This window comes from Pseudoduganella albidiflava, assembly GCF_004322755.1.
In the GTDB taxonomy this organism is placed as follows: Bacteria; Pseudomonadota; Gammaproteobacteria; order Burkholderiales; family Burkholderiaceae_D; genus Rugamonas; species Rugamonas albidiflava.
Genome location: NZ_CP036401.1, coordinates 6,194,626 through 6,250,698, shown reverse-complemented (window position 1 = coordinate 6,250,698; position 56,073 = coordinate 6,194,626). Strand labels below are relative to the sequence as shown.

The following is a 56,073-nucleotide window of genomic DNA, read 5'->3' as shown; positions in this document are numbered from 1 at the left end:
ATCCTGGAAACGGACTACGGCCTGTCGCTGTCCCATGCCGACATCCAGATCGGCGCCGTCTCGGCCGACACCGCGCTGGCGAAGGCGCTGGACCTGGCGCCTGGCACCGCGCTGCTGCGTATCGAGCGCCTGACATGGACGATCGACGGCGAGCCTCTCGATTTCGAATACCTGTACGTGCGCGGCGACGCGTTCCAGTACACGCTGCGCCTGCCGCGCCGCACCACGACAACCAACCCTGGGAATTGAATATGGAGACAATCGAACAAACCGTCGACGTGCTCGTCATCGGCGGCGGTACCGCCGGACCGATGGCGGCCGTGAAGGCCAAGGAAGCCAATCCCGCATTACGTGTGCTGCTGCTGGAAAAGGCCAACGTCAAGCGCAGCGGTGCCATCTCGATGGGCATGGATGGCCTGAACAACGCCGTCGTGCCGGGCTTCGCCACGCCCGAGCAGTACGTGAAAGAGATCACGGTCGCCAACGACGGCATCGTCAACCAGAAAACCGTGATGGCCTACGCGCGGAACAGCTACGCCATGATCGAGGAACTGGACCGCTGGGGCGTGCGTTTCGAGAAGGATGAAACGGGCGACTATGCGATGCGCAAGGTGCACCACATGGGCACCTACGTGCTGCCGATGCCGGAAGGGCACGACATCAAGAAGGTGCTGTACCGCCGCCTGAAGCGCACCCGCGTGGAAATCACCAACCGGCTGGTGGCCACGCGCCTGCTGCTGGCGGAAGACGGCAGCATCGCCGGCGCCATGGCGTTCGACTGCCGCACGGCGGACTTCCACGTGATCCGCGCGAAGTCCGTCGTGCTGGCCACGGGCGCGGCGGGCAGGCTGGGGTTGCCGGCATCGGGTTACCTGTTCGGCACCTATGAAAACCCGACAAATGCGGGCGACGGCTACAGCATGGCGTACCACGCCGGCGCCGAACTGTCGGGCATCGAGTGCTTCCAGATCAATCCTCTGATCAAGGATTACAACGGCCCGTCGTGCGCCTACGTCACCGGTCCGTTCGGCGGCCATACCACCAACGCGAAGGAAGAGCGCTTCATCGAGTGCGATTACTGGAGCGGCCAGATGATGCAGGAGTTCTATAACGAACTGCAGGGCGGCAACGGGCCGGTGTTCCTCAAGCTGAACCACCTGGCCGAGGAAACCATCCAGACCATCGAGACGATCCTGCACACCAACGAACGCCCGAGCCGCGGCCGCTTCCATGAAGGCCGCGGCACCGATTACCGCCAGCAGATGGTGGAGATGCACATTTCCGAGATCGGCCTGTGCAGCGGCCACTCGGCCTCCGGCGTGTGGGTCGACGAACACGCCCGCACCACGGTCGCGGGCCTGCATGCCGCCGGCGACCTGGCCTGCGTGCCGCACAACTACATGCTGGGTGCCTTCGTGTACGGCAAGCTGGCCGGCGAGAGTGCCGCCGCGTACTGCGCCGCGCACGAGTTGCCGGCCGTCGATGCCGCGCAGGTGGAGGCGGAACGCCAGCGTGTCTGGGCGCCGCTGCACCGCGAGGATGGCCTGCCGCCGAACCAGGTGGAGTACAAGCTGCGGCGCATGGTCAACGACTACCTTCAGCCGCCGAAGGTCACGAAGAAGATGGAGATCGGCTTGCAGCGCTTCGACATGATCCGGCAAGACCTCGACCGCATCCAGGCGCGCAATCCCCATGAACTGATGCGCGCCATGGAGGTGCATGCGATCCGCGATTGCGCGGAAATGGCGGCGCGCGCCTCGCTGTACCGCACCGAAAGCCGCTGGGGCCTGTACCACAACCGCGTGGACTACCCGCAGCGCAACGACCAGGACTGGTTCGTGCACGTGCAGCTGCAGAAGCAGGACGGCGAGATGGTGTGCTTCAAGCGCGCCATCGAACCGTACATCGTGCCGCTGGAAGACCAGGAAAAAACCGCTTATCAACGCTTGCGGGTCGCCCAACCGCTGGCCGCCTGAAGGAGACGCAATGCCCACCACGATCAACATCACCAGCGTGCCCGTCACCGTGGACGCCGACAAGTGCATCGCCCACAAGGGCTGCACCGTCTGCGTGGACGTGTGCCCGCTCGACGTGCTCGCCATCGACCTGTCGAAAGGCACGGCGTACATGAAATTCGACGAATGCTGGTACTGCATGCCGTGCGAGAAGGATTGCCCCACCGGCGCCGTGCACGTCGACATTCCCTATCTGCTGCGATGATCCTTGGAGAACAATAAAATGAACCTGTCCAGACACCTGATCGGTCTTCCCCTTGCCCTGTCCCTGTCGCTCGCTTTCAGCGGCGCCAGTGCCGAAACGATCCGCATTGCCATCGGCACGCAGGACACCACGATCAACTGCGCCACGGGCGGCCTGCTGATCCGCGAACTGAACCTGCTGCAGAAGTACCTGCCGAAGGATGGCAAGTACAAGGATGCGAAATACGACATCGTATGGAAGAACTTCACCTCCGGCGCACCGCTGACGAACGAGATGGTGGCCGGCAAGCTGGACCTCGGCTCGATGGCCGACTTCCCCGGCTCCTTCAATGGCGCCGCGCACCAGAAGGCCGGCAAGAAAAGCATCTTCATCACCGTGCTGTCGGGCAGCACGCTGGGCTCGGGCAACGGCATCGTCGTGCCGAAAGGCTCGGCCGTGCAATCGCTGGCCGAGCTGAAGGGCAAGACGATCTCGGTGCCGTTCGCATCGACGGCCCACGGGATGCTGCTGCGCGCCGTGAAGGCACAGGGCTGGGATCCGGAAAAGGACGTGAACATCACCACGCAGGCGCCGGAAATCGCCGGCTCGGCCCTGCAGAGCAACAAGATCGAAGCGCATGCCGACTTCGTGCCGTTCGCCGAACTGTTCCCGCACCGCGGCTACGCCCGCAAGATCTTCGACGGTTCGCAAGCCAAGTCGCCCACGCTCCACGGCAGCCTGGTGGATTCGGCCTATGCGAAGAAATACCCGGAGATCGTGGTGGCCTACCTGCGCGCCGCGCTGGAAGCGGACCGGCTGATCGCCGCCGAACCGGAAAAATACAGTGAGCTGATCGCCAAGGTGACCGGCATCGAGGCCGAGATCAACTACCTGTTCCATGGGCCGGTCGGATTGCAGACACGCGATTTCACGTGGAAGCCGGAATACCGGCAGGCGGTGGCGACGTCGATCGAGACGCTGCGCCTGCTGAAGCGCACCGAAAGCGACATCGACGTGAACAGCTTCATCGACGATTCCTACCTGCGCACCGCCTTCAAGCAGGCGAAGCTCGACTACGACAAGGCGCTGAAGAACTACGCCAAGCTGCCGCTGTCCGCCAAGGATGCGGTGACGGGCAAGCCGATTGCGGACTTCCGCCAGCTCACGCAGATCTGGGTGCAGGGCGAGCCGCTGGTGCGCCACTATGCAAGCGCCGGCACCGCGTTCGCCGAGCTGCGCAAGCTGGAACAGGGCGGCAAGAAGGTGCGCACCGTGTATGCGCATGACCAGGATACGGGCCTGAAGCTGCTGGCGGCCGATGCGTGGTTCGTCGTCAAGGGCAAGGAGGTGGGAGCCTTCCTGCTGAAGGCCGATGCGGACGCGTGGGCGAAGAAGAACGGCGGGCAGGTCGTGGATTACGACAGGCTCAAGGCCGATACGGTCAACGCGACTATCTGAGCGGACGCCATCGTGAACACGACCGCATCCAAAATCCTGCGCGCGATCGTCGGGCTGTTGTCGATCGCCGCCTGCGTGGCAGCCTGGCAATGGGCCGCGTCGCGCCACGCCGACTTCGGCCTGGTCACGTTCCAGAACGTGCCGTCGCCCGTCGACGTGGTGGCGGCGGCGAAGGACCTGGTCGAATCGCCGAAGCTGTCGCAGCACGTATCGGCCAGCGTGTACCGGGTGTTTGCCGGTTTTGCCGGCGCCGCGGTGACCGGCATCCTGCTCGGCCTCGTCGTCGGCCGCTCGCGCTGGGTCGAGGACGTGCTGATGCCGCCACTGGAAGTGCTGCGGCCGATTCCCGCGGTGGCGTGGATCCCGCTGGCGATCCTGATGTTCCCGTCGTCGGAGGCATCGATGGTGTTCATCACCTTCATCGGCGCACTGTTCCCGATCCTGCTGAACACCGTCCACGGCGTGGAAGGCGTCGACCAGCGCCTGGTCGCCTCGGCCCGCAGCCTGGGGGCCGGGCGGTGGAGCATCTTCGCCGAAGTGATCCTGCCGGCGGCCGCGCCCAGTATCGTGACCGGGCTGGCGATCGGCATGGGCACCGCGTGGTTCTGCCTGGTGACGGCGGAAATGATCTCCGGCCAGTTCGGCATCGGCTACTACACGTGGGCGTCGTACACGATCCAGAACTATCCCGAGATCGTGGTGGGCATGCTGTTCATCGGCGCCATCGGCATGGGCAGCAGCGTGCTGGTGAAAAAGATCGGCAACCTGTTCCTGCCCTGGTACCTGATGACGAGGACGAAATCATGAACCGTATTTCAGCACTTGAAGAACGCGCATTGGAAGACGGTGCGCTGGGCGGCATCGACATCGACCATCTCACCATCCGCCTGGGGCAGGGCAAGCAGGCATTCGATGCGGTGCAGGATGTGTCGCTGCACATCCGCCCCGGCGAATTCGTCTGCGTGCTGGGGCCGTCGGGCTGCGGCAAGTCCACCCTGCTGGGCGGGCTGGCCGGGCACTGGCAGCCGAGCGGGGGCACCATCCGCGTCGATGGCGACACGGTGTCCGGGCCGCACCCGGACCGCGGCCTGGTATTCCAGCACCACACGCTGTTCCCGTGGAAGAAGGTACTGGACAACGTGGCCTTCGGCCTGAAGATGAAGGGCGTCGGCCGCGCCGAACGCCATCAGCGGGCGCGGGACATGTTGAAACTGGTCGGCCTGGAGGGTTTCGAGGACCGCTACCCGGTGCAGCTCTCCGGTGGCATGCAGCAGCGCGTGGAGATCGCCCGGGTATTGATCAACGGCCCGCGCGTGATGCTGATGGACGAACCGTTCGGCGCCCTCGACGCGCAGACCCGCCTGAAGATGCAGGAACTGCTGCTGGACGTGTGGAGCCGCGTGAAGACGACCATCGTCTTCATCACGCACGATATCGACGAAGCGCTGTTCCTGGCCGACCGCATCCTCGTGATGAGCCCCCGCCCGGGCCGCATCATCGACGAGATCCGGCTCGACTTCCCCCGGCCGCGCAGCGCGGACCTGGTGACGTCGCCGGAATTCACCCAATACAAGCGCCATTGCCTGGCGCTGCTGCACCCGCACGCGAACATCGTGCCGCTCGACCGCCTGAGCCCCCTGGGCCCGGCCGGATCGGCACCTCAACATGCACAAGGATAAAAAGACAATGACCGATTACGACGACCCGGAACTGGCGGACATCGCCGCACGGCTGCGCGAGCCGGATGCCACGGTGCGCCGCATCGCGGTACTCGCGCTGGCGGACTTCGATGGCGACGAGCCCCTGCCGCTGCTGGTCGCGGCATTGGGCGACGCCTCGGCCGACGTGCGCGCCGAGGCCGCGCGGGCGCTGGAAGCGTTCGAGACGCCGGACAGCGTGGCCGGCGTGGCGCGCCTGCTGGCCGATGACGACGAAGACGTGCGCGCCGCCGCCGCGCAAAGCCTGGCGCAACTGAAGGTGGCCTCGTCGGCCATCGCGGTGTTGCCTTACCTCGCCAGCGGTGACAGTTTCGTGCGCGCCGCGGCGCTGCGTGCCGTGCGCGAACTGCGCGCGCCGGAAACGGCGGCGCCCGCACTGGCCGCGCTGGACGATACCGATCCGCTGGTGCGGCGCGAAGCCGTGTCCGTGCTGGGCTGGCTGAAGCACCTCGACGCCTTGCCGGCGCTGACGGCACTGGCGACCGGCGATCCGCATGCCGACGTGCGCCGCGCCGCCGTGGGCGCGCTGGGCGCCGCCACCGACGATGCCGTGCTCCCGGCGCTGCTGGCCGCCCTGGGCGACACCGCGTGGCAGGTGCGCGAGGAAGCGGCCGCCACGCTGGGCAAGCTGCGCCTGCAGGGCGCCGCCGCGGCCCTGATCGCCGCGCTGGACGATCCATACTGGCAGGTACGCCTGCGCGCCGCCCGCAGCCTGGGCCGGCTGCGCAGCGCCGATGCGCTGCCCGCGCTGATCGCCGCGCTGGCCCACACCATCAGCAACCTGCGCAAGGAAGCCGCGCTGGCGCTGGGCGAGATCGCCTCGCCGCTGGCCCTGCCGGCACTGCGCGAGGCGGCCAACGACCCGGACCCCGAAGTGCGCAAGTCGGCCCGGCTGGCGCTGCAGCAGACGGAGGCCGCGGCATGAGCGTCGGCACCATCGAAGCCATCGAAAACCGCTCGCGCGCCGGCATCCTTGCCGTGCGCTGGGCTGGCGGCAGCGAGCACGCCTTCACTCACGCCGAACTGCGTGCCGCGTGCCCCTGCTCCGGATGCCGCGCGCTGCGGCGTGCCGGCGGTACCGTCCAAGCATCGGCGGAGGTGCGGCTGACCGTCATCGAACCGGCGGGCAGCAACGCGCTGAACCTCGGCTTCAGCGACGGGCACGCGCGGGGCATCTACCCGTTCGCGCTGCTGGCCGAACTGGCTGGCGTTCATTCCTGAGTCCTTTTTGTCGGACCATCGCCCGACAAGAAATTAAGTCACGGCTCGGCTTTCGCACACATCGCCACCCGTCGGTGCGACGCTACTTTTCTGTCATCAGTCCGTCAGTGAATTGCTGAAGCAACTCGTCTGCCAACTGATCATGATCGAGCATGGCCGCGCTCATGTGCGTGAGAAGCCTGTCGCGTAGCTTTGGTGCGTGGAGAATGGCAAGCATGGCTGTCAATGTCGCCGGTGCCAGCATGCGGCGGGTATCCAGGCCGAGTAAAGCGGCCCCCGCCAGGCTGATGTCATAGCCAGTCTTTTCCATGACATCCATTGCTTCGTCGTACAGTCTGTCAAAGTTCCCGGCCCGATGATAATTCCCCATCAAGAACCGCAAGTCCAGTGCGTCCTTTGTGTGCTCATCGTGCCTGTCGGCCCATGCAAGCAACTTGAGCGCGGCAAGCCCGGGAAGCGAGACGACGCGTATGTCGAATCCGCCGACGTCGACTGTCAGCGCGGTTTGAAGCGCCTCACCATAGCCTGCGACGTTCATCACGACGTGCATGTCGGGCGGCCATGCAATTTCATGCGGCTTATGTTCCACTGCGCCAAAAGGCACGAGGTCCAGTGGATATGCTTCGCCGTGTTTGCCAGGTTCGAAATAGAGCCTGTGCGCGATGGGCGATGCTTCATGAAACTGCCCGGTCGCGATCAATTTTGTCCGGATCATGCCGAACTGTTGCCAATCCCGGATAGCGATCGCGAAATCAACGTCGCGGGTTGCACGGCCAGTGGCAATGCCGAAGACGTGCTGCATCAGAATATCTCGCGCAGTGGCACCGATGACGAAATGATCGATGTCATGGGATCGAGTGATCTGCTGAACTGCACGGAGGATTTCCAGCGTCTCTGGCAACAGCGGACGCTCCGACGGAATACTAAGCATCGTTCATTATGTCCAAAAGATGGGACGCGACTTCGATATTGCGTGGATCGCCGCTGATGAGCAGGTCCGCGTAAACCAGGGGAATGGGAGCGATGCCCTGTTGCACCTCCAACTCGGCGATCTTCCAAAATGGCTGTACTACTTCAATCGCACCCTGGTTATCCTTGCGTAGCCGGAACTCGCCGACAATTTCATTCAGCGCTCCAGGAACATCCATGTCCAGATAGATAGTAAATTGCTGAGGCTTCAGGTGCTTTGTTAGCACTGCTGCAGCCATTTCGCCGCCCCAGGCAGCTACGCCTTGCGTCGGAAGCCATTGGTACAAGCGGTCGACGTTGTCTGCTGCGAAACGCAGGCGTTCCAGTTTGGGCCTCAGCCGATTGGCGTATCCTGCGCTCCATTCACTGATCAGCAACCTCTCGTTCTTCAAGCGGCGTCCAGTCTTTGTCGTGGCAAGAAAATTCCGCGCGGCGAGCGAGTTGAACACTTGGCCAATCGAGCCTGTTGATACTTTTGCCGCCCACGAAATCTCGCGGTACGACGCGTTGATCAGTGCGGGTTTGGCGAGAAAAGCGAAAATCATCCGCAAGGCAGCCGGCGTGGCAAGGGAACCCGCTTCCAGTGGCGCATCGTCGGCAGCTGTCTTTAAGCCGGCAATGAATATAAACATGCATTGCCCGTCTGTCAGGTATGCGTTACCAGCGGCATCGAGAAACTGGATACCTGCGGCGCGGCAGCGCAGCGCCATTTCCTGGCTTAGCGCCGGTGTAATGAGTAGAACCGAGTTGCCCGAATTGGTACGCGCCCTCATGTCTGCGAGCACTGCAAAGTGGGAGATCCGCATCTTGAATTCGCACCTGTAGGTGAGGAGCGTTTCGTTGATCGCCAGTTCCACCATTCCTTCTGACAGCATCGAGTTGGGCATGACATGGCCGTCGATACCTGCAGAGTTGCGCAAAGCGGCCAGGACTTTTGGTAGCCATACGGCAAGTGTTCGTTCCCATTCTTTTGGGTTCATTTTTTTACTCCGTTCAGTAAACCCGAACAAGATATGATTATGAACACCTATGCTGTTCTGTTCAATTAATTTCATAGTTCAGAAAAACTGAACGTTGCAAATATCTGAACGGACGAGCCCGGCAGCGTTGGTCCGACGGGGGCATGCGGTGATTGCTGCCAGGTCACTTACATGCGCCGCCCGAAGCTCTGCGTGATCCGGTCCACCACGATCGCCAGCAGCACCACGCACAGCCCGCTCTCGAAGCCGAGGCCCACGTCCAGCTGCTGGATGCTGCTGAGGACTTCGCCACCGAGCCCGCCGGCGCCGACCATCGACGTGACGATCACCATCGACAGCGCCATCATGATGGTCTGGTTGATGCCGCCCATCACGGCCGGCAGCGCCAGCGGCAGCTGCACCTTGAACAGCAGCTGCCAGGGGCTGGCGCCGAAGGCCTGGCCGGCTTCGAGCTGTTCCCGGTCCACCGCCAGGATACCCATGGTGGTCAGCCGCACGGCGGGCGGCATCGCGAATACCACGGTGGCCAGCACGCCGGGCACCCGGCCCAGGCCGAACAGCATCACGGCGGGGATCAGGTAGACGAAGGCCGGCATCGTTTGCATGAAGTCGAGCACCGGCCGCAGCGCCGCGTGCACGCCGCGATGGCGTGCGGCGAGGATACCCAGCGGTACTCCCAGCAGCAGGCTGATGGCGGTGGCGGCCAGCGTCAGGCCCAGCGTCGCCATGGTCTGCGGCCAGTAGCCCAGCGCCTCGATCAGGCCGAGCGCCAGCACCGCCAGTACGGCGAATCCCGACGACACGCGCCGCCATGCCACCACCGCCGCGAGCGCGGCCAGCAGCCACCAGGGCAGGGCCTGCAACGCTGCTTCGACTGTGCCGGCGAAGAATTCGATGCCCTGGCCGATGACGTCGAACCAGGCGCCGTGGTGGTCGACCAGCCACCGCACGCCGTCGTTGATGTGGCTGCCCAATCCCAGCTTATCCATGCAGGGCTCCCGCCAGGGGCGCGGAGTGCGCCGCCCCGATAGCAGGCGCAGGGGCAAGCCAGGCCGGACTCGCGCCGCGGAAGAACTTGCGCACATGCTCGTGCGCCGGGCTGTCGACCAGTTCTTCGGGCGTGCCATGCTGCAGCAGCCTGCCGTCGTGGAGCAGGGCGATCCTGTCGGCCAGGTGCAGTGCCTCGTCGACGTCGTGCGACACGAAGACGATCGTGCGGCGCTTGTCGCGCTGCAGGTCGAGCAGCAGGTCCTGCATGTCGCGGCGGGTCAGTGGGTCCAGCGCCGAAAAGGCTTCGTCCATCAGCAGCAGCGCGGGATCGACGGCCAGCGCGCGCGCCAGGCCCACGCGCTGGCGCATGCCGCCGGACAGCTGGTGCGGGAACTGCTTCGCATTGCCGGCCAGCCCCACCTGCTCCAGCACGGCGGCGGCAAGGCGATGGCGCTCGGCCTTCGGCACGCCGGCGATCTCCAGGCCGAAGGCGGCATTGTCGATCACGCTCCGGTGCGGGAACAGCGCGAACGACTGGAACACCATCGCCATCGTGCCGCGCCGCAGGTACTGCAGCTTGCGTTCCGACAGGGTGCCGAGATCGTGCCCGCCGACGATGACCTGGCCCGACGTCGGCGGCACCAGCCCGTTCATCAGCCGCAGCAGCGTCGACTTGCCGCAGCCGGAAAGGCCCATCAGCACGCAGATCTCGCCTTCGCGGACCTCGAGCGACACATCGTCCAGCGCCGCGGCGCGGCCGCCGGCCGGCGCGTCCGGCGCGGGCGGATAGATCTTCGTCACGTGATGCAGGGTGACCGTGGCCGTCATGACGCTTCTCCCGGAAAGGTTACAGTTTGCCGCTCAGCGACAGGAATGCCGCGCGCGGTGCGCCCGCCAGCATCGTCGCGAACGTGCCGGCGGGATCGGCGCTGGCGAAGCCGTTGGTGCCGATCGTGGCGAAGTACTTCTTGTCGAACAGGTTGGCCACGTTCAGCTGGAGCGTCGCCTCCCTGAACGGACCGGCCGCGCCCAGCCTGTAGCCGGCCACCGCGTTGGCGATCCAGTACGACGGCACCGGGCTGTCGTTCAGGTAGGTGTAGTACCGCTTTCCCGTATATTTCGTATCGACGCGGGCGAACCAGCCGGCGTGCTCGAACGACAGCTCGGTGTTGAACAGCACGCGCGGCGCATCGACCACGCGCTTGCCGTTGACGTCGATCGCGGCCGCCCCTTCGTAGTACACCGGCGCATCCTTGTACTCGGAGCGGTTGTAGGTGAAGGAGTTGAACCAGCGCCCCCCTCGCGCCAGCTTCCAGTCCAGCGCCGCTTCCAGGCCGCGGGTTTCCACCTTGCCCACATTGGCCAGCGTGGTCGGGCAGCCGACGATGCCGGTGCAGGTGGCCACGGTCAGTTGCCGGTTCCTGAAATCCGCGGCGTACAGCGCCACCGAGCCCTGCACGTTGCCGTTCCTTGCGCGCACGCCCAGGTCGACCGTGGTCGAGGTTTCCGGCTTCAGGGCCGGCTTCGACAGGTCGAACGCCGCCTGCGTCTGCGAGAACGGGCCGTCGGCGCCGGCGATATGTGCCTTCAGGTTCTTCGACCACGATGTAAACAGTTCCGTTTGCGGCGTCACGGCGAACGTCAGGCCGGCCTGCGGCAGGAATTTCTTCGATGCTTCCAGCGTGCCGGCGGCACGGCCGCCGATATCATTGTCACCATCGATCGTGACCTTGGTGCTCTTGAACCCGGCATTCAGCTTCAGGCGGTGCTGCAGCAGGGCGATGCTGTCCTGCACGTGGAACTGGCGCGTCTTCGTCGTGAAGCGCTGCGCGATCACGGTGGAGAATGGATTGTCGAGGAAGTGCGAGGTATCCTCGGGCCCGGCCACCGCGTGGAACGCGCGCGACCACGAGTGCGTGCTGCGCTCGCCCCAGGCACCGGCGGTGACCGTGTGGTTGCCGATCTCCCACGCGAGGCTGGTGACCACGCCCGCGCGCTCGATACCGTATTCCTGTGCGCGGACCGAGATCGGCACGGTGGCGGAGGAGGGCGTGTAGGGCGTGTACCAGTGGCTCTCGCCGCGGTTGCGGTGGCCATACACGGTGGTATCCCAGCGCACGCCATCCACCGGGTTCAGTTCCAGTTTCGCGCCCGCCAGCCAGTCGTGGCGGATGCCGCGGCCCAGGTAGTAGGCGTCGTCGAGATTGTTCACGCCGCCCGTGTAGTCGCCGTTCGCCGCATCCACGGCTCGCTGCCAGTCGGGCGCATAGTTGTCCCAGCCGTATCCGAGGCGGCGCACAGCATCGAACGACAGGTCCTGGTAGTCGGCCTCGGTGCGCTCGGAGTAGTTGAAGAACGCGCCCAGCACATGCTTGCCCAGCTCCTGTTCGACGGCCGCATTGAACTGGTCCTGGTCCTGGCCGCCGTCACCCTTCCATTTGTCGGCGCGCTGGCGCGTGCCGGATGCATAGGCCCTGGTGCCGGTCGGCAGCAGGCCAGTATCGTAGCGGACGAACGTGCGCGAGGTGTTCTCGGTGCCGATCGTCTGGGCCAGCTGCACGCCGGCGGTATCCTGCGGGCCGCGCGTGGTGAACGCCACGGCGCCGCCCAGGTTGCTGGTCGATGCGGTGCCCAGCGCGCCGGCGCCCTGCGATACCGTCACGCTGCCGATGTTTTCCGACGAGATCGCCCGGCTGACGTGCAAGCCATTGTGGTTCCGGTAGCTCATGTCGCCCAGCGGTATGCCGTCCAGGGTAAAGCCCAGCTGGTTCTGGCCGAAGCCCCGGATGGAGATGTGCGTCGACCATTCGTAGGCGCCGAACGGGTCGGCCGACTGGAACGATACGCCGGGCAGCTTTTCCAGCGTCTTCAGGGGGCTGGTGCCGGGCGTGGCCTGCTGCAGGTCCTTGCGGGTGACGTTCTGCACCTGGCGCACCTGGCCCTGGACAAACACAGTCTCGATCGGCGCTTCGGGGCGGATCGCGGGGTCGGGGACGGGCTCCGGTTCGGCGGGAAGCGGCGCGGCAAGAGCGGCGCCGGAGAGCGCATGCAGCACCAGCAGGGCCAGGGGTTTCAAGGGAAACGGCGATTTGGACGGGGCGGACATCTTGGACTCTTGTGGTTGTGATGAATGAGGTGTCACGGCCTGGCGAGGCGGGCCAGCACGGCGGCCTTCGCATCGGTGCCCGCCAGCGTGGTCACGCCGGCCAGCCAGCGCTCCAGCAGCGCCGGTTGCGCCTTCAGCTGGCGCAGCGCGGCGGCACGCGCGGTGGCCTTCTTCGCCGTCACGTCGGCGATGATCGCGTGCTCCAGCGGGGCCGTGAATTCAATCTGCGCGAACAGCCTGGCCGCGTTGGGGCAGGCGGCGCGGTAACCCTTGCGCGTCACCGTGTGCACGCTGGCCGGGCCGAAGTCGTCGGCCGCGCCTTCCAGGTAGGCCAGCTTGAACGTGTTGTTCATCTGGTGCGGCTCCCAGGCCAGGAACACGATCCAGTCGTTGTTGCGGGTGGCCCGCGCCACCTGGCTCAGCATGCCCTGCTCGCTCGATTCGACGAGCGTCCAGCCCTTTAGCCCATGGCTGTTCGATGCCAGCATTTTCCGGATGACCGAGTTTGCGGGCGCACCCGACTCGATGCCGTAGATTCTGTTGTTGAACTTGTCCGCGTGCTTCGCCAGGTCGGCGACGCTGCGCACGCCGGCGCGGGCCACCGTGTCCGGCACGGCCAGCGTGAAGCGCGCCTGCGGCAGGTTGGCGCGCAGCTGTTCCACCGTGCCGCTTTTCAGCAGCGGCTCGACCAGCGTGCGCTGTGCCGGCATCCAGTTGCCGAGGAAGACGTCGACGTGGTTCTTCTGCAGCCCGGCGTAGGTGATCGGCACGGACAGCGGCAGCACCTTCTGTTCATAGCCGAGCGCTTCGAGCACGATGCCGCTCAGTGCATTCGTGGCGGCGATGTCGGTCCACCCGGGATCGGCCATCTTCACGACGCGGCACGCGGGCGCGTCGGCGGCATGGGAGGTGGCTGCAAAGGCTAGCGCCAGTGCAGGAAAAAGGGCAAGGGCGGGATAGCGTTTCATCGTGGTTTTCTTTCACCGGTGAGGGAAGGGAAACGCGCGCGCGCCTCCAGCGAATCGAGGTCGAGGTGGCTGCGGATGTACTGGCGGCTGGCATCGCGCGGCGGTTCGTAGTCCCAGGCATGGCGGGCGCCCAGTGCATTGGCCGTGCCGATCAGCCGGCGGCGGCGCTGGCTGGCCAGCACGCGGCGGTGCAGCGACGCCAGGTCCCAGCGGCGTGCCGCGTCGGCGCGCAGGCTGGCCAGTGCGCCGGCATGGCGGCCCGGCTCGGCAGCCAGGTTGCGCAGCTCGTCGGGATCGTCGGCCAGGTGGTACAGCTGCTCCGGGTCGGCGGGCGAATGCACGTATTTGTAGGGGCCGCGGCGCAGCATCACGATCGGCGCGAGCGCGCCTTCGGCGGTGTACTCGGCGGCCACTTCATCATGGCCGCCGGCGCCTTCCAGGTGCGGCAGCAGGCTGCGTCCGCCCGGTTCCAGCGGCGCGCCGGCGCTTGCCAGGTCGAGCAGCGTCGGCAGCAGGTCCACGTGGGACACCGATTCGGCCACGCGGCGCGGCGCGAAGCGGTCCGGCGCGTGCACGATCAGCGGCACGCGCGCCGACGGTTCGAAGAACGTCATCTTGTACCAGAGGTTGCGCTCGCCCAGCATGTCGCCATGGTCCGACGTGAAGACGATGACCGTGTCCTGCGCCTGGCCGGTTTCCTCCAGCGTGCGCAGCAGCTTCCCGACCTGCTCGTCGACATAGGAAATCGCGCCGTAGTACGCGCGCCGCGCGGTGCGCGCCTGGCCGGCATCGACGGGCGCGCGGGCGATGTCGATCACGTCGCGCAGGCGGCGCGAGTGCGCGTCCTCGTGGTCCGGCGTGCCGGGCACGCGCGGCGGATCGATGTCGTCGTCGCGGTACAGGTCCCAGTAGTCGCGCGAGATGGCATACGGGTCGTGCGGATGCGTCAGCGACACGGTCAGGCAGAACGGCCGCCCGTCCGGATCGCGCGCCAGGTCGAACAGCTTCTGGCGGGTGGCGTGCACCACCTCGTCGTCGAAGTCGAGCTGGTTGGTGCGCACGCATGGCCCGGCATCGGCAACGGACGCCATGTTGTGGTACCAGTCCGGGCGCACATGCGGCTGTTCCCAGTCCGGTGTCCACGTGAAGTCGGCCGGGTAGATATCGGTGGTCAGGCGCTCCTCGAAGCCGTGCAGCTGGTCGGCCCCGATGAAGTGCATCTTGCCGGCCAGGATCGTGCGGTAGCCGGCATGGCGCAGGTAGTGCCCGAACGTGAGCGCTTCGGGCGACAGCGCGGCGGCATTGTCGTAGCCGCCATGGACCGATGGCGGCAGGCCGGTCATCAGCGAGTAGCGCGCCGGGGCGCACAGCGGCGAGTTGCAATAGGCGGAATCGAACACGACACCCTGTGCGGCCAGGCGGTCGAGGTGCGGCGTGCGGGTGACGCGGTTGCCGTATGCCGCCAGCGCGCGGGGCGTCAGCTGGTCGGCCATCACGATCAGGATATTTGGCCGATGCGTTGGCCGATGCGTTGGCCGATGCGTCGGTCGATGCGTGGGTTGGCGTGGTGCATTCATGGCCGGATTCTGCACCGGCCACCGGTAATGGAAAACGTATTAATTCGCATAATCTTATGAATTATTCATAATCCATGCTTATGCGTAATTTTTCGTTTTCTTCCATGGATTCAGGCACTTAAAATCACGAAACCTGATCCATGCATAAGGAAAAAGAATGGGAAACGATGTGCCGATGCAAAGCCTGCTGCTGTTCGCCTGCGCGGTGCGCCACCTGAATTTCACGCAGGTCGCCGAGGAATTCGGCACCACGCAGCCGGCCGTCAGCCAGCGCATCGCGGCATTGGAAAAATACCTGGGCACCGCCTTGTTCAAGCGCGCGCATCGCGGCGTGGTGCTCACCGCGGAAGGCGCCGCGCTGTACGATGCCGTGCACGATCACCTGGCCGCGGTACAGGGAGCGGTGGAGCGGCTGCGCACGCGGCGGCGGCGCGAGGTGCTGACGGTGGCGACCGATTTTGCGTTCGCCAATTTCTGGCTGATGCCCCGGCTGGCGGCGTTCCAGGAAGCGAAGCCGGCGCTGGACGTGCGCATCGTCACGTCGCAGAACGGTTTCGACATCCGCGGCGAACCTGTCGACCTGGCCATTTCATTCGGTGCCGGGCAGTGGCCGGGCTGCGATGCCCAGCCGATCCTGCCGGAAGTGGTCGTGCCCGTGTGCAGTGCCGGCCTGCTGGCGCGCCATGCCCCAGCCAGCGCCGGCGACGTGATGGAGATGCCGCTGCTGCACCTGGAGAGCAGCGGGCCGGTGCGGTGGATGACATGGCACGACTGGGCGCGAGCGCAGGGCGCCAGCGCGGAGAACCAGCGCCAGAGCCTGACATTGGGAAATTACCCGCTGGTGATCCAGGCCGCGGTGGCCGGCCGCGGCGTGGCGCTGGGCTGGCGCCCGCTGGTGGACGACCTGCTGCGCGGCGGGCAGCTCGTCAGGCTGCCCGTACCGGAAATGGCGACGCCGCGCGGCTACTACCTGGTGCGTCCGCATGGCCGCGCATCGGGGCCGGCCCTGGACAGCCTGCGTGCCTGGATCGCGGCCGAATGCGCCGCATAGGGGCTGCGGGCGTCAAGTCGCCAGCGCGCGCAGCACCAGCCCCGTGATGTAGGCGCAGTAGGTGCCGAGCGCGTAGCCCAGCACCGCCAGCAGCACGCCGACCGGCGCCAGCGATGGATGGAAGACGCTGGCCACCACCGGCGCGGACGCGGCGCCGCCGACGTTGGCCTGCGATCCCACCGCCATGAAGAACAGCGGAGCGCGGATCAGCTTCGCCACCAGCAGCATCAGGCCGCCATGCACGGAGATCCAGATCGCCCCAAGCAGGAACAGCCATGGCCGCTCGACCAGGGCGGACAGGTCCATCTGCATGCCGATCGTCGCCACCAGGAAGTACACCATGGCCGAACCGATGGTCGAGGCACCGGCGCCTTCGAGATTGCGCGCTTTGGTAAAACTGAGCAGCAGCCCGAACGTGGTGGCGAAGACCACCATCCAGAAGAAGGCCGACGTGAGGCTGTAGTCCTTCAGGTTCCACTCCGCCGGCAGGCTGCCGATCCATTGCAGCGTAGGGCCGGTCAGCGCGTGCGACAGGCCGGAGACGCCCAGCGCCACGGCCAGCACGATCATCACGTCGGCCAGCGTGGGGATGCGGGCATGCGCGGCCTGGTAACGTTCGATCCGCGCCTTGACCGCGTTGATCGCGGAGACATCGGCACCGGTCCAGCGGTCGAACGCGTCGGCACGGCCGGCCAGGAACAGCAGCACGGCCATCCAGAGATTGGCGATCACGACGTCGACCGCGACGAACTGGCCGAACACGTTGGCGTCGACCTCGAACACTTCCTTCATCGCCGCCTGGTTGGCGCCGCCGCCGATCCAGGCTCCGGTGATCGTGGTCAGGCCGCGCCAGGTTTCCCCGGCCACGGTTTCCGGATGGATGAAGCGCATCGCTTCGAACGACACGATGGCGCCCAGCATGATGCCGGCGGTGCCGGTCAGGAACATGATCAGCGCCTTGGGGCCCAGCCGCACGATGGCGCCGAAATCGGTGGCGATGCACAGCAGCACCAGGGCGCCGGGCAGCAGGTAATCGCGCGCCATCGGATACAGCTTCGAATGGCTGCCGTCGATGATGCCGAGCGTATTGAGGATGGCCGGGACCAGGTAGCACAGCAGCAGCGACGGCACGTAGGTGTAGATTTTTTTCCAGATGCCGTCGGGCCGTGACGAGGTCCAGAAGACGAGGCCGAGGATGGTGGCGAGTATGCCGAGCACGATGGCATCGTTGGTAACGAGTGGAATGCTGGTCTGCATAAAATGATCATCAGGTTGTCGTGGCTCCGGCGGCGCCCCGGGTAGGGGAGCCGGCAAAGGCGCTGCCGCCGGACGGTGTCCCGCGGGCTACGGCATTCTACAGGCGGCGCGGCGGGGTATACTCGCGGGGCCCCACTACTCCTCACGATCATGCCCCCCTCCAGCGACAAGTCCCCCGATAGCGCCAGCGCCGTCTTCGAAGCGATCCATTCGATCATGCACCAGTACCGCGCGCACCAGTACCGCGCGCTGCGCGATGGCCCGAGCGGCCTGACGCACCTGGAAGGCAAGGTGCTCGGTTACTTCGCCCGGTATCCCGGCGCTACGCAGAGCGACCTGGTGGCCCATTCCGGGCGCGACAAGGCGCAGCTGGCACGGCTGGTGCGCGCCTTGCGAGAGCAGGGCTTGCTGGAAGCCACCGCGGACGATGCGGACCGCCGCAGCACGCGGCTGCACGTCACCGAGCAGGGCAAGGCGATCGCGCGCAGTGTGCAGAAGAGCGGCGAGCAGCTGGCGCGGGTGGCGGCGGCGGGCCTCGACGAGAGCGAGCGCCGGCAGTTGCTGGCGCTGCTGGAAAAGGTGCGCGCCACGCTCGATGCGCAGGGTGCGCAAAACGCGCTGGGCGGTGAAGGCTAAGCTTCAGCGCAGCACCAGCGCCAGCACGGCGGTGGCGCAGGCCACGAGCGCGGCACCGGCCGCCGAGTGGCGCGCATGCTGCGCGGCATAGGTCATCACCGCCACCGAACTCCACGCGGCCACCGACAGCACGCCGCACCACAGCACGACGGCCTGGCCGGCATTGTCTGCCTCGTGCACGGCCAGGCAGCACCATAGCGAGATCGCCAGCGCGGCGCTGCCTCCCAGCTGCAGCAGGCGGCGCAGCGATGGCGCGGGCACGCTGCCGCGGCCGTGGATGGCTTCCCAGTGCCGGTCCATGGCCAGGCCCAGGCCGCCGAACCCGGCGGCGGCCGCGCCCAGCGCGGCGATGGTGAAGAAGATGGCGGCGCTCATGCGTTGCTCCCGGCAAGTTCAGGCTTGGCATCCGTTCCGCTGCCTGGTGTCGGCGCAGCGCGGGCGGCCTTCGGTGCCCTCGCCTTGCCCAGGTAATGACTGCTGTACAGCAGGAAGGCGCCCAGCAGCAGGGTCACCAGGTCGAAGCCGGCCACCGCCCAGATGCCCCGGGCGATGCTGGTACCGAGGTGGGCGCCGCCCGTGACACCGTTCAGCAGCGGCAGCAGGGCGAAGGCCAGGCCGCCAAGCGCCAGCTGGATCCGCCACATCGGGCGCCCCGGCTTGACCAGCGCGGCGATGGCGGCGATGCCCCACGCCGTGAAGAACCAGCGGATTTCCGCCTCCGGCCGCTGCGCGATGCCCGTCTCGATCAGCCGGTTGGCCCAGAAGTACACGGCCATCGCCAGCGGCAGGCCGGCCACGGCGGCGATGTTCAGGCCATCCACAAGGCGCAGGCTGAAGCCGACCTTCCCGGCATGGGCCTTCAGGTGCTTCGGCCGTTCCTTCACGGCCCACAGCAGCAGGCCGGTGGCCACCATCAGGCAGCCGGCCAGGCCGCAGGTGAAGAACAGCCAGCGCGTGAACGGATCGCCAAAGCGCGCCACGTGCAGGCCGTACATCACGCCGCGGGTATCCTTGGCCGCCCCGCTGTGTTCCGGCGCGGCCGATGCCACGCGGCCGGTCACGCCGTCGAACACGATGGTGGGCACGTCGTAGCTGATGGCGTGGCCGGTCTGCTGCGTGATCGAGACGGTGGCGTTGGCGTCGTTCGGGAAGGCCACCGTCACCCGGCCCACCGGCGCGCCGTTCCACGTGCGCGTGGCCTGTTCGACCATCGGCGCCAGCGGGGCCAGCGGCGCGGGCACGCGGGCCGCCTTGGCATCCGAGGGTGGATTGCCGAACAGTTCCGAGAAGAAGGTCTCCTGCTTGTCCTGGTACACCGCCTGTATGCCCTGCGGGAAGTACATGAACATCAGCGTCAGCAGGCCGGTGTACGTGATCATCAGGTGGTAGGGCAGGGCCAGCACGGCCGAGACATTGTGGAAGTCCAGCCACGAACGCTGGCCCTTCTTCGGCCGGAACGTGAAGAAGTCCTTGAAGATGCGCTTGTGCGTGACGATGCCCGACAGGATCGCCACCAGCATGAACATGGCGCAGAAGCCGACGATCCAGCGGCCCCAGAGGGGCGACATGTAATGCAGGTCGAAGTGCAGGCGATACAGGAAATCGCCGCCGCGCGTCTCGCGCGGGGCCGACAGTTCGGCGCCCGTGGCCGGATCGAGCGTCAGGTTCTTCAGGTTGCGCTGGCGGCCACCGCCTTCGCCCGGCGGCGGCTTGGCGTTGTAGCTTACGCGCAGGCCAGGCTCGCGCTCGGTCGGCAGCGTGATGAACCAGCGCTGCGACTTCGGCGCCTTGTCCTGCAGCGTCTCGACGGCGTTCGCCACCGCCACCGCCTGCGGGACCACCGCATGCGCCACGCCGTGCAGTTCGGGCTTCATCCACAGCGTGATCTCGTCGCGGAAGTAGCTGGCGGTGCCGGCCGCGAACACCATGAACAGTATCCAGCCCACCAGCAGGCCGGACCAGGTATGCAGCCATGCCATCGACTGGCGGATGCCTTCTTTCATGCGGCCCCCTTCAGCAACAGGATGGCGGCGGGCACCACGCCGGCGATCGCCAGGCCGGTGACGGCGCGCTGCGCCGTGCGCGCGCCGAAGCACCACATCGCCGCGCAGGGGTAGATCGCCAGCGCGGTCATGGTCGCCGTCAGCGCGGCTTCCACACGCACGGTCGGCAGGGTCAGTGCCAGCGCCGCCGCCCATGCGGCGGACAGTGCATAGCCGCCGAGGATCGCCGCGAGCGCGCGCACCGCGACGCCGGTGCGGTAGCGCCAGCCGGGGCCGGGTTTTCTGGGTTTGGCGGCTGGCGGCCCCATCGTTGGTTGTGCTTGCATGGCTGGCTTGTGAGGTGGCACGCGGCGCCGGGAGGGCGAATGTCCGGCGGCGATGCGTTAATAGGTGTGATTACTAATGGGTGCGAATACAAATGAGAACTATTCTCAATTATGGCAAGATTGGACCGAATGTGCAAGGATGAACAGCGCCGCGAAGTTAGTTGACCAAGTCCACCAATCGCGCGCAGAATAGGGGACCTTATCAACTAATTGGAGCGGCGGATGGAAGCAGGCATGGAAACTTCGAGCCGGGTGCGGCGCGTGCGGCACGAATTGAAACGGCGCGATGTGGAGGTGGTCGGCGTGGCGCCCCTCGGCGCGCACTTCGTGGCGGTCACGTTCCGCGGCGGCGACCTGGCGGACTTCGTTTCCGCATCGTTCGACGACCACGTGAAATTCATCTTCGACGATCCGTCCGGCGAGACGGTACGCCGCGACTACACGCCGCGCCGGTATGATCGCGCCGCGTGCGAGCTGACGATCGAGTTCGCGCTGCACGGTGAGGGCAAGGCGTCGGCCTGGGCGCGCCAGGCCGCCGTCGGCCAGCGCGTCACGATCGGCGGCCCGCGCGGCTCGATGATCATCCCCGCCGACTACGCATGGCACCTGCTGGCCGGCGACTCGGCCGCGCTGCCGGCGATCCGGCGCCGCATGGAAGAACTGCCTGCGGGCGTGCGCGCGATCGTCGTCGTCGCCGGCGGCGATGACGTGGCCCTCGCCACCGCTGCGCAGCTCGACGTGTGGCAAGTGGCCGACGGCGCCGCGCTGGTGGAGGCGATTCGCGCGATCCCGCTACCGGCCGACGATGCGTTCGTGTGGTTTGGCGGCGAAGCGTCGATCGCCGCGCAGGTGCGCGACGTGGTGCATGGCGAAAAAGGCTTCCCCCGTACCGCCAGCCGGATCTCGGCATACTGGAAGCGGGGCGCTTCCGACCATCACGAGGATTTGTAAAGCTCCGGCGCCGGGCCGGCGGCCGGGAGCCTGGAGCGCGCAGGACGCCCGAAGCGCGGCCCGGCGAGCACGCGCATCGCCACCCCGCGCGGCACGCCGCACTTGAGCATGAATTCGAGCGCGGGCGTGACGCCATCGGCCATCGATACCTTCACGCCCGTATCGACGCATTGCGCCGTGCGCCAGTCGGCCCGGGCCTCGTCGTAGACTGAATCGTCCATGGCTGCCTCCGTTGTTACGCTTGCAGCCATCATATCAAGTCCGGGACTTGAAGCGCATACTTCAGAAATTACTTTAACTTTTGGGAGATGGCTGAGTCGCGCATGGACAACGCGGCGGCGGCGCTGGCGGGCGCGGAAAGACCGTTGGCCGGCACCCGCAAAAACGGTGACAGTCACCAATTTCCATAGTTAATTCACCCCAAGTGCAAATACCGGGGTCAGTCCCGGCGGGTCTGACCCCAGCCCTTCGCTGTTGGGGGTGAATGCATGCGCTGTCAATGCCGGATGACGCTTAACTTCACGGCATTAGAGCCTGTCACCGTTTTTTGTAGCGGGCGCGGAAAGACCGGTGTCCGACATCCTGCGGGAGTCCGACACCAGTGCGGCCAACGGGCGGGGCTCAGAACGCGTGCTTGATGCCGGTGATGATGCCGGTCTGCCCCATGCCCGCGCCGACCGAGCCCCCGGCGGAAAGCGCGACGGCGGCCGTGCCGTCGTTGTCCAGCCGGCCGCCGGCAATGTAGACGGCGGTGCGGGTCGACAGCAGGTATGTGGCACGGAGCAGCGCCTGCTTCGTATCGTTGCCGGTGGCGCGGTAATCCAGCTTGCCCACCTGGCCGTCGATCGTCAGCAGCGGCGTGGCGTTGTACGCCGCGCCCAGGTAATACAGCCGGCTCTTCGGCTGCGTCGCCGAGCCTTCGTTCTCGCGCAGCAGCACGCCGCCGCCCACCTTCCAGTCGCTGCCCTTGACGAAGCCGGCGACGTGCAGGCGGCTGTCCGTCTTGTCGCTCGTGTTCAGGCCATTGGCCGCCGTGGGGCTGCCGTGGATCCGGTCATAGGCGGCCACCACCGCCCAGGTGGGACGGTCATAACGCAGCAGCGCCGACCATTCGCGGCAGGCTTGCGCATCGGCGGCCGATTCGCCGGCGCAGTTCGTGCCGGAGGCGCCGCCCGCAGCCGACGTGTCGCGTCCCAGGCTGTACGTGGCACCCAGCGTGACGCCGTTGAACGTGCCCTTGTAGGCGACCGAATTGTCGCTGCGGCCATTCGGCACCGCCGGATCGAGCGCACCCAGGCCGTATTGCGACGGGCCGAACACGTCGACGTCGAACGACGACACATACAGCATGTTGTAGTTGCGGCCGATCGTCACCTGGCCCCAGCTGCCGGCCAGGCCGACCCAGGCCTGCCGGCCGAACAGCCGGCCGCCCTGGTTGATGGTGCCGGCATCGGGCGCGAAGCCGTTTTCCAGCGTGAAGATGGCTTTCAGGCCGCCGCCCAGGTCTTCGGAACCCTTGAAGCCGATACGGGACGGGAACATGCCGCCGCCCAGGCTCGGGCTGCGCGTGACGCCGTTGCCGGCCGCGTCGGCGTTGGTGTAGTGCTCCACGGCGCCGTCGATCAGTCCATAAACTGATATTGAACTCTGTGCCTGCGCCGGCAACGCGCCGGCCATCGCGCAAGCGGCGATGGCGCTGGCGATCAGGGTTTTCTTCATGCTGTCTCCTCGAGTGAATCGGATGGTTGTTCGTGCAGGGATGAGCGATACCGCGCCCCGGCCGGAGGAGGGTGGCATCGGATCAGGGGAGCGGGCTCGCCGGCCCGCTTCAGGACAATCAGGTCTTCGGCTTGTTCCAGTCGGCGTCCTTGGCCGCGCCGCCCACCGAGTACAGGGCCTTGGTGTTGCGCGTCTTCTGGAACGCTTCCAGCGTTTCGCCGCGCATCGCCGCGTAGATGTGCAGGTTCGACACGCCCACCGCCGCGCCCAGCTTTTCCAGCAGGAAGAAGATCACGCCGTAGCGGATCATGCCCTGCCAGTCGCGCTGCGAGACCAGTTGCCGTTCGACGTCCGTCAGGCCAGCCTCGTCGTACGTGGCTTCCGGCGCTTCCTTGAAGCGCGCGCGGAACTCCGGCTCGATCAGCTGGTGCAGGTACTTGTTGATGCGGTAGGCGCGCGCACTGGTCTCCAGCGTGAACGGATAGGTACCCTCCAGCTCTTCGGCACCTTTCGTCTGGTGCGCGATGTGCTCGCGGTGCCGTTCGACGGCGCGCTGGTGCAGCGCCGGGTCCACCTCGACGGCATTCTGGTAGATCGACACGGCGATGCCGGTCATCGACGGCAGGTAGTACTCGCGGTGCAGGCAGTCGATCTTGCCGGCCATCGCGCCGCGCATGATCATCCACATCACCACTTCGGCGCTTTCCCAGCCGCCCAGGCGGGCGAAGTCGGCGTGCGTCAGGTCCAGCAGCGCTTCCGGGTCGGCTTCGAACATGTCGAGGAAGCGGCTGTCCCACTCGGTGTTGTTGAAGCCCGCGCGTTCGCCGTGCACCTGGTGCGACAGGCCGCCGGTCGCCACGATCGCCACGTCCAGGTCTTCCGGGAAGCTCTCGATGGCGCGGCGCAGCGCCTGTCCCAGCTTGTAGCACCGGCGGCCGGACGGCACGGGGAATTGCAGCACGCCCACCTGCAGCGGCACGATGCTGCCCGGCCATGGGTTCGGGCCGGCGCCGTCGTGCGGCCACATGATCGACAGCGGCGAGAAGCAGCCATGGTCGAGCGGCTTGTCCTGGAAGAACGACATGTCGAATTCATCGGCCATCAGCGACTGGCCGATGTGCTGCGCCAGGCCGGTGTGCCCGGCGATAGCGGGCAGGTCGCGCGCGCCGCCGCCTTCGTCGGCGGGCTTGTATTCGTCGCCGATGCCCAGTGCGAACGCCGAGTAATGGTCGAAGAAGAACGACGTCACGTGATCGTTGAAGATCATCAGCAGCACGTCGGGCTTCTTTTCCGCCAGCCATTGCTGCACCGGCTCGTAGGCCTTGAAGATTGGGGCCCAGACGGCGTCGTGCTGCTTGTTCGCGTCCAGCGCGAAGCCGATCGTGGGAGTGTGGGAAGACGCGATCGCGCCGATGATGTTAGCCATGATGTCTATTCCGTTGCAGTGGTTCAGGCCACGAGGGGCAGGTCATTCAGGTGATGCAAGCAAGGTCCGGCAAGCAAGGTCCGGCAAATGAGGTCAGCAAATAAGGTCAGCAAATAAGGTCAGGCAAGTACCTGGCGTTGCTTGCCCAGCGTGGCGGCGATGATCGCGATGGCGGCCAGCGTGGCCGGAATCGCCAGGATCGCAATGACGGCCGAGAAGCCCCAGCCCATCGTCAGCAGCATGCCGCCCAGGAAGGAGCCGGAGATGCTGCCGAAGCGGCCGATGCCCAGCATCCAGCTGACGCCGGTGGCGCGCACCGCGGTCGGATAGCAGGACGGCGCGAAGGCGTTCATGCCGGTCTGGGCGCCGCTCATGCAGAAGCCGGCCAGCAGCACCAGTACCGCGAACAGCGACGATTCCACGCTGGACGATGCCAGCATCAGGATGAAAGCGGCGCCGCCGATGTAGGCGGTGGCGATCACCTTGTTGGGCACCCAGCGGTCCATGAAGTAGCCGACGAACAGCGCGCCCACGGTGCCGCCCAGCTGGAACAGCGCGGTGATGTTGGCGGCGCGCTCGATCGGCAGGCCGGCATCCTTGATCAGGGTCGGCAGCCAGCCGCTCAGCAGGTAGATCACCAGCAGGCCCATGAAGTAGGTGGCCCACAGCGACAGCGTGGTTTTCCGGAACTGGCCGGACAGCAGCGCCTTGGCCGGTGCCGCTTCCTTCACGGCCTGCTCGCTGTTCGTGTAGGTTTCGGCTTGCGGGATATCGCCGCCGCAGACACGGCGCAGCGTGCGGGCGATGCGTTCGGCGGGGAACTTCCTCGTCACGAGGAACTGCGTCGATTCCGGCACCAGCCACAGGTAGAACGGCAGGCAGGCCAGCGGAATCGCGCCGCCCACCATCAGCACCGTGCGCCAGCCATGGTCGGGCAGGATCGCGGCGGCGCCGAAGCCCACCAGCGCGGAACCCAGGTTGAAGCCGGTGAACATCACCGCCAGCAGCGTACTGCGCGATTTCTCGGGCAGGTATTCGGACAGCAGCGTGGTCGTCGTCGGCATCGCCGCGCCCAGGCCCAGGCCGGTGAGGAAGCGCAGTACCGATAAGCTGATCACATCGGTCGCGAAGCCGCACAGCAGACTGAACAGGCCGAAGCAGAAAATCGCCGACATCAGCAGTTTCTTGCGGCCGTAGCGGTCGGACAGCGGGCCGACCAGCAGCGCGCCGATGGCCAGGCCGATGGGCGCGGCGCTCATCACCACGCCGAACGCCGCTTTGGAAATACCCCATTCCTTGGTGATGGCGGGCGCCAGGAAGCCCATGATGGCCACGTCCATGCCATCGGTCGCCACGATGAGGAAGCACAGCACCAGCAGCAGCCACTGGTAGCCGCTCATGGGGCGGCCGTTGATGGTGGCCCGGACGTCGAGCGATTGTACGGTATTCATTAAGTCTCCAATTGGTAAACACCTGTTTTGGTCGGGCAGCGCGTGTGGCGGCGCGGACCTGCCCGGTAATGCCATCCTTGAATATCAGGCATCACCGCAAGGCAAGTGTACGTTTTGGCGTTCCGGGGAGTATTGCCATTACCTGCCGCAGCGTTGCAATCTGCTTATCGGCTTTGGGCGGAGGTAAAGGAATGTAAAGCGCGGGGGAAGCGTCAGCGCCAGCGGGCGGCGCAGGCGTCGATCTCGGCCAGCAGTGCGTTGGCGCCGGGCGACAGGTGGGCGCCGCGCCGGGTGATCAGGCCGATGCGGCGTTCGAGTCCGGCCATGTCGTAGGGCAGCACCGCCAGCTGGTCGGTGGCGATTTCATGGTGCAGCTGGTGGGCCGACAGGACTGTCAGCATGTCGCTTTCCACCAGCAGGCCGCGCAGCAGCGCCAGGTCGCCCGTTTCCACCGCCGGCACCGGCGGGGACACGCCGCGGCCGCGGAAAAACGCTTCCAGCGATTCGCGCAGCGGCGTGCCAGCGCGCGACAGTACCCACGGGTAGCCGGCCAGCTCGGCATCGGTAACGTGGCGTGCACCGTTCGGCGCGGCCAGCGGATGGCCGCGCCGGGCGATCAGGGCCACGCGGTCTTCGATCAGCACGCGGTCCTCGAACGCGTCGCCGGCACCCTGGCGCAGCGCACCGACGATGAAGTCGACGCGGCCGGACAGCAGCCCGGCCGTCAATTCCTCGTACGGGCTTTCCAGCGAGCGGATGCGCAGCCGCGGATGCTTTTGCAGCACGGCCGCGATCGCGCCCGGCAGCAGTTGCGAACGCGCCAGCGGCAAGGCGCCCACGGTGACCACGCCTTCCACCACGCCGGCCAGCGCGGCGATGTCTTCCGGGATGTGCCGCAGCTCGGCCAGCACGCGTTCGAACCGTTCCACCCAGCGCCGGCCCGCGTCGGTGGGCACCATGCCGTGCGCGGTGCGCAGGAACAGCGGCTGGCCCAGCATGTCTTCCAGCCGCGCGATGGCCTGGCTGACGGCCGATTGCGAGGTGCCCACCGTGTGCGCCACCGTGGGCATGTGGTGCACTTCGGCCAGCAGCACGGCGGCCTGCAGCCGGCGTTCATTCAGCAGCGCCTCGATGCCGCCGACATTGCCGCTGAATTTTCCTCGATCATTGCTGGCGGGGCTCCGGTCCACGGCCTTTTCCAGCCATTTTTCGCGCAGGCGCACGGCGTCGTCGCGCACGTCGCGCAATTCGGCCTCGATGCGGTCGGCGCGCAGTTTCGCCAGCTGGCCGGCCGCCGTCAGCAGCATGCCCCGACCCTTGCGCTCGAACAGCAGCACGCCGAGGCTGGCCTCCAGCGCTGTCACGGAGCGTGCTACCGCCGACGAGGCACGGAACAGCGCATCGGAAGAGCGGCGAATGCCGCCGGTGGCGGCAACCACGGAAAAGGCATGCAGGTGACGCAGGCTGACCAAAGACATCGATGCGGACCGGAAGAGGGGCGATAAGGGAATTAGAACAAAACGCCGGGCACAACGCAACCACGCGGCAGGCGCCGCCACGGATACTGGCCGGCATGTCAACTCACGTCAACCGTGCCATGGAATATGCTCCCTCCGACCTGCGCGCCGTGCCCTGCATGCTGATGCGGGGCGGCACCTCGCGCGGCCCGTTCTTCGTCGAGGCCGACCTGCCGGCCGATCCGGCACAGCGCGACAAGGTGCTGCTGGCCGCCCTGGGCTCGCCCGATCCGCGCCAGATCGACGGCCTGGGCGGCGCGCATCCGCTGACCAGCAAGGTCGGCATCGTGCGCCGCAGTACCACGCCGGGCGTTGACCTCGACTTCCTGTTCGCCCAGCTGCAGCCGGACAGCGACACGGTGGACGTGACGCCCAATTGCGGCAACATGCTGGCCGCCGTGCTGCCGTTCGCGCTGGAACGGGGCCTGCTGCCCATCGGCGATGGCACGACGACGGCGCGCATCCTCACCCTGAACACCGGCATGCAATGCGACGTTACGGTGCCCACGCCGGCAGGACGCCTGCAGTACACGGGCACCACGCGCATCGACGGCGTGCCCGGCGGCGCAGCGCCCGTCAGCATCGAGTTCCTCGACACGGCCGGTTCGGTATGCCCGGCGCTGCTGCCGAGCGGCCGCGCGCTCGACCACGTTGCCGTGCCCGGCCTCGGCACCGTCGCGGCAACGCTGATCGACAACGGCATGCCGATGGTGCTGGTGCGCGCCGCCGATTTCGGCATCGCCGGCGACGAAAGCGCGGCGTACCTGAACGGCCACGCGGCGCTGAAGGACAAGCTCGAGGCGCTGCGCCTGGCTTGCGGCCCGCTGATGGGCCTGGGCGACGTGAAGGCGAAGAACTACCCGAAGATGTGCCTCGTGGCTCCCCCCGCGGCGGGTGGCACGATCGCCACGCGCTGCTTCATTCCGCACGTCTGCCACGACTCCATCGGCGTGCTGGCAGCGGTCACCGTTGCCACGGCCTGCGTGCTGGACGGCGCGATCACGCAGGGCATCGCGAGCGTGCCGGCCGGCCGCACGAAGGCGGTATCGGTCGAACATCCGACCGGCGAGTTTTCCGTCGAACTGGATGTCGACGGCCAGCAGGTCACCCGCGCGGCACTGCTGCGCACCGCCCGCCCCATCATGCGCGGCGAAGTCTTGATACCTTGTTAAGGATACGAATTAGATGAAAAAGCCACTGATCATCGACTGCCATGGCCACTACACCACGGCGCCCAGGGCGCTGGAGGAATGGCGCAACCGGCAGGTCGCCAACCTGAACACGCCGGAGCTGGGCCCGCGCGTGTCCGACCTGAAGATCTCCGACGACGAGCTGCGCGACACGATCGAAGCCAACCAGCTGCGCCTGATGAAGGAACGGGGCTCGGACTTGACGATCTTCTCGCCGCGCGCCAGCTTCATGGCGCACCATATCGGCGACTTCAACACCAGCGCCACCTGGGCGGCGATCTGCAACGAACTGTGTGCGCGCGTGGCGCAACTGTTCCCGGACCATTTCGCGACGGCGGCAATGCTGCCGCAGTCGCCCGGCGTGGATCCGGCCAGCTGCATTCCCGAGCTGGAGAAATGCGTGAAGGAGTACGGTGCCGTCGGCCTGAACCTGAACCCCGATCCGTCCGGCGGGCACTGGACTGCGCCGCCGCTGTCCGACCGCCACTGGTACCCCATCTATGAAAAGATGGTGGAGTACGACATCCCGGCGATGATCCACGTCTCCACCAGCTGCAATGCGTGCTTCCACACCACGGGCGCGCATTACCTGAACGCCGATACTACCGCCTTCATGCAATGCCTGACGAGCGACCTGTTCAAGGATTTCCCGACCTTGCGGTTCCTGATCCCGCATGGCGGCGGCGCGGTGCCGTACCACTGGGGCCGTTTCCGCGGCCTGGCGCAGGAAATGAAGAAGCCCCCGCTGGCCGAACACCTGCTGAACAATATCTTCTTCGACACCTGCGTCTATCACCAGCCGGGCATCGACCTGCTGACGAAGGTGATCCCGGCGAAGAACGTGCTGTTCGCTTCCGAGATGATCGGCGCCGTGCGCGGCATCGACCCGGAAACCGGCAACTACTACGACGACACGAAACGCTACATCCAGGCCGCCAATCTCACCGACGAGGAGCGCTTCGCGATCTTCGAAGGCAATGCGCGCCGCGTATTCCCGCGCCTGGATGCGCAACTAAACGCGAAAGGACAATGACATGACCGCTCCCCTGATCAACCAGCTCGGCATCGTCAAGCGCACTATCGAACGGGCCGACCCGGCCGCCGTCGCCCAACTGGCGACATTCGGCAGCGCCACGGTGCACGAGGCGATGGGCCGCGTCGGCCTGCTGAAACCCTATATGCGCCCCATCTGGCAGGGCGCCGAAGCCACCGGTACCGCCGTCACCGTGCTGCTGCACCCGGGCGACAACTGGATGATGCACGTCGTCGCGGAACAGATCCAGCCGGGCGACATCGTGGTGGCCGCCATCACGGCCGATTGCACGGACGGCTACTTCGGCGACCTGCTGGCCACCAGTTTCCAGGCGCGCGGCGCGAAGGGGCTGGTGATCGACGCTGGCGTGCGCGACGTGAAATTCCTGCGCGAGATGGGCTTCCCCGTGTGGAGCAAGTGCATCAGCGCCAAGGGCTGCATCAAGTCCACGCTGGGCTCCGTCAACATCCCCGTGCTGTGCGCCGGCGCGCTGGTCAATCCGGGCGACGTGATCGTGGCCGATGAAGACGGCGTGGTCGTCGTGCCGGCCGCCGATGCCGCGCGCGTGGCGGACGTGGCGCAAAGGCGCGAAGACCTGGAAGGCGAGAAGCGCGCCAAGCTGGCCAGCGGCGTGCTGGGGCTCGATATGTACCGGATGCGCGAGCCGCTGGCCGCCGCGGGGCTGACGTACATCGACTGAGCCCGTATCACGGCATTGCAGGGAATTCGTGGTGCACCGCACCGCGCCTGCAATGCGGTGATCCCTTGCAAGGGATCACTCTTTCAATTGCCGAGCTCGTGTCAGGGTGCCTGACCCCCTGACACGAGCTCGGCAATTCCTCTGGCTTCTTCCCGTGGCTTGTGTCACCCGCGCGTAGCGAGGAATTCGCCCTTGCCGACCGGGACCAGGCTGCACGTGAAGCCGTCGGCCTTCACGGCGTCGACGAAGGAAGCCATCTCGTCGGCATGCGAGACCGCGTTGTCGACCACCAGCAGGCCGCGCGGGCGCAGCACGCGGCGGATCTCGGGCCACCAGCCGGCATATTGCGTGCGGTCCGAATCCAGGAATACCAGGTCATAGGCCGCATCGCCGGCCACCCGCAGCACTTCGCCCGCATCGGCGTTCAGCGCATCGATCCGGTCGGCCAGCCCGGCGCGCGCGAAGTTTTCCTGCGCCATCGCGTACTTGGTGTCCTGCAGCTCGACCGTCGTTACCTTGCCGCCATCGGCGGCCGCCGCATCGGCCAGCCACAGCGTCGAGTAGCCGTTCGACGTGCCGATTTCCAGGATGTCGCGGGCCCGCGTGGCGCGTACCAGCACGGCCAGGAATTCGCCGGTATCGCGCGTGATGTTCAGCATCCGCTGCGCGCTGGCCGGATCGCCGCGGGCGATGCCGCCATCGTTGGCGGCACCGAATCGTTCGAGTTCATCCAGCAGCAGGGTCAGGTCGGCATTCATGGCGGCTCCTCGGCTAGGGAGCCGCCATGCTGCCAGAGTTCGGGTTGGAATGGCAACGCGATCGTCTGCTCGCTGCTGTCGCGTTGCATCTGGCCGCTGTAAGAGCGGCTAGAAGAATGTGGTGCCGGTATATTTCCCGACCGCCGGCGCCGGTAGTGGCGGGTTGCTCCGCCAGGTGTGCCCCTCTCCACAGAAGCAGGCGTATTCTGCCGTTTGAATGTGACAAGAGTTTGACCTGCGTCAGGTTGACCGCTTTAATACAGCCATGAATACCGCCATGACGACCGATTCCCTCCTGCGGCAAGCCGTCGCGCATCACCAGCGTGGCGCATTCGCCGACGCCGAGGCGCTGTATGCGCATGTCCTGCAACACGATCCGGCCAACTTCGATGCGCTGCACCTCACCGGGGTGCTGGCACGCCAGCGCGGCGATGCGCAGCGGGCGCTGGAGCTGATCGGCCGCGCCATCGCGCTCGATGGCACGCGCGCGATCGCCCATTGCAACCTCGGCGCGGCACAGCAGGATGCCGGGTGCGACGGCGACGCGCTGGCCAGCTATGAGCGGGCGCTGGCGCTGCAGCCGGACTACCCGCTGGCGCTGTGCAACCGCGCCAACGCGCTGCGCCGCCTCGGCCGCGTGGACGAAGCGCTGGACGGCTACGCGGCCGCGCTGGCACTGTCGCCGCGCTATCCGGAAGCGCTGTGCAACCGCGCGCTGGCATTGCAGGAACTGGGCCGGCACGATGCGGCGCTGGACGGCTTCGCCGCGGCGCTGGCCGCCCGGCCGGCCTACCCGGAAGCGGTCAACGGCGCCGCCGTCTCGCTGCTGGCCACCGGCGATACCGAAGGGGCGCTGCAAGGCTTCGACCGCGCGCTGCAACTGCGCCCCGGCTATGCGGAAGCCTGGTGCGGGCGTGGCGGCCTGCTGCTGTATGCCGGCCAGCCCGAGGCGGCGCTGGACAGCTGGCACCATGCGCTGGCGGCCCGCCCCGGCTACGTTAGGGCACAGCTCGGGCTGGCGAACACGCTGCGCGCGCTGGGCCGGAACGAAGCCGCCATCATCGCTTACCGGCAAGCCAGGAAGATGGGTGCCGACGCCGCCACCGTCGACTACCTGCTGGCCGCGCTGGGTGCCGGCGCGGCGCCGCCAGCGTCGCCGCCGGACTACGTGGCCGCGCTGTTCGACGGCTATGCCCCGCGTTTCGACCGGCACCTGGTCGAAGAACTGCGCTACCGCACGCCGTCCCTGCTTGCGAGCCTGTTGCAGCGGCACCTGCCCGACAGCGCAGGCAACGGCAACGGCTTCGATGTGCTGGACCTGGGTTGCGGCACCGGCCTGTGCGGCCCGCACCTGCGGCCCCTGGCGCGCCACCTGGGCGGCGTCGACCTGTCGCGCGCGATGCTGGCCCGGGCCGGGGAGCTGGGCGTCTACGATGAACTGGCATGCGCCGGCATCGAACCCTACCTGCGGGACAGCGACCGGCAGTGGGACGTGCTGGCGGCGGCGGACGTGCTGGTGTACATCGGCGACCTGGATGCGCTGTTCGGCGCCGCCCGGCAGGCATTGCGCGCCGGCGGCCGGTTCGCCTTCTCGGTCGAGGTGCTGGACAGCAGCAAGGAAGAGCACAAGGAAGAGCGCAAGGCAGAAGCCGGCTACGCGCTGCGCCCGTCCGGCCGCTATGCGCATGCCACCGCCTATCTGCAGCGCCTCGTCGCCCGCCATGGTTTTGCCGTACTGGCACTGGAGCGGTGCACCTTGCGGCAGGACAGCGGCGTGGACGTGGCCGGCCTGCTGGCGGTGATGGCGCGGGACTGAGCGCCGGCCCGCCTGGTCAGCGCGACGATTTGCGGGCGGCCGCGGTATCGGCGGAAGGGCCGCCGAGCTTGAACACCGCCGTCACCGACTGCGCGAACGGGATCGCCGGCGGCACCGAATACGCCTTGATGCCCTGTGCCGCCGGCAGCGTGGGCCTGCCTGCGCCCGGCGGTTCCAGCAAGGCCTGGCCCATCTTGTCCAGCGGCGCGCGCGCGATCGCCACGGCCGGGCCCAGCTTGCGCCCGAACGCTTCCGCCAGCAGGGTGCCGTTGGCGCGCGCATCGGCCGCCGCCTGGCCCATCAGCTCGCGGTCGATGCTGTCCTTGTCGGTGCGTTCGAACGAGGCGCTCAGGCTGTCCACGTGGTCGCGTGCCAGCAGCGCCGCCACCAGGCCGGGCAGGCGGCCCAGGTCGCGCACCTGCACCCGGTAGTGGCGCGTCAGCAGATAGGCGCTGGTGCCGCCGTCCGCCGCCGGTTTCGACAGGGCCACGGTTTTCTTCGCCAGTTCCGACCCGTCGATATCGTTCCCGGCCACGCCATGTTCGGCCAGCAGCGCGGCGATGGCGGTGGACAGTTCATCGAGCGAGGCTGCAGCCTGTTCGGCGCTGCCATCCTGCGCGCCGGTGTCGAAATACAGGGCGGCGATGTCGGGCGCCACCCATATCTGCGCCTTGCCGGTGGTGGAAACAAAGGGGTGGGCGGGCAGGTCGGCGGCACTGGCGGCACTGGCGACCATGGCTGCACAACCGGCGGCCGCCACCAGGATGGGCAGGAGGCGACGCCTCACTTGAGCAGCCACGTGTATTGCATGCGCATCCATGACGCGACCGGCTTGCCGTCCTTCACGCCGGGAACGAACCGGCATTTGCGGATTCCTTCGCGCGCGGCTTCATCCAGTGCCGGGTGGCCGCTCGACTGCTTCACCTCCGCATCCCCCACGGTGCCATCCGTGTCGATCAGGAAGGCCAGCGTCACGGTACCCGTGTGGTGGGCCGCCAGCGACGCTTTCGGCCACACCGGCTTGGCGCAGGTCTTGAAGTCGACGACGGCTCGCTTGTCCGGATCGGCCGTCACCACGTCCGCCTGCGCCGCGCCGGCGAAAAAGGCGCCGGCCAGCGCCAGTGCCGGCAGCACGGCGGCCAGCGCGGTGGCGACGGTGGTCGAAGGATCGCGCCCGGTGGCGGGGCGCAGCAGTCGGGTAACACGCTTCATCAAGTCTCCTCCATCGGCCGCGAGGGCCGGTTCGTGGTGGGCGAACTGGCGCTTTTCCAGTTCGGACAGGGCATGCGCCAGGCGGCGCGGACCACCGGCGTGGCCAGCGGCGAGATCGTCCGCGACCAGTTCGCGTTCGAACCGGATGCGGCGCGACAGCCGCCACACGGCGGGGTGGTAGAACAGCAGGGTTTCGGCCAGGTTCTGCAATACATTCACCAGGTAGTCGTGGCGGCGGATATGGGCCATTTCATGCGCCAGCAGCGCGTGCAGCAGGTCCGGCGGCATGCCCGACAGCAGGCTGGCCGGCACCAGCACGACGGGGCGCCAGCAGCCCGCCGCGACCGGGCTGGCCAGGCCCTGCACGACGCGCAGCCGCACCCGGCGCGCCACGCCCATCGCGCCGGCCAGCCGGTCCAGCCGCGCCTGCCACGACGGATCGTGTGCGCCGGTGCGCACGGCACGCGCGATCCATGCCATGCCGAGTGCCGTACGGGCCAGCAGCGCCATGCAGCATGCCGCCCAGGCCGCGACGATCCAGCCCATGTGCGCCTGCACCAGCCCGGCAAGCCCGCCGGCCTGCAAGGAGCCATCCAGCTGGACGACGGCACCGCCGCCCGCGGCCGCCGTGGCCTCGTGCAGCCGCAGTGCCAGCGTGGCGGCCGGCCACAGCACGCAGGCCAGCAGGCCGGTGCAGGCCATCGCATAGCGCAGCTGCGGCCGGGCATCGCGCAACGCGGCCAGTACCAGCGCGGTGACGGCACCGGCAAGCGCACCCTGCCACAGGAAATGCACGAGGGTCCAGCCCAGCGCATCGACGACGCCGCCAGGCCGCAAGAACATCGCCGTCATTCTTTTTCCTCCCGGAGCATGCGTTCGATCTCCTCGCGGTCCTTGCGCGAGATGCCGGTTTTCAGCGCGGCCAGCACCAGTGCCTTGGCGGAACCGGCAAAAGCGCGCTGCAACAGGTCTTTCAGCAAATTCGTCTGCAAGGCGTCGCGCGGCTGCGCGGGTGCGTACACATGGGAGCGCTGGCTGTCGTCGCGGATCAGCAGGCCCTTGCCGTGCATCACCTGCATCAGGCGCAGCACGGCGCCATAGCCCAGCTCGGGCCGGCTGTCGCGCAGCGCGTCGTGAACCTGGCGCGCGGTCGCGGCGCCCAGCGGCCACAGCGCCTGGAGCAATTCCAGCTCGGCCGGTGTCGGCTTCGGATGGTCGGCGGGTGCCGTCATGGCGGTTCCTCGTGATGTTTTTCACACGATAGCCAACATAGACCGACTTGTATACTTATTTTTGCCGTGGAATATGAGGAGTTGGCGATAAAATTCCAGCAGTCATAGACTCAGTTGTCTATGATCTTGCCAGTGGCATGCACTGGCGCGCTTCAGTGATCCCGTTGCGGGCCAGCGCCCCGGTCAGCCTGAAGAAATGGGATGTCGGGCGCATCGGCGCAGCGCGCGGGCGCCGGTTCCTGCCGCGGCATCAGGTTCAGGTGCACATGGATGCGTGCGGCCAGCTCGGCCGGCAGGAAGGGCTTGCTGACGAAGTCCACGCCGCCGATCGACAGGCCATGGATGCGTTCTTCCGCCGATTCGGTGCCGCTGACGAAGATGACAGGGATGTCCTGCGTGGCCGGGTTGGCTTTCAGCAGGCGGCAGCAGGTGTAGCCATCCATGTCAGGCATGCGCACGTCGAGCAGGATCAGGTCCGGATGCCGGGTCTGTGCCAGGCGGTAACCTTCCTCGCCGTTGAAGGCAACGCACACGCGGTAGGGAAACTCGCTGAGCAGGTCGGCCAGCAAGCGCTGTTCGAAAGCGGAATCATCCACGATCAGGATATTGCGAACGGTGGCGTCGGTCGTCAGGTACATAACATGGGGATTACTGCGACATAAGGTTGGCGATGGCTTCCGGGCTGCATATATTATGCACCGTAATTAAATAGAAAATATCACCGTTCGCGTTGCCGGATCATTTTTTATCGCATAGCAAACGGCCAGTTGCCTATTCACTGTGCACGAATGGCCATAATGCTGAGCCCAGAGTGAAAAAACACGTTCTTTTATCCCGTCGGTGATTATTCGATAGTTTGTTCGGACCATTTTCAGGGTAAAACAGAGCCTCTGTTGCGCTCGTTCGTTTTTTAATGTGCACAAGTGGGAGGAATAATGAAACATACCGATTTTGGCCAGATGCCCTGTCCGATAGCGCGCAGCCTCGGCAAGGTAGGCGAATGGTGGAGCATTCTCATCCTGCGCGACGCGTTTTACGGGCTCACACGGTTCGACGAGTTTGAGAAAAGCCTGAAGATCGCGCCCAACATGCTGACCCGGCGGCTGGCCGGGCTGGTAGCGGGCGGCCTGATGGAAAAGCGGCAGTACAGTGCCCGGCCGCCGCGCTACGAGTACCTGCTGACCGAAAAGGGTCGCGCGTTCAAGCCTGTCCTGCTGGCATTCGTGGCATGGGGCAATGAACACCTGGCGCCGGAAGGGGCCAGCCTGCTCGTTGTACACCGGGAAACCGGCCAGCCGGCCGAGCAGATCCTGGTCGACAAACGCAGCGGTGCGACGATCAGCGACGAGGAGTACGTGTTCGCACCCGGTCCGGCGGCGCCGGAGGTCATGCGGGCACGGCTGCGCGAAGTCAGCCAGCGCGTGCCGTTCATCAAGCATGCGGGCGGTAACGGCACCGTCACGCCCGGCGCCAATTAGCTGCCCGGCGACGGGCCAATGAAGGCAGCACCGGCCGCTTCGCGCGGCCGGTGCTTTTTTGCCGGCCTCGCCTGGTTTTCGTGCACTTTCCCGCGCCGTTTTCCGCCTTAGTTTCCGCCTTAGTTTCCGCCTCAGTTCCCGCCTGATTCCCCGCCTCATTTCCACGCGTCACTCCCTGCGCCGCTTCCCGGCCTCACCGCCTCCCGGTCCAGCGTAATGTGCGTCTCCACCGCACGTTCCGCCGTAATATGCATATCTCATTCGATAAACCGCATAAGGAGCCTGGAAGTGGCTTCGCTCCGTGTTTGTCCAGTTTGTTGTCGGAGTTTGTGTCCGAGTTTCTGTCTCATATCGTGTCTTACCACCCGAAAATTTCAGACCACTACAGGAGAATGCAATGAACAAGGCAAGGATGTGGAAGAGTTACCTGGGCGTGCCGCTGCTGGCCGTGCTGATGGGCATGGGTTCGGCTTATGCCCAGTCGCTGGCGAAAGCCGACGAAAAGGCACTCAAGGACATGGCGATCGCCAACATGGCCGAGGTGGAAACCGCCAAGATCGCGCTGCAGAAGTCGCAGAATGCCGAAGTGAAGGCCTTTGCCCAGCAGATGGTGGATGACCACACCAAGGGGCTCGATGAAGTGAAGGCCGTGGCCCAGGCCAAGAACGTGACGCTGCCGAGCGAGCCGGATGCCAAGCACAAGGCCATGGCGAAGAAGCTGCAGGCCATGTCCGGCGAGAAGTTCGACAAGGCTTACCTCGACATGGCCGGCGTGAAGAGCCACAAGGAAGCGCATGCGCTGGTCGTCAAGACCCAGTCGAACGCCAAGGATGCCGACGTGAAAGGCCTGGCGGCGAAGCTGCAGCCCACCATCGACCAGCACATGGGCCATGTGCAGCAATTGGCCTCGTCCATGAAGGACATGAAGACCGGCACCGCGATGGGCGCTTCCGGCAGCGGCAGCACGGGCGGCTCGGCCATGCCGAAGAGCAAGGACAAGGTCGGCACTCAGCAGCAATCCAGCGGCAACACGGACAATCCGGCCAACCCGGCGAATCCGACCACCAATCCGGCGACCGCGCCGGCGAAATGACCTCGCCGGTTTGATCGCGGGCCTTGATCGCGAGACTCGATCGCAAACCATGGAAGCCCGGCGCATGCGCCGGGCTTTTTTTATCTTTCCAGACCCGGCTGCCTGACGCCGGGGCGCCGCGGATCAGCCCTCCGGCTCGATCGGCGGTTCGATCGTGATCTCGGTCTTCAGCGAGTTCGCGATGTAGCACTTGTCGTGCGCTTCATGGTGCATCGCCGCGATCTCGTCCTCGCTTGGCCAGTCACCGCCGGCGAACACGATCTCGGGGCGCATGGTGATGTTCGTCATCGACATCCGGCCGGCGCCATCCTTCTCCAGCAAACCGACGGGATTGTCGACATAGCTTTCCACGACATGGCCGCGCTTTGCCGCGATCGACAGGAAGAACAGCATGTGGCAGCTGGCTGTCGCGGCGACCAGCGCTTCTTCCGGATCGACGTTGTCGGCCACCGACATCGGCAGCGGCACCGACAGCGGCGAGGACGACGCGGGCACGCGCAGGCCGCCGTCGAAGCGCCATTCGTGGCCGCGGCTGTATTTCTGGTCCAGGAACGGCTGGCCGTTGCGCTGCCATTCCAGTCGTGCTTCGAATTGCATGGGTTTCTCCATCCGGTTGTGATGCCGTGAGTGTAGCGCGCCGGCTGGCCAATCGGCCGACATGCTGCCGGGCCGGGCCCTATAATCGCCGGCTGGCCGCCGCAAGGCGCCATCCAAGGAGGTCTCATGCAACTGTTTTTCACGGCGGGGTTCATCCTGCTGATCGTCATCTGGGGCGTGCTCGCGCCCGACACCATGGCTGCGCAATTCGACATGCTGCTGGCCGCCATCACCCGCAACTTCGGCTGGCTGTACCTGTGGCTCGTGCTGGGCCTCGTGCTGTTCGCCCTGTTCCTGGCATTCAGCCGCTACGGCGACCTGAAGCTGGGCGGAGAAGATGAAACGCCGGAATTTTCAACCAAAAGCTGGTTCTCGATGCTGTTCGCGGCCGGCATGGGCATCGGCCTGGTGTTCTGGGGCGTGGCTGAACCCATTTCGCACTTCAACGTGGCGCCACCGCCCGGCATCCGGCCCGGCACGCCGGAAGCGGCCAATGCCGCCATGCGCCATGCGCTGTTCCACTGGGGCGTGCACCCGTGGGCGGTGTACAGCATCGTCGCGCTGGCGATCGCCTTCTTCCTGTACCGCCGCGACGGCCGCTCGCTGATCAGCACCGTGACGGATGCGCTGCCGTGGCGCTGGCCGAAACGGCTCGGCGGCCTGTTCAACGCGCTGGCCGTGATCGCCACCGCGTTCGGCGTGGCCGCTTCGCTGGGCATGGGCGCGCTGCAGATCAACAGCGGGCTGGCGTCCGTATTCGGCGTGCCCAACACGGAGACTGCGCAGGTGATCATCATCGTCGTCGCCACCGCGCTGTTCGTCACCTCGGCCGTGAGCGGCGTCGACAAGGGCGTGCGCATCCTGTCGAACGCCAACATGATCCTGGCGGCGCTGCTGGCGCTGGCGGTCTTCGTCCTCGGGCCGACCGTCATCATCATCGATACGCTGACCAACACGGTAGGCACCTACCTGTCCGAATTCGTGCGCATGAGCCTGCGCATGACGCCGTTCCGCGACACCAACTGGGTGGGCGGCTGGACCATCTTCTACTGGGCCTGGTGGGTCTCGTGGTCGCCGTTCGTGGGCCTGTTCATCGCCCGCGTGTCGCGCGGGCGCACGATCCGGGAATTCATCATCGGTACCGTGGCGGCGCCGTCGCTGGCGGCCTTCCTGTGGTTCTCCATCTTCGGCGGTACCGCGCTGTACATGGAAGTATGGCAGCACGTGCCGCTCTCCGAAGCGGTCAAGGCGGACGTGTCGACCGCGCTGTTCCAGATGTTCCAGGCGCTGCCGGGGGGCGCGGCGATGTCGGTCGTGGCCACCGTGCTGGTGCTGGTGTTCTTCGTCACGTCCGGCGACTCGGCGGTGCTGGTACTGAGCATGATGAGCACCAGCGGCAATCCGCATCCGCCGGCGCGCGTCAAGGTGACCTGGGGCGTGCTGGTCGCGGGCATCGCCCTCAGCCTGCTGCTGGCCGGCGGCCTGAAGGCGGTGCAGACGGCCACCATCGTGTTCGCGCTGCCGTTCACGGTCGTCATCATGCTGATGGCGTGGTCGCTGTGGCGGGGCATCGTCCACGACTGGGACGAGGAACAGCGGCGCGAGCGCGAACTGCGCCGCAAGCTGCGGCAGATGGCGGGGCAGTAAGCTCCACTATACTGGCGCTTCCTCAACTTGCCGCCAGCCGCCATGTCGACCGCCGTCCGCTGCACCTGGGCCAATCCCGCCAATCCCCGCTACATCGCCTATCACGACGACGAATGGGGCGTGCCTTGCCACGACGAGCGGCGGCTGTTCGAGATGCTGAACCTGGAGGGGGCCCAGGCGGGACTGTCGTGGGAAACCATCCTGAACAAGCGCGACACCTACCGCGCCGCGTTCGACGATTGGGATCCGGTGCGGATCGCCGCCTACGGGCCGGACAAGGTGGCCGAACTGCTGGCCAACCCCGGCATCGTGCGCAACCGCCTGAAGGTGGCCGCGGCCATCAGCAATGCGCAGGCGTACCTGCGCCTGCGCGAGCAGGGGCAGACACTGGATGGCTACCTGTGGGGCTGGGTGGACAACAAGCCGATCCGCAACCACATCGGCACTCCGGCCGACCGCATGGCGAAGACGGATCTGTCCGACCGCATCTCGAAGGACCTGGGCAAGCGCGGCTTCAAGTTCGTCGGTTCCACCATCGTGTACGCCTACCTGCAGGGTATCGGCATCGTCAACGACCACGATGCCGCCTGCTTCCGGCATGCGGAGTGCGCGCGCCTTGGCTGACCGCGTCATCCTCGACCTGGCGTTCGACACGGAGCGCCTCGCTGCGGCCCGCGCGGCCGGAGACGGGCTGCACGACAGGCTGCACTACATCGCGGTGATGCCGTCGTTGCCGGAAGTGGCGGACACGGAGCTCGCCGCGCACTGGCGGGCGGATTTCCTGGTGGCGGTACCGGGCCTGCACCGGCTGGAACTCGATGGCGGCCGTACCCTCGTCGACATCGTGCTGGGCGAGGCTGAAGCGATGCTGCCCGAACTGGATGCGCGGGTCGGCGAATTCATCGTGCCCTCGACGCAGGCACCGTTGCGGGCGCTGGCGCGGCTCGCGGTACCGGGCGCGCGGCTGCAGGCCCCCCTGGGCGACGAAGCCTGGCGCCGTGCCCTGCGCGCCGCCGGCTTTTCGTGGGATGCCGAAACCGAACCCCTGCAAGCGCGCTACACGAGCCGCAAGCCGCAGCCGCCGCGGCCCGCGCCGCCGGTGCGCAGCGCCGTGGTCATCGGTGCCGGCGTGGCCGGTGCCGCCGCCTGCGAACGCCTGTGCGCGCGCGGCTGGCAGGTCACGCTGGTCGAGCGGCACGAGGAGCCGGCGCAGGAAGCGTCCGGCAACCGGGCCGGCATCTTCATGCCGCTGCTGTCGCGCGACGACAATATCCCGACGCGCCTGACGCGCGCTGCCTACCTGTACGCGCTGCGCCGCTGGCACGCGCTGGGCGGCATGGCGCCCGATGGCAGCGCGCCGATCCTCGGCCAGCAGTGCGGCGTGCTGCAGCTGGCTCGCGATGCGGAACACGCGGCATTGCAGGAAGAAGTGGCCGGCGCATGGCGCTATCCCGAGGAGTATGTGCGCTGGCTGGATGCAGCGCAGGCCTCCGCGCTGCTCGGTTCCGCCACGCCGCATGGCGCCTGGCTGTTCCCGCAGGGCGGCTGGGCCAACCCGGCGTCGGTTTGCCGGGCCATGCTGGCCGCGTGCGGCGAGCGCCTGCGGCGCGTGTTCCATGCCGAAGCGCTGGCGCTGGAGCGGGCGGGCGAGCGGTGGCTGGTGCGCAGTGCCGAGGGCATCGTGCTGGCCGAAGGTGCCCACGTGATCGTCGCATGCGGCGCCGGCGCGATGCAGCTGCCGCAGACGGCACCGCTGCCGCTGTACACGATGCGCGGGCAGGTCACCCACCTGGCCGCCGGCACCTTCGCGGCGCTGCCGCTGGTGGTGTGCCGCGAGGCTTACATGACGCCCGCCTCCGGCGGCATCGCCAGCGTCGGCGCCACGTATGACCGCACGTCGGACCGCGAGGCCGACCGCACGCTGTGGCCATCGAGCCAGGCGGAAAACCTGGCGCGGGCGCGCGAGATCCTCGGTGCCGCGCGCGTGCCGGACGACGCGCCGCTGGCCGGCCGGGTGGGCTTGCGCTGCATGGCGCCGGACCGGTTGCCGCTGGTGGGCGCCTTGCCGGACCATGGCGCGGCAAACCAGCCGGAGCGCCTGCGCGACGTGGTGCGCCACCCGGGCCTGCACGGCTTGCTGGGCTATGCCTCGCGCGGGCTGATCTGGGCACCTCTGGCGGCCGAGTTGCTGGCTTGCCAGCTTGACGGACTGGCATCGCCGCTCGAGGCCACGCTGGCCGCCGCCCTCGATCCGGGCCGTTTCTTGCTCAAGGCACGCCGGAAAACTGTCGCAATCGCGCCATAGCGTTGTCGTAAAACCTTGGGAAACCCGGGTAAACCCTGATTTCATGCGGGTTCACGGCTATAATTGCCCTACTGAAACTTTTGCGGGGTAATGATGGAAGATCGTGGCGGCTCGCCCGAGCTGTTCGTGTTTCTGGCTTCCACGGTACACGACATGAAGAATTCGCTCAGCGTGCTGGGCGGAACGCTGGAAAACCTGCTCGGCAAGACGCCGCAGGCGAACCAGGACGCCTCGTACCCGCAGCTGGCGCACATGCTGTACCAGACCCGCCGGCTGTCCGACAACCTGATGCAGCTGCTGGCGCTGTACAAGGAAGTGGGCAAGCCCACCTATCCGTTCGAGCCCGTCACTGTGCCGCTGGGCGAGCTGGTGCACCAGGTGGCCAGCCAGTCGCGCGTGCTGCTGGACGCCAAGGAGATCCGGCTCGACCTCGACTTCAGCCACGAGCTGCTGTGGACCCTGGATGAAGACCTCGTGATCGGCGTGCTGTGCCACGCGATCAACAATGCCGTGCGCTACACGCGCGACCGCATCCGCCTGTCGATCGCCGAACACGACGGCATGCTGGAATTCCGCGTCGAGGATAACGGCATGGGCTTCCCGCCATCGATGCTGGAAGCGGGCGCCGTGGTGGGGCAGGGCGTCAACTTCCTCACCAACAGCAGCGGCCTGGGGCTGTTCTTCGCCAGCGAAGTGGCGAAGATGCACAAGCGGCGCCAGCGCGGTGGCAGCATCCGCCTGGAGAACGGCGGCCCGCTGGGCGGCGGCTGCTTTGTCCTGACCCTGCCCTGATCCGCCTGCCATGACCAGTACCTACATCACGGCAAGCGGCGCGCCGGTGCCTGAAATCTCCGGCGTCGAGTGGAGCGAAAAACGCTACCTGATCGTCGACGATTTCGTCGGCATCCGGCAACTGCTGCGCGAATCGCTGCGCAATATCGGCGCCCGGCACATCGACCAGGCTTCCTCCGGCGGCGAGGCGATGACGCTGCTCGGTCGCACCCATTACGACGTGGTGCTGTGCGACTTCAACCTGGGCGAAGGCAAGAATGGCCAGCAGGTACTGGAAGAAGCGCGCGTGCGCAACCTGATGGTGCCCAGCAGCGTGTGGCTGATGGTATCGGCCGAGAAAAGCGTGGAATCGGTGATGGGCGCGGCCGAGCACCAGCCGGACGCCTACATCATCAAGCCGATCACCGAGGGCGTGCTGCTGACGCGCCTGAACCGCGTATGGCACAAGAAGCAGGTCTTCCAGCAGATCGATGCCGCGTACATCGACAAGGATTACCTGCGCGCGGCCCGGCTGTGCGACGAGCAGATCGAGCGCCACAAGGTGCACGAGATCGACCTGATGCGCATGAAGGCGGCCCTGCTGCTGAAGGCGGGCGAGCCGGAAAAGGCGCGCGTGGTGTATGAGCGGCTGCTCGAGGAGCGCGAGTACAACTGGGCGCGCACCGGCCTGGGCAAGATCCGCCTGGCCAATGGCGACCACGAGGCGGCACGCCAGATGTTCCAGGGCGTGATCGCCGAAAACCGTTTCTATATCGATGCCTACGACCAGCTGGCCGCGTCGCTGGAGCTGCTGGGCCGCCACGAGGATGCCTGCGGCGTGCTGGAAAAGGCCGCCAAGCTGTCGCCGAACTCGGTGCCGCGCCAGCGCAGCCTGGGCAACGCCGCGCTGCGCATCGGCAACGTGCAGCTGGCCGAGCATGCGTTCCGCAAGTGCCTGGCCATCGGCGAATACTCGATCCGGCGCACGGTCGACGCCTACCTGGGCATGGCGCGCGTGTGCGGCATGAAGAACGACACCAAGGAGGCGCTGCGGCTGCTGGCCATCGCGCAGCGCGATTTCCCTGGCGAGGTGGTCCAGCTGCGCAGCAAGGTCACCGAGGGCCTGGTGTACCACGAGAGCGGCGACTACCGCAGGGCGCGCAAGTCCGGCGACCAGCTCGAGGCGATGCTGGAAGCGGAACCGAAGCGCCCGCACACCGCCACCTGCATCGAGATGGCCACGCTGCTGTTCGCGGTCGGCGTCAAGGATGCGCCGGTGGAGCTGCTGTGCCACGTGGTGCGCAACAACCACGACAACGCCGTGCTGCTCGACGAGGTGCAGAAGATCTTCGACAAGGCGCGCATGAGCGAGGAGGGCGTGGACCTGATCGCCGCGGCGCGCAAGGAAGCGTCGGAGATGATGAACCAGGGCGCGCTGCTGTGGAAGACCGGCCGGCTCGGCGATGCGGTGGCGTGGATGCGGGCATCGCGCGAACGCCTGCCGGACAATATGCGCATCCTGTTCAACTCGGCGCAGATGCTGATCAACCTGATGCAGCAGCAGGGCTACAGCGAAGAACTGATGATCGAGGCGAACGGCGTGCTGATGCACGTGGATGCGCTGGCGCCCGGGCAGCAGCGATTCGCGCAGCTGGTCGAACAGCTGCAGGAACTGGTGCCGCGGCGCCGGGATGCCGTCGATAGTGCGAATAGTGCGAATAGTGCGGACAGCGCGGCCGAGACGCCGGCCGCGGCCGGAGAATAAGCTGCCGCGGCGCGGGCGCTATTCCTTCTTCGGCACCGTCTTGCGCGCCGGTGCCTTGCGGGCCGTGCCGGCGCTGTCGGGTTTTGCTTCCTGTCCCGGCCCGGCTTCCGCTGCCTCGCCCGCACCGGCGGCAGGGGCGCCATCGCTGGCGGCTGCCGGTGCCGGCTTCGCCTCCGGCGTCATCGCGGTGGAGACAGCCTGCTTGAACTGTTCCTGCAGCATGTTCCACCAGATGGCGGGGTTGGCCATCTGTGCGGCCGCCGCCGCGGCGAGGTCGGGCTTCGGTGGCGCATCCTCGGCGGGCTTGCCTTCCGTACTGGCCGCCGGCTTCGGCTGCGCCCTGGCCTCGGGTTTCGCTTCCGGCCGCGGCGCCGGTGGCGGGGCCGGTCTCGGCGTGACCTTGGCGGGCTCGAACTGGTTGAAGAACGCGGCCGCGTAGGGATTCGCGTCGAACAGCGTTTTTTCCGGGCGCCCCGGCTTTTGCTGCATCGAGTCGGCCAGGCTCTGGCCCATCGACTTCAGGGTTGCAATCGTGCCGCGCTGGACTTCCAGCGCCTGGATACTGCTGCGCAGCATCGTGCCATTCAGGTTCAGCCAGGCTTCCACGGCCTTCAGGTCGTTGATCTTCTTGTCCAGCTCATCCAGCGACAGCGTGGGCGATGCTAGGCCGGGAACGCCCATGCTGCCCCACAGCGATTTCACGAAATCCAGGGTGTCCGTCATCACGGCCGCGCCGGGGATGTTGGACATTTGCGGTGTGCTCATGGCATGTCTCCAAAGCTTTGGTGGGTACCTTCGGCGCCTAGCGTAGCAGATTTGACACCATCGCCGGCAAAAAACGGAAGCGTTTACACTAGGGGGCATGACGATCGTTTCCTTTCTTTCCCGCCGGCGCCGCGCGCTGGTGCTGTGCGCGGCCACGGTGGCGCTGCACTACGTGACGATCGGCTGGCTGGCGGCACGCATCGGCACGGCCGATACGCCACGGGAACAGGTGCCGATGAAGGTCAGCGCGCAATTGCGGCCGGCGCTGCCGGCGCGGGTGGCGAGCCCGCCGCGGCAGGCGCCCGTGCCGGCCCCTGCGCCAGCCAGTCCGCGTCCGCCGGTGCCGTCCGCGTCGCGGATCGCCGCGCCGGCCGACCCGGTTCCCGAGCCGGTGCCGGAGCCGGTGGCCGGGCCGGTGCCGGCCGTGGTGGCGGCTCCCGTTCCAGTCGATCTCGTGGCACCGCCGGTGCAAGGCGGCGCTGCGCCGCGGCCTGCCGACGTACAATCGGCGGCCGACAGCACGCCGGCCGCGGCGGCCGAACCGATGCCAGGCCGGCGGTTCCGCGTCAATCCGCCGCCCAGCGCGACCTTCGAGCTGGAAGTGAACCGGACCGACGCGGATGGCACGAAATGGAGCGGCAGCGCGGACATGCGCTGGCAGACCGACGGCAGCACGTACAAGGTCGGCCTGGATGTCGGCATCAGCGTGCTGGTGGCGCGGGTCGGCCTGCTGGAACTGGCCAGCGAGGGCACGATCGACGACGGCGGCATCGCCCCCGTGAAGATGACGGAAAAGCGCCGCAGCCGCGCGATGACGGCCACGCACTTCGACCACGAGGGCAAGCGCATCACGTTCTCGGCCAGCACGGCCGCGGTGCCGATGGCGGCCGGCGCGCAGGACAAGGCCACCGTGCCATTCCAGCTTGCCGCGATCGGCCGCGGCGACGTCAACCAGTTCGGCAGCGATATCGATATCCAGGTGGGCGAAGACCGCGAAGCCACCGTGTACCGCTTCGTGCTGGTCGGCGAGGAGGAGCTGGAAACGAAAATGGGCCGGCTCGTGACGTGGCGCCTGGCGCGCCCGCCGCGGCCCGGCAGCTACAACGCGCGGCTCGATATCTGGCTGGCCCCTGGCCTGGACTGGTATCCCGTGCAGATCCGCAATACGGAACGCAGCGGCGCCGTGACAACGCAGACCGTCACGAAGATCCTGCGCCCTGCAAGCTGACCAAGGAATAACATGAAACATATCCCGTACCGTGCCGTGCTGGCGGCCTGGCTGATCGCAGCGTCGCTCCCGGCGGCCGCCCAGGACGAGCGTCCGGCGGTGAAGTACAAGTTCGACCTGCCGCCATCGGCGGAGCTGAGCTACACGGTCAAGGCCAGCAGCCACGGCATCCCGCTGTCCGGCAACGGCACGATCGGCTGGCAGCAGGGCGGCGGCAAGTACACGCTGGTGACGGAAGCCCGCTCCGGCATGTTCGGCAAGGTGCTCGAATACCGCAGCGAAGGCACGGTCGACGCCTGGGGCCTGGCGCCGGACACCTACTACGAGAAGCGCATCCGCAAGGGTGCCGGCACCACGACCTTCCGGCGCGATGCGAAAACCATCGACCTGGCCGACAGCGACAACACGGTGCCGATCCACGGCGGCGAACAGGATCGCAGCAGCGCGCCCTGGCAGCTGGCCGCCATCGCCCGCGCCACGCCGCAGAAATTCGTGCCCGGCTCGGAATGGAAGTTCTACGTGGTCGGCCGGCGCAACGCCGATACCTGGAGTTTCAAGGTGGTGGGCACCGAAACGGTCAAGACCGGCGTCGGCGACGTGAAAGCCGTCCACTTCAGCAAGGCGCCGCCGAAGGGCAAGGGCCAGCAGGTGGACCTGTGGCTGGCGCCGTCGCTGGAATGGTATCCGGTGCGCCTGGTGTTCATGGAAGAAGACGGTGATTCCTTCGAGCAACTACTTGACAGGGTGGTGAAAAAGTAAAAGTTGCCGGAAAAATGGGGACGGACCCCATTTTCCGGGCAATAAAAGCAGAAAAATGGCCACAGTGCCGAAATCCTGGTGCCGGACACCTTCTTTTCGGTGTCGGACATCGGTTTGTGCTGAAAAATCGCCAATTTGCCGGCAAAAACCGGTGTCCGACACCTGGTGGTGTCCGACACCAGCGGCACGATTTCCTCAAAAATAGGGTCCGTCCCCATTTTCCGGGCAACGATTGCCTTGCCGCCGGTAACGGTTTTGCTAGCTGGAACTGGTATACTCACGTCCCCGCCTGAGTTCGCAAGCCGTTGAAGGTTTAAGCAGCAGGGCGCCCAGAACCCCGGAGCGCGATGAGTAATACCGCACATGCGGCAGCCAGCACAGCCACGGCTGCCGAACACAATTCCATTGAGCACGAACAGGCACTGCAGGCGCATTTCCAGCCGCACGTGTCCGTCGACGAGATCGAGCAAGTCTTCCACCTGAAGCGCGCGCAGCCGCTGCTGCAGGTGTTCACGGCGCTGTTCCACGGCGGTTTCGAGAGCGTGCTGGTGCGCCTGCTGGTGCTGCGCGAGCTGGCCAACGACGCCACCTCGTCGGCGTTTTCGCGCGCCGACATCAACACGCGCCTGGCCTACCTGCTGCCGGAAAGCCTGGAAACGGTGCTGATGCGCCTGCGCACCAACGGCCTGCTGGCCTGGGATGCGCAGCAGGGCGTGTACCGCGTGACGCCGATGGCGCGCAACGTGCTCTCCTCGATCGACGCGCTGCTGACCCTGGGCCAGGACCACGACGAAGCGGAAATGGGCTTCCTGCTGTCGCAGGTGGCCGGCGCGCAGGCGGTGGGCGGCGTCACGTCAGAACAGCTGCAGCACCTGCTGGGCCGCCTGACCGACCTGACCGACGAATTCCGCGACGCCATCGCTTCCGGCTCCGAATTCCGCCTGCGCGAGTCGCAGGCCAAATGGCACACCGCGTGCGACTGGGTGGAAAAGGGTTCCGAGATCCTGCGCGCCATCACCAGCGACGAAAACGCCGATGCGGCCACGCACCGCGCCGCGCAGGCGATCGGCCGGGCCCAGAGTTCGCTGCTGAACATGCAGGGCATGTTCTCGCGCGCGCTGAACCAGATCGAGCGGCAGCGCGTGCACCTGGGCCAGTCGGGCCTGTCGACGACCGACATCAAGCGCTGGCTGCTGGCGCACCAGGATCTGGCTTCGCTGGCGGAAGACGCCATCGAACAGCCGGTGAAGCCGCTGTTCATCACGCCGGCCGAGATGATCGACGTGGCCGAGACCGAGCTGATGGCCGAGCGCGTGGCCGTCGTCGCCTCCGGCCTGCCGTCCGGCGAGGATGCGCCGCTGACGGTAAACGAAGACCAGGACATGCAGCGCGAGCTCGATGACTGGCTGGCGCGCCTGTCCGACTTCGCCACGCTGAACAATTTCCCCAGCATCGCCGACGAATCGCCGAAGGACATCAACGTGCACGAAGCGCTGCTGCCGGCCAGCTTCGCGGTGGCGTCCTACCGCGCGTCGATGCTGCCGCTGCTGGGCGACGAGGGCGAGGCAAGCCTGCAGGGCGCCACCGCCGCACTGGCGCGCCTGCCGCTGCAGTTCGCGCCCACCGACATGATGGTGCAGCTGGATGACATGGAGGTGGCCGCCATGACCCTGGCCCGCCTCTCCCTCGATGTGAACGATGGCGACAAGGCCGCGAGCTGACTTATGCGAGTTACAAAATGAATGACGATTCCCAGATTCTGATCGCCCGCCTGCTGACGCACCAGACGCTGCGCCGCGACGACCGCCTCGTGAAACGCGCGCTGTCGGACGAACAGTTCCGCCAGGAAGTCGATGCGCGCCTGCTCGCCACCGGCCTGAAGCTGCTGGACAATGTCTACGCGGACCACGTCACGCTGGCGCTGCACCGCGCGATCGAACCGAAGATCTTCGGCGCGCGCGACACATGGCAGAACAACAATTTCGGCCTGGCCCGCGACGGCGTGGCGCTGCTGGTGGTGCTGTGGGCGCTGATCATCCTGCCCAAGCGCGAGCGGCAGGAAACCCACCAGCACGCCGATGACGACCAGAACGACATGTTCGGCAATGACAAGCCGGTACCGCGCGCCGAAGACACGTCGATCGGCATCCCGTACAAGGCGCTGCTGGCCGACTTCGGCGACAAGCTGGGCAAGAAGACACGCATGGACATGAACCTGGGCATCCTGTCGAAGCTGGGCTTCATCGAGCGGCGCGGCGACATCCTCGTCGAAGGCCCGCTGCTCGACCTGCTGATGGATACCGACCTGCTGAAGGAACGCATCATCAACGGCGCGCTGGCCGAAGTGTTCAAGCGCGCGCCGGCGCAGGTCGTGCATATCCCGCGCGCCGTGCTTGCCGCCGCCAACGACACCGCCAGCGTGGATGACAGCGCGGCCGATCCCGCCGCCGAAGACGAAGTGGCCGCCGCGATCCGCGACGCCGCCGCTTCCGCCAACACTGACGCCGACCAAGACGCCAACGAGGGCGCCAACGACGGCGCCAACGATACCGAGAACCGGAGCTGACGCATGTTTCACATCAAATCGCTGGAGCTGGTCCACTGGGATTACTGGCAACGCATCAAGAACATTCCGCTGGACGCCAAGATCATCACGATCGCCGGCCAGAACGGCTCCGGCAAGACCACGCTGCTCGATGCGCTGCGCACGCTGTTCGGCCTCGATTGCTCGATGGGCCGCACGTACAAGCACTATGCCCGCCACTCCGGCCAGCAAAGCGCCTGGCTGCGCGCCGTGGTCGACAACCGGGCCCAGGGCCGGCAGCTGTCGAACCGGCCGTTCCGCTCCAGCGGCTTCTTCTCCGAGGATGAAGTCACGCTGTTCTGCCAGATCCAGAAGAACGGCGGCGACTGGAAGCGCCAGTACCTGATGCGGCCGGGGAATGTCGAGATCGAGGAAGTGACCGAGGCGAACGACTGGCTCGGCGTGGAAAACTACCGGAAGCGACTGGCGAATGCGGGCCTGTCGCCGGCGATGGCGAAGGTGCTGGCGCTGGAGCAGGGCGAGACCGACAAGCTGTGCGAGTACGCGCCGCGCCAGTTGCTGGACCTGGTGTTCCAGGTGTTCGGCGACAAGGAAGTGCTCGACGCCTACGACGAGGCGAAGCGCCACCAGCGCGATACCGAGGAAGAGCTGAAGCGCTTCGAGGCGGAGCTGGAGGGGTCGCGCGCGAACCTGGAAGGCCTGCGCCTGCGCGTGGCCAACTACCATCAATGGGAAACGCTGCACAAGGAACGCCGCAACCTGCAGGAAGAAGTGCTGCCCACGCTGGAGTACCACGAGGCGCGCGAGAAGGCCAACAACATCGGCCGCCAGCTGCGCGAGGCGAAAAAGCCGCTGGCGCAGGTGGACCAGGTGATCGCCGACAAGCGCCGCGAAGTGGAACGCCAGGCCTTGCTGCTGCAGGAAGCGCAGCAGCAGGAAACGGTACTCGAGCAAGAGTCGACCGTGCTGCAGACGCGCCTGTCGTCGCTGAACGCGAAGCTGAAACCGCTGGACAGCCTGATCGAACAGAAGTCGCGCCTGCAAAAGCTCGCCGCCGAAGCGGGCGCCGACATTGCCGACGTGGCCAAGCAGCTGGAAGAAAAGGAAGCGGAGCTGGCGCGCCTGCGCGCATCGCGCGATGCGGTGTCGTCGCGCATCGCGGCCGACAAGGCCACCATCTCCGCGTTGCAGGGCAAGACGGCGATGCCGGAGCCGGACAACGTGCGGCAGATGCGCCGCGTGCTGCGCGATGCGAACATCCCGCATGCGATGCTGTCCGATATCGTCGAAGTCACCGACCCGAAGTGGCAGGGCGCCGTCGAGGGCGTGCTGGGCGGTTATGCCTCGGTGGTGCTGCTGGAGAATGCGTCCGATGCGGCCGCCGCCTACCGCCTGGCGGAGAAGGAGCGCTATCGCCACTTCATCGTGCCCGAATGCGTGAAGGCGCACGAGCCGAAGAACGACAGCCTGCTGTCCGTCGTCCGCTTCACGGCGCGCGCGCCGGAATGGCTGATCGAGCAGCTGTCGCGCATCACCCGCGTGGATTCGGTGGAGCAGGGCGCGAAGCTCGGCAACATCGAGGAATGGATCACGCCGGACGCCTACCACAAGGAACGCCGCGGCGGCCGCTCGCTGTTCGTGGAAGTGTCGCGCTACCGCTTCGGTTCCGCCGGCCGCACGCAACGCCAGGAAGCCATTGCGCGCAACCTGCCGTCGCTGGAAGCGGAAGAAGACAAGTTCACGCTGCAGATCAGCAAGCTGGCTTCCGAGACCAGCGCGCTGAAGGCCCGCGTGGCCGGTGTCGACGCGGTGAAGGAACTCTCCGCTCGCGCCGATGAATTCGACGAGGCGGTACGCGCCGCCGTGCCGCTGCGTTCCGAACGCCTGGAAGTGGGATCGCGCCTGGGCGAGCTGCAAGGCCTGATGAAGAACGCGACGGTCGCCCGCACCCGTGCCGACGGCGCGTGGAACGGCGCGCGCATGGCGCTCTCCGAGGCGGAAGCGGGCATGCGCCTGAACTACAAGCGCCAGCTGGACCAGCGCTCCGACCACGCGCGCGCCTTGCTGGCGCTGCGCCGGCAATGGAAGCACCTGCCGGCCGCGTGGCGCCGCCCGGCGCGCCGCCAGGCCGTGGTGGCGCAGCACGTCAACGCGCACCAGGTCGACCTGCGCATCGCCAGCCTGCAGGCCAGCCTGGCACGCGACGACTGGGAACTCGACGCCACCGTCATCGACCAGTACGCGCGGCTCAACGAGCAGCTGTCGTCGCGCAAGAGCGAGACCGAGGAGCGCCGCTACCAGAACAACCGCGCGATCGAAGCCACCGGCAACGCGCGCGGCGCCTACATCGAGCGGCTGCGCTACACGATCAAGCAGTACACGAAGAACATCAAGGAGCTGGGCGAGCTGGCCAAGATCGAAGTCAGCGCCGATCCGGTGAAACTGGAGAACGACGACCTGCTGCTGGCGCAGGCCGGCCTGCACGTGCGCTTCAAGTTCGACGGCAAGGGCGTGATCGGCATGAACGACGGCGAAGCCTCCGGCGGCCAGCAGGTGATGAAATCGCTGGTGCTGCTGATCGGCCTGCTGAAGTCCGACGAAGGCTCCGGCGGCTTCGTGTTCATCGACGAACCGTTCGCCCACCTGGACATCCGCAACATCCAGCTGGTCGGCGAGTTCCTGAAGAACACCGACGCCCAGTACCTGATGACGACCCCGCTGACGCACAACACGGACGTCTACGACCCTTCCGAACTCACGCTCATCACGAGCAAGAAAAAGAAGGACACGCAGTGGGCCCAGCCGATCTTCGTGCTGCAACGCAAGAAAGCCGAAGACAAAGCCGCTGCCTGACGCCAATGTTTCCCAAAACCGGGGTCAGACCCCGGTTTCAGGAAATATTTCCAAAAATCGGGGTCTGTCCCCGATGTTGCATGGATAAGTCCACCCAAAGTGCAAATTCCGGGGTCAGACCCGCCGGGTCTGACCCCAGCCCCTCCGCCGTTGGGGTGAATGCATGCCGGTCGGGGCGCTACAGCCTGCGGTCGGCTAGAACCGGAACACCACGCCGCTGTACACCGAGAAGCCGTCGCCCGGATAGAAGTTGGCGGAATCGCGGCCCCTGGCGTTATCGACCGTGTTGGCGGCGGAGGCATAGTGCTTGTCGCCCAGGTTGCGGAAGTCCAGGTAGGCCTTCCATTTTTTGGCCGGGTCCTCGTAGCCGAACTTGGCGGCCCAGATCACCGCCGATGGCGCCTTCAGGCTGTTGGCATAGTCGACGTAGTAGCCGGACAGCGCGCGGGTATTCAGGCCGGCATAGAAGCCGCCGGCCTGCTGGAACAGCAGCTCGCCCTGGTAGACGTGGCGCGGCAGGCTCGGCAACTCGTTCCCGCCGTAACGCGGGTCATCCCGATAATAAAAATCGCTGAACGTATAGGCCTGGCGGTAGCTCAGGCGGCTGCCTTCCGCGCTCGTCCACAGCCTGGACGTCAGCGCCGCTTCGATCCCCTGGTGGATGGTCTTGCCGGCGTTCGCATTGGCGATCAGCGCATCGACACCCTGGCTGGCCTGCCGCACCACCGTGGACAGCAGTTCGCCGCTGATCCAGGAACGATAGAGGGACAGCGTGCCTTCGTGGCTGTCGCCGCCGGCACGCAGCCCGATCTCGGCCGTGGTGGCCTTCTGCGGTTTCAGCGGCCGGATATACGGCACGCCGGTACTGCCCATTTGCCACGTGACGGGCGGATCGATCGACCGCGAGACGTTCCCGAACACGACCAAGTCTGGTGTTGCCTGGTACCGTAAGCCGACGCGTGGCGCAACGGCGTGCTCGTTGTAGCGGACAGCGCGGGGGAAGCTCTCGGTCGTCGTCAGGATCGTGCGGTCGATATGCGCATCGCGGTCCACCTCGATCAGCGACAGGCCGGTCGACAGCGCAAGCTCGTCGCTCAGCTGCAGCTCGTTGGCCACCGACAGCACGGTGTCGCGCGAGCCCGTGTACACGGTGTACTGGCGCTCGGTCGTGCGAACGGCGCTAGCGAGGTCCTGGTCGTACGCCTTCACATCCCCGTGCAGCAAGCGGGTATCGCTGAAGGCGACCGTGGTGTCGCTGCGCTTGCCGAACAGGGTATCGCCGGTGCGCAGGTAGCGCAGCGACACGCTGCCGTCCGTCGAACGCCAGTCCTGCGGTGTCGTCGAATACCGCCAGCCGTTGTCCAGCGGGTAGTCGTTGTAGGCCAGGCCCAGCTCCAGCTTCGAGCGGGCGTCCAGCGTGAAGGTGGTCTTGCTCGTGATGAGCGTGGTGCCGGTTTTCTTGCGTGCGCTGGTGGTCGAATTGTTCTGGCGCGGATCGGCCTCCAGCTGGGCCAGCGTGATCGTGCTGCCGTTGCGCAGCTCCTCGTTGCGATGGCGGACGGTCAGGCGCGTCTCGACACGGTTGCTGAATTCGTGGCCGAGATTGAGGACGTATTCGTTGCCGCTGTTCGGGGTATCCCGCTGGAATCCGTCGCGCTCGTTGTAGAAGTACGCCAGGTAATAGTCGGTCTTGTTATCGGCCGATACGCCGCCGGTACCCAGCCCGAACTTGCGGTAGCCATGGCTGCCGGCTTCGGCGCTGACCGACGTGCCGGGTGCCGAGCGGCCGGTGTGCGTGACGAAGTTGATGGCGCCGCCGAGCGACAACGCGGCATACGAGAACGCGTTGGCACCGTTCAGCACTTCCGTGTAATCGAGCCCGTTCAGGGTCAGCAGGTCTTCCTGCGTGCCGCCGGGCCCCGTGATCGGCAAGCCGTCGTACAGGTACTTGATGCCCAGCGAATAGCCCTGGTAGAACGCGTTCAGCCCGGAGCCGCGAATGGAGATCTTGTTGGCGCCGTTACCGCTCGTCGCGGCGGCGAAGACCCCGGGCTGGTAGGCCAGCACGTCTTCCGCATTGGCCGACCGGCCGCGTTCCACGTCGGCCTGTTTCACGACGCTGGCGGTGCCGGCAATCTGGTCCAGCCGGGCCCTGGCCTTGTCGGAATCGCGCAATGCCTGGCCATTCACGACGACCGTCGCCCCCACCAGCACTTCGGCCGCGGCGGCGGCATTCGCGGCTTGCTGCGCGGCCGCGGCACCGCTGGCCAGGCACAAGGCGGTGCCGAGGCCGACGATCGCCGCGTTGCGTTTCTTCTTGGGATACCGCTCGTTCTTCTTCTTTTGCTTCACTTGTCCTGCCCCATGCCAGTTGAATAATGGCATACGGTACAAGCTTGCAATCTCCATCCCAACCAATAAAAACTGCGATCTATTGCAGAATTATTGTCATAACGACAGCCGGCGAACGGCTTAGGCTTCCTTGCCAGCGCCTGCCAGATGCCAGACCGCGTCGGGACTCCGCGGCGCCTCGTCCGCGCTCACGGCGCCACGAGCGGCTCGAGTGCGTAGGCCCGATGCAGCACCGTCACCAGCGGCGCGGCATCGGGTAACCGGGCCGTTCCGATGCGGTGCACCGCCACGCCCGGCGTCCAGGAGTTCATCACCGCGGCACCGCGCGTGGTTGCGGCCTGCTCGGGCGTGATGGCCTGCGAGCGCTGTGGAATGCCCAGGTCGGCCAGGCGCCGCCGCACGACCTGCATCGTGATACCGGACAGCATCGGCGCTTCGGGCCAGACCACCG

Annotated in this window: 52 protein-coding genes (2 of these 52 cut by a window edge); 27 read left to right on the top strand and 25 right to left on the bottom strand. The window is 66.6% G+C overall.

Features of this window, described 5'->3' with window-relative positions; translation table 11 throughout:
- The 8 genes in view from EYF70_RS25980 to EYF70_RS25945 are tightly spaced (at most 18 nt apart) and all read left to right on the top strand, a layout consistent with a single transcriptional unit that may run on beyond the window.
- Positions 1-249 carry the final stretch of a GntR family transcriptional regulator gene (locus EYF70_RS25980; RefSeq protein ID WP_131147966.1) on the top strand. It extends 516 nt beyond the left edge of the window, so 249 of the gene's 765 nt are visible here — the last part of the coding sequence; the start codon falls outside the window, past its left edge; it ends in the stop codon at positions 247-249.
- Positions 250-251: 2 nt separating this feature from the next.
- Positions 252-1,976, top strand: coding sequence for a fumarate reductase/succinate dehydrogenase flavoprotein subunit (locus EYF70_RS25975; protein ID WP_131147965.1), 1,725 nt, complete (start codon positions 252-254; stop codon positions 1,974-1,976).
- Between the two features lie 10 nt (positions 1,977-1,986).
- Positions 1,987-2,220, top strand: a complete 234-nt coding sequence (locus EYF70_RS25970) for a 4Fe-4S dicluster domain-containing protein (RefSeq protein ID WP_130186406.1) — start codon at positions 1,987-1,989, stop codon at positions 2,218-2,220.
- A gap of 18 nt (positions 2,221-2,238) precedes the next feature.
- Positions 2,239-3,657 carry an ABC transporter substrate-binding protein gene (locus EYF70_RS25965; RefSeq protein ID WP_131147964.1) on the top strand — a complete coding sequence of 473 codons (1,419 nt, stop codon included), beginning with the start codon at positions 2,239-2,241 and terminating at the stop codon, positions 3,655-3,657.
- 12 nt (positions 3,658-3,669) lie between these two features.
- Positions 3,670-4,464 (top strand): ABC transporter permease, encoded by a 795-nt coding sequence (locus EYF70_RS25960; RefSeq protein WP_229420568.1) that lies wholly within the window; start codon positions 3,670-3,672, stop codon positions 4,462-4,464.
- Positions 4,461-5,336 carry an ABC transporter ATP-binding protein gene (locus EYF70_RS25955; RefSeq protein WP_131147962.1) on the top strand — a complete coding sequence of 292 codons (876 nt, stop codon included), beginning with the start codon at positions 4,461-4,463 and terminating at the stop codon, positions 5,334-5,336. The genes EYF70_RS25960 and EYF70_RS25955 overlap by 4 nt, the downstream gene beginning before the upstream one ends.
- Positions 5,337-5,343: 7 nt before the next feature.
- Complete coding sequence (locus tag EYF70_RS25950) at positions 5,344-6,300, top strand: HEAT repeat domain-containing protein (protein ID WP_131147961.1); 957 nt, start codon at positions 5,344-5,346, stop codon at positions 6,298-6,300.
- Entirely contained in the window at positions 6,297-6,596 is a 300-nt protein-coding gene (locus EYF70_RS25945) for a DUF971 domain-containing protein (protein ID WP_131147960.1), read from the top strand. The genes EYF70_RS25950 and EYF70_RS25945 overlap by 4 nt, the downstream gene beginning before the upstream one ends.
- Before the next feature lie 82 nt (positions 6,597-6,678).
- On the opposite strand, the gene EYF70_RS25940 is transcribed toward EYF70_RS25945, so the two are convergent.
- The 7 genes from EYF70_RS25940 to betC form a co-directional block, all read right to left on the bottom strand.
- Positions 6,679-7,497: a nucleotidyl transferase AbiEii/AbiGii toxin family protein gene (locus EYF70_RS25940; RefSeq protein WP_165497790.1), complete on the bottom strand. Its 819-nt coding sequence runs from the start codon at positions 7,495-7,497 to the stop codon at positions 6,679-6,681.
- A 22-nt stretch (positions 7,498-7,519) separates the two neighbouring features.
- A complete protein-coding gene (locus EYF70_RS25935) occupies positions 7,520-8,545 on the bottom strand; it encodes a type IV toxin-antitoxin system AbiEi family antitoxin (protein ID WP_165497789.1) in 1,026 nt (341 codons plus the stop codon).
- 167 nt (positions 8,546-8,712) lie between these two features.
- Positions 8,713-9,534, bottom strand: coding sequence for an ABC transporter permease (locus tag EYF70_RS25930; protein WP_131147957.1), 822 nt, complete (start codon positions 9,532-9,534; stop codon positions 8,713-8,715).
- Positions 9,527-10,363, bottom strand: a complete 837-nt coding sequence (locus EYF70_RS25925; protein WP_131147956.1) for an ATP-binding cassette domain-containing protein — start codon at positions 10,361-10,363, stop codon at positions 9,527-9,529. The genes EYF70_RS25930 and EYF70_RS25925 overlap by 8 nt, the downstream gene beginning before the upstream one ends.
- A 19-nt stretch (positions 10,364-10,382) precedes the next feature.
- Positions 10,383-12,641 (bottom strand): TonB-dependent receptor, encoded by a 2,259-nt coding sequence (locus EYF70_RS25920; protein WP_131147955.1) that lies wholly within the window; start codon positions 12,639-12,641, stop codon positions 10,383-10,385.
- A 32-nt stretch (positions 12,642-12,673) separates the two neighbouring features.
- Positions 12,674-13,609, bottom strand: a complete 936-nt coding sequence (choX, locus tag EYF70_RS25915) for a choline ABC transporter substrate-binding protein (RefSeq protein WP_131147954.1) — start codon at positions 13,607-13,609, stop codon at positions 12,674-12,676.
- Positions 13,606-15,102: a choline-sulfatase gene (gene betC, locus EYF70_RS25910; RefSeq protein ID WP_229420567.1), complete on the bottom strand. Its 1,497-nt coding sequence runs from the start codon at positions 15,100-15,102 to the stop codon at positions 13,606-13,608. Before betC ends, choX begins: the two co-directional genes overlap by 4 nt.
- Positions 15,103-15,343: 241 nt before the next feature.
- Here betC and EYF70_RS25905 point away from each other — a divergent pair, with 241 nt between their 5' ends.
- Complete coding sequence (locus tag EYF70_RS25905; RefSeq protein WP_131147952.1) at positions 15,344-16,237, top strand: choline sulfate utilization transcriptional regulator; 894 nt, start codon at positions 15,344-15,346, stop codon at positions 16,235-16,237.
- A gap of 12 nt (positions 16,238-16,249) precedes the next feature.
- Here the strand turns inward: EYF70_RS25905 and EYF70_RS25900 are convergent, their stop codons facing one another.
- Complete coding sequence (locus EYF70_RS25900; RefSeq protein ID WP_131147951.1) at positions 16,250-17,494, bottom strand: DUF819 family protein; 1,245 nt, start codon at positions 17,492-17,494, stop codon at positions 16,250-16,252.
- A 150-nt stretch (positions 17,495-17,644) separates the two neighbouring features.
- Here EYF70_RS25900 and EYF70_RS25895 point away from each other — a divergent pair, with 150 nt between their 5' ends.
- On the top strand, positions 17,645-18,130 hold the full coding sequence (locus EYF70_RS25895; protein WP_131147950.1) for a MarR family winged helix-turn-helix transcriptional regulator: 486 nt from the start codon (positions 17,645-17,647) through the stop codon (positions 18,128-18,130).
- A gap of 3 nt (positions 18,131-18,133) precedes the next feature.
- Here EYF70_RS25895 and EYF70_RS25890 read toward each other — a convergent pair whose 3' ends face one another.
- From EYF70_RS25890 to EYF70_RS25880, 3 genes are read right to left on the bottom strand one after another with little or no spacing between them, the layout of a single operon-like run.
- Positions 18,134-18,505 carry a DUF3325 domain-containing protein gene (locus EYF70_RS25890; protein ID WP_131147949.1) on the bottom strand — a complete coding sequence of 124 codons (372 nt, stop codon included), beginning with the start codon at positions 18,503-18,505 and terminating at the stop codon, positions 18,134-18,136.
- Positions 18,502-20,133, bottom strand: coding sequence for a PepSY-associated TM helix domain-containing protein (locus EYF70_RS25885; RefSeq protein WP_131147948.1), 1,632 nt, complete (start codon positions 20,131-20,133; stop codon positions 18,502-18,504). Before EYF70_RS25885 ends, EYF70_RS25890 begins: the two co-directional genes overlap by 4 nt.
- Complete coding sequence (locus EYF70_RS25880; protein ID WP_229420566.1) at positions 20,130-20,459, bottom strand: iron transporter; 330 nt, start codon at positions 20,457-20,459, stop codon at positions 20,130-20,132. Before EYF70_RS25880 ends, EYF70_RS25885 begins: the two co-directional genes overlap by 4 nt.
- Positions 20,460-20,693: 234 nt before the next feature.
- Here EYF70_RS25880 and EYF70_RS25875 point away from each other — a divergent pair, with 234 nt between their 5' ends.
- Positions 20,694-21,410, top strand: a complete 717-nt coding sequence (locus EYF70_RS25875) for a siderophore-interacting protein (protein ID WP_131147947.1) — start codon at positions 20,694-20,696, stop codon at positions 21,408-21,410.
- Here EYF70_RS25875 and EYF70_RS25870 read toward each other — a convergent pair.
- The 5 genes from EYF70_RS25870 to EYF70_RS25850 all read right to left on the bottom strand — a co-directional run bounded on the left by EYF70_RS25870 (position 21,395) and on the right by EYF70_RS25850 (position 27,484).
- Positions 21,395-21,631: a hypothetical protein gene (locus tag EYF70_RS25870; RefSeq protein WP_131147946.1), complete on the bottom strand. Its 237-nt coding sequence runs from the start codon at positions 21,629-21,631 to the stop codon at positions 21,395-21,397. The two genes, EYF70_RS25875 and EYF70_RS25870, sit on opposite strands and share 16 nt — an antisense overlap.
- A 400-nt stretch (positions 21,632-22,031) precedes the next feature.
- Positions 22,032-23,129 carry a porin gene (locus EYF70_RS25865; RefSeq protein WP_131147945.1) on the bottom strand — a complete coding sequence of 366 codons (1,098 nt, stop codon included), beginning with the start codon at positions 23,127-23,129 and terminating at the stop codon, positions 22,032-22,034.
- Between the two features lie 118 nt (positions 23,130-23,247).
- Positions 23,248-24,555 carry a gallate dioxygenase gene (locus tag EYF70_RS25860; RefSeq protein WP_131147944.1) on the bottom strand — a complete coding sequence of 436 codons (1,308 nt, stop codon included), beginning with the start codon at positions 24,553-24,555 and terminating at the stop codon, positions 23,248-23,250.
- Positions 24,556-24,674: 119 nt separating this feature from the next.
- Positions 24,675-26,006 (bottom strand): MFS transporter, encoded by a 1,332-nt coding sequence (locus EYF70_RS25855; protein WP_131147943.1) that lies wholly within the window; start codon positions 26,004-26,006, stop codon positions 24,675-24,677.
- Between the two features lie 212 nt (positions 26,007-26,218).
- On the bottom strand, positions 26,219-27,484 hold the full coding sequence (locus tag EYF70_RS25850) for a LysR family transcriptional regulator (RefSeq protein ID WP_131147942.1): 1,266 nt from the start codon (positions 27,482-27,484) through the stop codon (positions 26,219-26,221).
- Between the two features lie 95 nt (positions 27,485-27,579).
- Here EYF70_RS25850 and EYF70_RS25845 point away from each other — a divergent pair, with 95 nt between their 5' ends.
- The 3 genes from EYF70_RS25845 to ligK are packed head-to-tail and all read left to right on the top strand — an operon-like array spanning position 27,580 to position 30,446.
- Complete coding sequence (locus EYF70_RS25845) at positions 27,580-28,695, top strand: 4-oxalomesaconate tautomerase (RefSeq protein WP_229420565.1); 1,116 nt, start codon at positions 27,580-27,582, stop codon at positions 28,693-28,695.
- Positions 28,696-28,720: 25 nt separating this feature from the next.
- Entirely contained in the window at positions 28,721-29,746 is a 1,026-nt protein-coding gene (locus EYF70_RS25840; RefSeq protein ID WP_131149352.1) for an amidohydrolase family protein, read from the top strand.
- 16 nt (positions 29,747-29,762) lie between these two features.
- Positions 29,763-30,446 (top strand): 4-carboxy-4-hydroxy-2-oxoadipate aldolase/oxaloacetate decarboxylase, encoded by a 684-nt coding sequence (ligK, locus tag EYF70_RS25835; RefSeq protein WP_131149351.1) that lies wholly within the window; start codon positions 29,763-29,765, stop codon positions 30,444-30,446.
- A gap of 164 nt (positions 30,447-30,610) precedes the next feature.
- On the opposite strand, the gene EYF70_RS25830 is transcribed toward ligK, so the two are convergent.
- Positions 30,611-31,204 carry an O-methyltransferase gene (locus EYF70_RS25830; RefSeq protein ID WP_131147941.1) on the bottom strand — a complete coding sequence of 198 codons (594 nt, stop codon included), beginning with the start codon at positions 31,202-31,204 and terminating at the stop codon, positions 30,611-30,613.
- Positions 31,205-31,481: 277 nt separating this feature from the next.
- Here EYF70_RS25830 and EYF70_RS25825 point away from each other — a divergent pair, with 277 nt between their 5' ends.
- Positions 31,482-33,020 (top strand): tetratricopeptide repeat protein, encoded by a 1,539-nt coding sequence (locus EYF70_RS25825; protein WP_165497788.1) that lies wholly within the window; start codon positions 31,482-31,484, stop codon positions 33,018-33,020.
- 16 nt (positions 33,021-33,036) lie between these two features.
- On the opposite strand, the gene EYF70_RS25820 is transcribed toward EYF70_RS25825, so the two are convergent.
- The 4 genes from EYF70_RS25820 to EYF70_RS25805 form a co-directional block, all read right to left on the bottom strand.
- Entirely contained in the window at positions 33,037-33,807 is a 771-nt protein-coding gene (locus EYF70_RS25820; RefSeq protein WP_165497787.1) for an SIMPL domain-containing protein, read from the bottom strand.
- The gene (locus tag EYF70_RS25815; protein ID WP_229420564.1) at positions 33,804-35,084 is read right to left on the bottom strand and encodes a M56 family metallopeptidase; all 1,281 of its coding nucleotides are present in this window, start codon (positions 35,082-35,084) and stop codon (positions 33,804-33,806) included. The genes EYF70_RS25820 and EYF70_RS25815 overlap by 4 nt, the downstream gene beginning before the upstream one ends.
- The gene (locus EYF70_RS25810; protein WP_131147938.1) at positions 35,081-35,464 is read right to left on the bottom strand and encodes a BlaI/MecI/CopY family transcriptional regulator; all 384 of its coding nucleotides are present in this window, start codon (positions 35,462-35,464) and stop codon (positions 35,081-35,083) included. The genes EYF70_RS25815 and EYF70_RS25810 overlap by 4 nt, the downstream gene beginning before the upstream one ends.
- 152 nt (positions 35,465-35,616) lie before the next feature.
- A complete protein-coding gene (locus tag EYF70_RS25805) occupies positions 35,617-36,102 on the bottom strand; it encodes a response regulator (RefSeq protein WP_131147937.1) in 486 nt (161 codons plus the stop codon).
- Between the two features lie 297 nt (positions 36,103-36,399).
- Here EYF70_RS25805 and EYF70_RS25800 point away from each other — a divergent pair, with 297 nt between their 5' ends.
- Together EYF70_RS25800 and EYF70_RS25795 are read left to right on the top strand one after the other, a co-directional pair.
- Complete coding sequence (locus EYF70_RS25800) at positions 36,400-36,942, top strand: winged helix-turn-helix transcriptional regulator (RefSeq protein ID WP_131147936.1); 543 nt, start codon at positions 36,400-36,402, stop codon at positions 36,940-36,942.
- 397 nt (positions 36,943-37,339) lie between these two features.
- Positions 37,340-38,035, top strand: a complete 696-nt coding sequence (locus tag EYF70_RS25795) for a DUF4142 domain-containing protein (protein WP_131147935.1) — start codon at positions 37,340-37,342, stop codon at positions 38,033-38,035.
- A 123-nt stretch (positions 38,036-38,158) separates the two neighbouring features.
- Here the strand turns inward: EYF70_RS25795 and EYF70_RS25790 are convergent, their stop codons facing one another.
- Positions 38,159-38,632: an OsmC family protein gene (locus tag EYF70_RS25790; protein ID WP_131147934.1), complete on the bottom strand. Its 474-nt coding sequence runs from the start codon at positions 38,630-38,632 to the stop codon at positions 38,159-38,161.
- A gap of 126 nt (positions 38,633-38,758) precedes the next feature.
- Here EYF70_RS25790 and EYF70_RS25785 point away from each other — a divergent pair, with 126 nt between their 5' ends.
- The 5 genes from EYF70_RS25785 (at position 38,759) to EYF70_RS25765 (ending at position 45,120) form a co-directional block, all read left to right on the top strand.
- A complete protein-coding gene (locus EYF70_RS25785) occupies positions 38,759-40,279 on the top strand; it encodes a BCCT family transporter (protein WP_131147933.1) in 1,521 nt (506 codons plus the stop codon).
- A gap of 42 nt (positions 40,280-40,321) precedes the next feature.
- Positions 40,322-40,903 carry a DNA-3-methyladenine glycosylase I gene (locus tag EYF70_RS25780; RefSeq protein ID WP_131147932.1) on the top strand — a complete coding sequence of 194 codons (582 nt, stop codon included), beginning with the start codon at positions 40,322-40,324 and terminating at the stop codon, positions 40,901-40,903.
- Positions 40,896-42,584 carry an FAD-dependent 5-carboxymethylaminomethyl-2-thiouridine(34) oxidoreductase MnmC1 gene (mnmC1, locus tag EYF70_RS25775; protein WP_229420563.1) on the top strand — a complete coding sequence of 563 codons (1,689 nt, stop codon included), beginning with the start codon at positions 40,896-40,898 and terminating at the stop codon, positions 42,582-42,584. Before EYF70_RS25780 ends, mnmC1 begins: the two co-directional genes overlap by 8 nt.
- 90 nt (positions 42,585-42,674) lie before the next feature.
- A complete protein-coding gene (locus EYF70_RS25770) occupies positions 42,675-43,376 on the top strand; it encodes a sensor histidine kinase (RefSeq protein WP_307722080.1) in 702 nt (233 codons plus the stop codon).
- A gap of 10 nt (positions 43,377-43,386) precedes the next feature.
- On the top strand, positions 43,387-45,120 hold the full coding sequence (locus tag EYF70_RS25765; protein WP_131147931.1) for a tetratricopeptide repeat-containing response regulator: 1,734 nt from the start codon (positions 43,387-43,389) through the stop codon (positions 45,118-45,120).
- A gap of 18 nt (positions 45,121-45,138) precedes the next feature.
- On the opposite strand, the gene EYF70_RS25760 is transcribed toward EYF70_RS25765, so the two are convergent.
- Positions 45,139-45,885 (bottom strand): PhaM family polyhydroxyalkanoate granule multifunctional regulatory protein, encoded by a 747-nt coding sequence (locus tag EYF70_RS25760; RefSeq protein WP_131147930.1) that lies wholly within the window; start codon positions 45,883-45,885, stop codon positions 45,139-45,141.
- Positions 45,886-45,982: 97 nt separating this feature from the next.
- Between EYF70_RS25760 and EYF70_RS25755 the strand changes: the two genes are divergently transcribed.
- The 5 genes from EYF70_RS25755 to EYF70_RS25735 all read left to right on the top strand — a co-directional run bounded on the left by EYF70_RS25755 (position 45,983) and on the right by EYF70_RS25735 (position 53,270).
- Positions 45,983-47,113, top strand: coding sequence for a DUF3108 domain-containing protein (locus EYF70_RS25755; RefSeq protein WP_131147929.1), 1,131 nt, complete (start codon positions 45,983-45,985; stop codon positions 47,111-47,113).
- Positions 47,114-47,125: 12 nt separating this feature from the next.
- Positions 47,126-47,872 (top strand): DUF3108 domain-containing protein, encoded by a 747-nt coding sequence (locus EYF70_RS25750; protein ID WP_131147928.1) that lies wholly within the window; start codon positions 47,126-47,128, stop codon positions 47,870-47,872.
- A 347-nt stretch (positions 47,873-48,219) separates the two neighbouring features.
- On the top strand, positions 48,220-49,593 hold the full coding sequence (locus EYF70_RS25745; protein WP_229420562.1) for a hypothetical protein: 1,374 nt from the start codon (positions 48,220-48,222) through the stop codon (positions 49,591-49,593).
- 17 nt (positions 49,594-49,610) lie between these two features.
- Positions 49,611-50,438 (top strand): hypothetical protein, encoded by an 828-nt coding sequence (locus EYF70_RS25740; RefSeq protein ID WP_229420561.1) that lies wholly within the window; start codon positions 49,611-49,613, stop codon positions 50,436-50,438.
- A gap of 3 nt (positions 50,439-50,441) precedes the next feature.
- The gene (locus EYF70_RS25735) at positions 50,442-53,270 is read left to right on the top strand and encodes an ATP-binding protein (RefSeq protein WP_131147927.1); all 2,829 of its coding nucleotides are present in this window, start codon (positions 50,442-50,444) and stop codon (positions 53,268-53,270) included.
- Positions 53,271-53,465: 195 nt separating this feature from the next.
- On the opposite strand, the gene EYF70_RS25730 is transcribed toward EYF70_RS25735, so the two are convergent.
- Together EYF70_RS25730 and EYF70_RS25725 are read right to left on the bottom strand one after the other, a co-directional pair.
- Complete coding sequence (locus EYF70_RS25730; RefSeq protein WP_229420560.1) at positions 53,466-55,622, bottom strand: TonB-dependent receptor family protein; 2,157 nt, start codon at positions 55,620-55,622, stop codon at positions 53,466-53,468.
- Positions 55,623-55,810: 188 nt separating this feature from the next.
- Positions 55,811-56,073 carry the 3' end of an aminotransferase class IV family protein gene (locus tag EYF70_RS25725; protein WP_218943727.1) on the bottom strand. Its footprint extends 547 nt past the window's final position, so the window shows 263 of its 810 coding nt (coding positions 548-810); its start codon lies beyond the right edge, outside the window; the stop codon is at positions 55,811-55,813.

What these genes read in the sequence shown, in the direction of transcription:
- EYF70_RS25975 (WP_131147965.1), top strand. Translation starts at nt 252, where the DNA reads ATGGAGACAATCGAACAAACCGTCGACGTGCTCGTCATCGGCGGCGGT.
- EYF70_RS25970 (WP_130186406.1), top strand. Translation starts at nt 1,987, where the DNA reads ATGCCCACCACGATCAACATCACCAGCGTGCCCGTCACCGTGGACGCC.
- EYF70_RS25965 (WP_131147964.1), top strand. Translation starts at nt 2,239, where the DNA reads ATGAACCTGTCCAGACACCTGATCGGTCTTCCCCTTGCCCTGTCCCTG.
- EYF70_RS25955 (WP_131147962.1), top strand. Translation starts at nt 4,461, where the DNA reads ATGAACCGTATTTCAGCACTTGAAGAACGCGCATTGGAAGACGGTGCG.
- EYF70_RS25950 (WP_131147961.1), top strand. Translation starts at nt 5,344, where the DNA reads ATGACCGATTACGACGACCCGGAACTGGCGGACATCGCCGCACGGCTG.
- EYF70_RS25945 (WP_131147960.1), top strand. Translation starts at nt 6,297, where the DNA reads ATGAGCGTCGGCACCATCGAAGCCATCGAAAACCGCTCGCGCGCCGGC.
- EYF70_RS25935 (WP_165497789.1), bottom strand. Translation starts at nt 8,545, where the DNA reads ATGAACCCAAAAGAATGGGAACGAACACTTGCCGTATGGCTACCAAAA.
- EYF70_RS25930 (WP_131147957.1), bottom strand. Translation starts at nt 9,534, where the DNA reads ATGGATAAGCTGGGATTGGGCAGCCACATCAACGACGGCGTGCGGTGG.
- EYF70_RS25925 (WP_131147956.1), bottom strand. Translation starts at nt 10,363, where the DNA reads ATGACGGCCACGGTCACCCTGCATCACGTGACGAAGATCTATCCGCCC.
- EYF70_RS25920 (WP_131147955.1), bottom strand. Translation starts at nt 12,641, where the DNA reads ATGTCCGCCCCGTCCAAATCGCCGTTTCCCTTGAAACCCCTGGCCCTG.
- choX (WP_131147954.1), bottom strand. Translation starts at nt 13,609, where the DNA reads ATGAAACGCTATCCCGCCCTTGCCCTTTTTCCTGCACTGGCGCTAGCC.
- betC (WP_229420567.1), bottom strand. Translation starts at nt 15,102, where the DNA reads ATGGCCGACCAGCTGACGCCCCGCGCGCTGGCGGCATACGGCAACCGC.
- EYF70_RS25905 (WP_131147952.1), top strand. Translation starts at nt 15,344, where the DNA reads ATGGGAAACGATGTGCCGATGCAAAGCCTGCTGCTGTTCGCCTGCGCG.
- EYF70_RS25900 (WP_131147951.1), bottom strand. Translation starts at nt 17,494, where the DNA reads ATGCAGACCAGCATTCCACTCGTTACCAACGATGCCATCGTGCTCGGC.
- EYF70_RS25895 (WP_131147950.1), top strand. Translation starts at nt 17,645, where the DNA reads ATGCCCCCCTCCAGCGACAAGTCCCCCGATAGCGCCAGCGCCGTCTTC.
- EYF70_RS25890 (WP_131147949.1), bottom strand. Translation starts at nt 18,505, where the DNA reads ATGAGCGCCGCCATCTTCTTCACCATCGCCGCGCTGGGCGCGGCCGCC.
- EYF70_RS25885 (WP_131147948.1), bottom strand. Translation starts at nt 20,133, where the DNA reads ATGAAAGAAGGCATCCGCCAGTCGATGGCATGGCTGCATACCTGGTCC.
- EYF70_RS25880 (WP_229420566.1), bottom strand. Translation starts at nt 20,459, where the DNA reads ATGCAAGCACAACCAACGATGGGGCCGCCAGCCGCCAAACCCAGAAAA.
- EYF70_RS25875 (WP_131147947.1), top strand. Translation starts at nt 20,694, where the DNA reads ATGGAAACTTCGAGCCGGGTGCGGCGCGTGCGGCACGAATTGAAACGG.
- EYF70_RS25870 (WP_131147946.1), bottom strand. Translation starts at nt 21,631, where the DNA reads ATGGACGATTCAGTCTACGACGAGGCCCGGGCCGACTGGCGCACGGCG.
- EYF70_RS25865 (WP_131147945.1), bottom strand. Translation starts at nt 23,129, where the DNA reads ATGAAGAAAACCCTGATCGCCAGCGCCATCGCCGCTTGCGCGATGGCC.
- EYF70_RS25860 (WP_131147944.1), bottom strand. Translation starts at nt 24,555, where the DNA reads ATGGCTAACATCATCGGCGCGATCGCGTCTTCCCACACTCCCACGATC.
- EYF70_RS25855 (WP_131147943.1), bottom strand. Translation starts at nt 26,006, where the DNA reads ATGAATACCGTACAATCGCTCGACGTCCGGGCCACCATCAACGGCCGC.
- EYF70_RS25850 (WP_131147942.1), bottom strand. Translation starts at nt 27,484, where the DNA reads ATGTCTTTGGTCAGCCTGCGTCACCTGCATGCCTTTTCCGTGGTTGCC.
- EYF70_RS25845 (WP_229420565.1), top strand. Translation starts at nt 27,580, where the DNA reads ATGTCAACTCACGTCAACCGTGCCATGGAATATGCTCCCTCCGACCTG.
- EYF70_RS25830 (WP_131147941.1), bottom strand. Translation starts at nt 31,204, where the DNA reads ATGAATGCCGACCTGACCCTGCTGCTGGATGAACTCGAACGATTCGGT.
- EYF70_RS25825 (WP_165497788.1), top strand. Translation starts at nt 31,482, where the DNA reads ATGACGACCGATTCCCTCCTGCGGCAAGCCGTCGCGCATCACCAGCGT.
- EYF70_RS25815 (WP_229420564.1), bottom strand. Translation starts at nt 35,084, where the DNA reads ATGACGGCGATGTTCTTGCGGCCTGGCGGCGTCGTCGATGCGCTGGGC.
- EYF70_RS25810 (WP_131147938.1), bottom strand. Translation starts at nt 35,464, where the DNA reads ATGACGGCACCCGCCGACCATCCGAAGCCGACACCGGCCGAGCTGGAA.
- EYF70_RS25805 (WP_131147937.1), bottom strand. Translation starts at nt 36,102, where the DNA reads ATGTACCTGACGACCGACGCCACCGTTCGCAATATCCTGATCGTGGAT.
- EYF70_RS25800 (WP_131147936.1), top strand. Translation starts at nt 36,400, where the DNA reads ATGAAACATACCGATTTTGGCCAGATGCCCTGTCCGATAGCGCGCAGC.
- EYF70_RS25795 (WP_131147935.1), top strand. Translation starts at nt 37,340, where the DNA reads ATGAACAAGGCAAGGATGTGGAAGAGTTACCTGGGCGTGCCGCTGCTG.
- EYF70_RS25790 (WP_131147934.1), bottom strand. Translation starts at nt 38,632, where the DNA reads ATGCAATTCGAAGCACGACTGGAATGGCAGCGCAACGGCCAGCCGTTC.
- EYF70_RS25785 (WP_131147933.1), top strand. Translation starts at nt 38,759, where the DNA reads ATGCAACTGTTTTTCACGGCGGGGTTCATCCTGCTGATCGTCATCTGG.
- EYF70_RS25780 (WP_131147932.1), top strand. Translation starts at nt 40,322, where the DNA reads ATGTCGACCGCCGTCCGCTGCACCTGGGCCAATCCCGCCAATCCCCGC.
- EYF70_RS25770 (WP_307722080.1), top strand. Translation starts at nt 42,675, where the DNA reads ATGATGGAAGATCGTGGCGGCTCGCCCGAGCTGTTCGTGTTTCTGGCT.
- EYF70_RS25765 (WP_131147931.1), top strand. Translation starts at nt 43,387, where the DNA reads ATGACCAGTACCTACATCACGGCAAGCGGCGCGCCGGTGCCTGAAATC.
- EYF70_RS25760 (WP_131147930.1), bottom strand. Translation starts at nt 45,885, where the DNA reads ATGAGCACACCGCAAATGTCCAACATCCCCGGCGCGGCCGTGATGACG.
- EYF70_RS25755 (WP_131147929.1), top strand. Translation starts at nt 45,983, where the DNA reads ATGACGATCGTTTCCTTTCTTTCCCGCCGGCGCCGCGCGCTGGTGCTG.
- EYF70_RS25750 (WP_131147928.1), top strand. Translation starts at nt 47,126, where the DNA reads ATGAAACATATCCCGTACCGTGCCGTGCTGGCGGCCTGGCTGATCGCA.
- EYF70_RS25745 (WP_229420562.1), top strand. Translation starts at nt 48,220, where the DNA reads ATGAGTAATACCGCACATGCGGCAGCCAGCACAGCCACGGCTGCCGAA.
- EYF70_RS25740 (WP_229420561.1), top strand. Translation starts at nt 49,611, where the DNA reads ATGAATGACGATTCCCAGATTCTGATCGCCCGCCTGCTGACGCACCAG.
- EYF70_RS25735 (WP_131147927.1), top strand. Translation starts at nt 50,442, where the DNA reads ATGTTTCACATCAAATCGCTGGAGCTGGTCCACTGGGATTACTGGCAA.